General features: G+C 35.1%; 43 protein-coding genes and 4 tRNA genes (1 of these 47 running past the window's edge). 24 read left to right on the top strand and 23 right to left on the bottom strand.

What is annotated here, in order from left to right:
- Nucleotides 1-1,107, bottom strand: partial view of an aspartate aminotransferase family protein gene (locus tag A9G09_RS05310; protein WP_065633853.1) — the 5' portion only. It extends 105 nt beyond the left edge of the window; the window shows 1,107 of its 1,212 coding nt (coding positions 1-1,107); the start codon lies at nucleotides 1,105-1,107; its stop codon lies off the left edge, out of view.
- Nucleotides 1,108-1,322: 215 nt separating this feature from the next.
- Here A9G09_RS05310 and A9G09_RS05305 point away from each other — a divergent pair, with 215 nt between their 5' ends.
- The 6 genes from A9G09_RS05305 to pflA all read left to right on the top strand — a co-directional run bounded on the left by A9G09_RS05305 (nucleotide 1,323) and on the right by pflA (nucleotide 10,253).
- Nucleotides 1,323-1,592 carry an oxidative damage protection protein gene (locus A9G09_RS05305; protein ID WP_065633852.1) on the top strand — a complete coding sequence of 90 codons (270 nt, stop codon included), beginning with the start codon at nucleotides 1,323-1,325 and terminating at the stop codon, nucleotides 1,590-1,592.
- 8 nt (nucleotides 1,593-1,600) lie between these two features.
- On the top strand, nucleotides 1,601-2,671 hold the full coding sequence (gene mltC / locus A9G09_RS05300; protein WP_065633851.1) for a membrane-bound lytic murein transglycosylase MltC: 1,071 nt from the start codon (nucleotides 1,601-1,603) through the stop codon (nucleotides 2,669-2,671).
- A gap of 366 nt (nucleotides 2,672-3,037) precedes the next feature.
- A complete protein-coding gene (gene focA / locus A9G09_RS05295) occupies nucleotides 3,038-3,886 on the top strand; it encodes a formate transporter FocA (protein WP_081297488.1) in 849 nt (282 codons plus the stop codon).
- A gap of 69 nt (nucleotides 3,887-3,955) precedes the next feature.
- Nucleotides 3,956-6,238: a formate C-acetyltransferase gene (pflB, locus tag A9G09_RS05290; RefSeq protein ID WP_065633850.1), complete on the top strand. Its 2,283-nt coding sequence runs from the start codon at nucleotides 3,956-3,958 to the stop codon at nucleotides 6,236-6,238.
- A 1,222-nt stretch (nucleotides 6,239-7,460) separates the two neighbouring features.
- Complete coding sequence (gene ltrA, locus A9G09_RS05285) at nucleotides 7,461-9,125, top strand: group II intron reverse transcriptase/maturase (RefSeq protein WP_065562467.1); 1,665 nt, start codon at nucleotides 7,461-7,463, stop codon at nucleotides 9,123-9,125.
- A 351-nt stretch (nucleotides 9,126-9,476) separates the two neighbouring features.
- Nucleotides 9,477-10,253 carry a pyruvate formate lyase 1-activating protein gene (gene pflA / locus A9G09_RS05280; protein WP_218056844.1) on the top strand — a complete coding sequence of 259 codons (777 nt, stop codon included), beginning with the start codon at nucleotides 9,477-9,479 and terminating at the stop codon, nucleotides 10,251-10,253.
- A 44-nt stretch (nucleotides 10,254-10,297) separates the two neighbouring features.
- Here the strand turns inward: pflA and rarD are convergent, their stop codons facing one another.
- From rarD to recA, 10 genes are all read right to left on the bottom strand, one after another.
- Nucleotides 10,298-11,194 carry an EamA family transporter RarD gene (gene rarD, locus A9G09_RS05275; protein ID WP_065633849.1) on the bottom strand — a complete coding sequence of 299 codons (897 nt, stop codon included), beginning with the start codon at nucleotides 11,192-11,194 and terminating at the stop codon, nucleotides 10,298-10,300.
- Nucleotides 11,195-11,262: 68 nt separating this feature from the next.
- Nucleotides 11,263-12,555 carry a serine--tRNA ligase gene (serS, locus tag A9G09_RS05270; protein WP_065633848.1) on the bottom strand — a complete coding sequence of 431 codons (1,293 nt, stop codon included), beginning with the start codon at nucleotides 12,553-12,555 and terminating at the stop codon, nucleotides 11,263-11,265.
- 154 nt (nucleotides 12,556-12,709) lie between these two features.
- A tRNA-Arg gene (locus A9G09_RS05265) sits at nucleotides 12,710-12,786 on the bottom strand.
- Nucleotides 12,787-12,805: 19 nt separating this feature from the next.
- Nucleotides 12,806-12,882: transfer RNA gene (locus tag A9G09_RS05260), tRNA-Arg, on the bottom strand.
- Nucleotides 12,883-12,901: 19 nt separating this feature from the next.
- Nucleotides 12,902-12,978, bottom strand: a tRNA-Arg gene (locus A9G09_RS05255).
- A gap of 20 nt (nucleotides 12,979-12,998) precedes the next feature.
- A tRNA-Ser gene (locus tag A9G09_RS05250) sits at nucleotides 12,999-13,091 on the bottom strand.
- Between the two features lie 124 nt (nucleotides 13,092-13,215).
- Nucleotides 13,216-13,416: a carbon storage regulator CsrA gene (gene csrA / locus A9G09_RS05245; protein WP_065633847.1), complete on the bottom strand. Its 201-nt coding sequence runs from the start codon at nucleotides 13,414-13,416 to the stop codon at nucleotides 13,216-13,218.
- 141 nt (nucleotides 13,417-13,557) lie between these two features.
- Nucleotides 13,558-16,191 carry an alanine--tRNA ligase gene (gene alaS / locus A9G09_RS05240; protein ID WP_065633846.1) on the bottom strand — a complete coding sequence of 878 codons (2,634 nt, stop codon included), beginning with the start codon at nucleotides 16,189-16,191 and terminating at the stop codon, nucleotides 13,558-13,560.
- 206 nt (nucleotides 16,192-16,397) lie between these two features.
- Nucleotides 16,398-16,901 (bottom strand): regulatory protein RecX, encoded by a 504-nt coding sequence (locus A9G09_RS05235; RefSeq protein WP_065633845.1) that lies wholly within the window; start codon nucleotides 16,899-16,901, stop codon nucleotides 16,398-16,400.
- A gap of 2 nt (nucleotides 16,902-16,903) precedes the next feature.
- On the bottom strand, nucleotides 16,904-17,950 hold the full coding sequence (gene recA, locus A9G09_RS05230; protein ID WP_065633844.1) for a recombinase RecA: 1,047 nt from the start codon (nucleotides 17,948-17,950) through the stop codon (nucleotides 16,904-16,906).
- Nucleotides 17,951-18,423: 473 nt separating this feature from the next.
- On the opposite strand from recA, the gene A9G09_RS05225 reads away from it, so the two are divergent.
- From A9G09_RS05225 to A9G09_RS05215, 3 genes are read left to right on the top strand one after another with little or no spacing between them, the layout of a single operon-like run.
- Nucleotides 18,424-19,674 carry a PqiA/YebS family transporter subunit gene (locus tag A9G09_RS05225; RefSeq protein WP_065633843.1) on the top strand — a complete coding sequence of 417 codons (1,251 nt, stop codon included), beginning with the start codon at nucleotides 18,424-18,426 and terminating at the stop codon, nucleotides 19,672-19,674.
- A 10-nt stretch (nucleotides 19,675-19,684) separates the two neighbouring features.
- Nucleotides 19,685-21,322, top strand: coding sequence for an intermembrane transport protein PqiB (pqiB, locus tag A9G09_RS05220; RefSeq protein WP_065633842.1), 1,638 nt, complete (start codon nucleotides 19,685-19,687; stop codon nucleotides 21,320-21,322).
- On the top strand, nucleotides 21,322-21,906 hold the full coding sequence (locus A9G09_RS05215; RefSeq protein ID WP_065633841.1) for an ABC-type transport auxiliary lipoprotein family protein: 585 nt from the start codon (nucleotides 21,322-21,324) through the stop codon (nucleotides 21,904-21,906). The genes pqiB and A9G09_RS05215 overlap by 1 nt, the downstream gene beginning before the upstream one ends.
- Before the next feature lie 49 nt (nucleotides 21,907-21,955).
- Here A9G09_RS05215 and pabB read toward each other — a convergent pair whose 3' ends face one another.
- Nucleotides 21,956-23,701, bottom strand: coding sequence for an aminodeoxychorismate synthase component I (pabB, locus tag A9G09_RS05210; RefSeq protein ID WP_065633840.1), 1,746 nt, complete (start codon nucleotides 23,699-23,701; stop codon nucleotides 21,956-21,958).
- An 8-nt stretch (nucleotides 23,702-23,709) separates the two neighbouring features.
- A complete protein-coding gene (locus A9G09_RS05205; protein WP_065633839.1) occupies nucleotides 23,710-24,279 on the bottom strand; it encodes an aminodeoxychorismate/anthranilate synthase component II in 570 nt (189 codons plus the stop codon).
- A gap of 288 nt (nucleotides 24,280-24,567) precedes the next feature.
- Between A9G09_RS05205 and manD the strand changes: the two genes are divergently transcribed.
- The 9 genes from manD to A9G09_RS05160 all read left to right on the top strand — a co-directional run bounded on the left by manD (nucleotide 24,568) and on the right by A9G09_RS05160 (nucleotide 33,639).
- On the top strand, nucleotides 24,568-25,782 hold the full coding sequence (manD, locus tag A9G09_RS05200) for a D-mannonate dehydratase ManD (RefSeq protein ID WP_065633838.1): 1,215 nt from the start codon (nucleotides 24,568-24,570) through the stop codon (nucleotides 25,780-25,782).
- A gap of 31 nt (nucleotides 25,783-25,813) precedes the next feature.
- Nucleotides 25,814-27,148 (top strand): MFS transporter, encoded by a 1,335-nt coding sequence (locus A9G09_RS05195; protein ID WP_065633837.1) that lies wholly within the window; start codon nucleotides 25,814-25,816, stop codon nucleotides 27,146-27,148.
- Between the two features lie 26 nt (nucleotides 27,149-27,174).
- Entirely contained in the window at nucleotides 27,175-28,656 is a 1,482-nt protein-coding gene (locus A9G09_RS05190; RefSeq protein WP_065633836.1) for a mannitol dehydrogenase family protein, read from the top strand.
- Between the two features lie 138 nt (nucleotides 28,657-28,794).
- Nucleotides 28,795-29,478 carry a GntR family transcriptional regulator gene (locus tag A9G09_RS05185; protein ID WP_065633835.1) on the top strand — a complete coding sequence of 228 codons (684 nt, stop codon included), beginning with the start codon at nucleotides 28,795-28,797 and terminating at the stop codon, nucleotides 29,476-29,478.
- Nucleotides 29,479-30,000: 522 nt separating this feature from the next.
- Nucleotides 30,001-30,279 carry an acylphosphatase gene (gene yccX / locus A9G09_RS05180; RefSeq protein WP_065633959.1) on the top strand — a complete coding sequence of 93 codons (279 nt, stop codon included), beginning with the start codon at nucleotides 30,001-30,003 and terminating at the stop codon, nucleotides 30,277-30,279.
- A gap of 99 nt (nucleotides 30,280-30,378) precedes the next feature.
- A complete protein-coding gene (gene lptC / locus A9G09_RS05175) occupies nucleotides 30,379-30,942 on the top strand; it encodes an LPS export ABC transporter periplasmic protein LptC (protein ID WP_176700950.1) in 564 nt (187 codons plus the stop codon).
- A gap of 3 nt (nucleotides 30,943-30,945) precedes the next feature.
- On the top strand, nucleotides 30,946-31,497 hold the full coding sequence (gene lptA, locus A9G09_RS05170) for a lipopolysaccharide transport periplasmic protein LptA (protein WP_081297485.1): 552 nt from the start codon (nucleotides 30,946-30,948) through the stop codon (nucleotides 31,495-31,497).
- A 1-nt stretch (nucleotide 31,498) separates the two neighbouring features.
- Nucleotides 31,499-32,224 carry an LPS export ABC transporter ATP-binding protein gene (lptB, locus tag A9G09_RS05165; protein ID WP_065633833.1) on the top strand — a complete coding sequence of 242 codons (726 nt, stop codon included), beginning with the start codon at nucleotides 31,499-31,501 and terminating at the stop codon, nucleotides 32,222-32,224.
- Complete coding sequence (locus A9G09_RS05160; protein ID WP_065633957.1) at nucleotides 32,224-33,639, top strand: RNA polymerase factor sigma-54; 1,416 nt, start codon at nucleotides 32,224-32,226, stop codon at nucleotides 33,637-33,639. The genes lptB and A9G09_RS05160 overlap by 1 nt, the downstream gene beginning before the upstream one ends.
- A gap of 32 nt (nucleotides 33,640-33,671) precedes the next feature.
- Here the strand turns inward: A9G09_RS05160 and A9G09_RS05155 are convergent, their stop codons facing one another.
- The 6 genes from A9G09_RS05155 to A9G09_RS05130 form a co-directional block, all read right to left on the bottom strand.
- Complete coding sequence (locus A9G09_RS05155; protein ID WP_065633832.1) at nucleotides 33,672-34,436, bottom strand: class I SAM-dependent methyltransferase; 765 nt, start codon at nucleotides 34,434-34,436, stop codon at nucleotides 33,672-33,674.
- Nucleotides 34,437-34,478: 42 nt separating this feature from the next.
- Entirely contained in the window at nucleotides 34,479-35,081 is a 603-nt protein-coding gene (gene leuD, locus A9G09_RS05150) for a 3-isopropylmalate dehydratase small subunit (protein ID WP_065633831.1), read from the bottom strand.
- Between the two features lie 11 nt (nucleotides 35,082-35,092).
- Entirely contained in the window at nucleotides 35,093-36,502 is a 1,410-nt protein-coding gene (gene leuC / locus A9G09_RS05145; RefSeq protein WP_065633830.1) for a 3-isopropylmalate dehydratase large subunit, read from the bottom strand.
- Between the two features lie 64 nt (nucleotides 36,503-36,566).
- Entirely contained in the window at nucleotides 36,567-37,646 is a 1,080-nt protein-coding gene (gene leuB, locus A9G09_RS05140; protein WP_065633829.1) for a 3-isopropylmalate dehydrogenase, read from the bottom strand.
- Between the two features lie 62 nt (nucleotides 37,647-37,708).
- Complete coding sequence (leuA, locus tag A9G09_RS05135; RefSeq protein WP_065633828.1) at nucleotides 37,709-39,256, bottom strand: 2-isopropylmalate synthase; 1,548 nt, start codon at nucleotides 39,254-39,256, stop codon at nucleotides 37,709-37,711.
- Nucleotides 39,257-39,575: 319 nt separating this feature from the next.
- Entirely contained in the window at nucleotides 39,576-41,228 is a 1,653-nt protein-coding gene (locus tag A9G09_RS05130; RefSeq protein ID WP_065633827.1) for a hypothetical protein, read from the bottom strand.
- Nucleotides 41,229-41,568: 340 nt separating this feature from the next.
- On the opposite strand from A9G09_RS05130, the gene nfsB reads away from it, so the two are divergent.
- The 5 genes from nfsB (at nucleotide 41,569) to A9G09_RS05105 (ending at nucleotide 50,485) form a co-directional block, all read left to right on the top strand.
- Entirely contained in the window at nucleotides 41,569-42,213 is a 645-nt protein-coding gene (gene nfsB, locus A9G09_RS05125) for an oxygen-insensitive NAD(P)H nitroreductase (protein ID WP_065633826.1), read from the top strand.
- Nucleotides 42,214-42,508: 295 nt separating this feature from the next.
- The gene (locus tag A9G09_RS05120; RefSeq protein WP_065633825.1) at nucleotides 42,509-44,206 is read left to right on the top strand and encodes a hypothetical protein; all 1,698 of its coding nucleotides are present in this window, start codon (nucleotides 42,509-42,511) and stop codon (nucleotides 44,204-44,206) included.
- Between the two features lie 537 nt (nucleotides 44,207-44,743).
- Nucleotides 44,744-46,372, top strand: coding sequence for a hypothetical protein (locus A9G09_RS05115; protein WP_065633824.1), 1,629 nt, complete (start codon nucleotides 44,744-44,746; stop codon nucleotides 46,370-46,372).
- Between the two features lie 445 nt (nucleotides 46,373-46,817).
- The gene (gene ettA, locus A9G09_RS05110) at nucleotides 46,818-48,485 is read left to right on the top strand and encodes an energy-dependent translational throttle protein EttA (protein WP_065633823.1); all 1,668 of its coding nucleotides are present in this window, start codon (nucleotides 46,818-46,820) and stop codon (nucleotides 48,483-48,485) included.
- A 410-nt stretch (nucleotides 48,486-48,895) separates the two neighbouring features.
- The gene (locus tag A9G09_RS05105; RefSeq protein ID WP_065633822.1) at nucleotides 48,896-50,485 is read left to right on the top strand and encodes a hypothetical protein; all 1,590 of its coding nucleotides are present in this window, start codon (nucleotides 48,896-48,898) and stop codon (nucleotides 50,483-50,485) included.
- Nucleotides 50,486-50,598: 113 nt separating this feature from the next.
- On the opposite strand, the gene A9G09_RS05100 is transcribed toward A9G09_RS05105, so the two are convergent.
- Genes A9G09_RS05100 through A9G09_RS05090 form a run of 3 tightly spaced genes read right to left on the bottom strand, consistent with a single transcriptional unit; the run spans nucleotide 50,599 to nucleotide 54,169 of the window.
- Nucleotides 50,599-52,233, bottom strand: a complete 1,635-nt coding sequence (locus A9G09_RS05100) for a DUF2813 domain-containing protein (RefSeq protein ID WP_065633821.1) — start codon at nucleotides 52,231-52,233, stop codon at nucleotides 50,599-50,601.
- Nucleotides 52,234-52,248: 15 nt separating this feature from the next.
- Nucleotides 52,249-53,052 (bottom strand): lipopolysaccharide core heptose(I) kinase RfaP, encoded by an 804-nt coding sequence (gene rfaP, locus A9G09_RS05095; RefSeq protein ID WP_065633820.1) that lies wholly within the window; start codon nucleotides 53,050-53,052, stop codon nucleotides 52,249-52,251.
- Entirely contained in the window at nucleotides 53,039-54,169 is a 1,131-nt protein-coding gene (locus A9G09_RS05090) for a glycosyltransferase family 4 protein (RefSeq protein WP_065633819.1), read from the bottom strand. Before A9G09_RS05090 ends, rfaP begins: the two co-directional genes overlap by 14 nt.
- A 738-nt stretch (nucleotides 54,170-54,907) precedes the next feature.
- Here A9G09_RS05090 and A9G09_RS05085 point away from each other — a divergent pair.
- The gene (locus A9G09_RS05085) at nucleotides 54,908-55,843 is read left to right on the top strand and encodes a DMT family transporter (protein ID WP_065633818.1); all 936 of its coding nucleotides are present in this window, start codon (nucleotides 54,908-54,910) and stop codon (nucleotides 55,841-55,843) included.
- 596 nt (nucleotides 55,844-56,439) lie between these two features.
- Here A9G09_RS05085 and A9G09_RS05080 read toward each other — a convergent pair.
- Nucleotides 56,440-57,366 carry a TIGR01212 family radical SAM protein gene (locus A9G09_RS05080; protein ID WP_065633817.1) on the bottom strand — a complete coding sequence of 309 codons (927 nt, stop codon included), beginning with the start codon at nucleotides 57,364-57,366 and terminating at the stop codon, nucleotides 56,440-56,442.
- Nucleotides 57,367-57,671 lie beyond the last annotated feature (305 nt).

Below are 57,671 nucleotides of genomic sequence, written 5' to 3'. Positions count from 1 at the left end.
GCCCGCATTTAAAATCATAACTTTAAATTCTGTTGCAACATTAAGAAAGTCTCTTGCTTTATCATGAAATTGCGGTTGAAGTTCGGCGCCTAATAATAAACCTTTGCCGCGATATTCTCGAAATACTTTAAATTGATCATTAATCTCTTCTAGTTTTTCAATAAATATTGCTCTTCGCTGTTGAACGCCTTCTAGCACTTCTGGCGAGTTAATAATATCAAAAGCCTCACAACCAACGGCACAAGCTAAAGGATTACCGCCATAGGTAGTACCATGCACTCCAGGGTGCATTACCGAGGCTATTTCATTGGTGGTCAGCATTGCGCTAATAGGGAATCCCCCCCCTAATGCTTTAGCTGAAGTCAATATGTCGGGTGTTATTCCATATTGTTGATAGGTAAATAAACTACCAGTACGTCCCATGCCGCATTGTACTTCGTCAAAGATTAACAGTGCTTTATATTGATCACAAAGCTCACGCACACCGTGTAAAAATTCTGGGGTTGCGGAAGTTAGGCCTCCTTCGCCTTGTACCGGTTCTAATACTACTGCACAAGTATGGTCATCGATTATTGCTTTAACCGCATCTAGATTGTTAAAAGGAACATGAATAATATCTGCCGGTTTTGGTCCAAAACCATCGGAATATTTTGCTTGCCCACCCACAGATACAGTAAAAAAAGTACGACCATGAAAAGATTGATAAAAGGAGATGATTTTTGTTTTATAAGGGCTATATTTTTCAGTTGCATAGTATCGAGCCAGTTTAAATGCTGCCTCATTGGCTTCAGCCCCTGAATTAGCGAAAAACACACGATCTGCAAACGTGTTATCAATTAGTTTTTGTGCAAGAGTCAAGGCCGGTTCATTAGTGAATACATTACTAACATGCCATAATTTTTCGCTTTGTTCTTGTAGTGCTTTAACTAATCTTGGATGGCAATGACCAAGGGCATTAACCGCTATGCCACCAGCAAAATCGATATAATCTTCACCATGCTGGTCCCAAACACGGCTGCCTTCACCTTTAACAGGAATAAATTGAGCTGGCGCATAAACAGGTAAAATAACTTTATCAAATAATTCTCGAGTGATTTTGGTGGTCATCATTTTATCCTTATATTTTATCTAAATTGTTACATCTATTTTATGTAATTTAAATGTTTAGTAAAGTAAATAATTATTCATTATATTTGAATTAAAATTCATTTTCCAAACCGTGAGAACGAAATTGATTAAGGCAACAATTTTATTGTTTTTATCGTACCATTTTCGGGTATAATCGTGGGTCAAATGATAATTGTCTCTCAATAGGAATTAAGATGAGCCGTGTTATTTATTGTCATTATTTAAAAAAAGACGCAGAAGGTTTAGATTTTCAACTTTATCCAGGTGAACTTGGTAAACGAATTTATAATGAAATCTCTAAAAGTGCTTGGCAAGAGTGGCTAAAAAAACAAACTATGTTAATTAATGAAAACAAATATAATATGATGAATTCTGAACACCGTAAAAAAATCGAAAGTGAGATGGTAAAATTTTTATTTGAAGGTGAAGATATTGTCATTGACGGATACAAACCTAAAAACTGAGAACTCAAATGAAAAACAAAATAAAAATTATTTCATTATTCGTGACAGTGAGCCTTTTAAGTGGTTGTCCTAGTAAAAATTCCAATAAAATCGACGAAGATTATTATGTAAAAGATACCAATGCGTTTAATATTTTAATTGGTCAATATGCAAATAATATCGAACAAATATGGGGTCCTAAAGAGGTGCTTATAGCGGGGCCTAAAGATTATGTGCAATATGAGGATAATTTACAAACTCGAGTCCATATTAATTTTGTTTCTGGTGTCATTACTGTTGAGACATTATCCAGTTCTCCACTTGATAATTTAAAAGAAGCCATCGTTTCAACACTATTAATGCCTGAACCTGTTGATATTATACGTAAAGATAAAATCAGTCAGGACTTGTCAAAAGAACCTTTTTTATATAACCAAGTTCTTGACCAAGAACGGCAGCCCATTCGTTGGAGTGCGCGAGCTAATAGCTTTGCTGATTATGTGTTAGCGAATAATTTAAAACAGCGTAAATCAGGTTCTCATTTAATTACTTATGTTGAAATCAAACTTGTGCCTAACCACATTAATCAACGTGCTAAAAAGTTTTTACCACTTGTAACTGAAGCTTCGAATCGTTATTTTATTGATGAACGATTAATTTTAGCAATTATGGAAGTTGAGTCAGCATTTAACCCGTACGCAGTAAGTCGAACCGACGCATTAGGTCTTATGCAAGTTCAGCAACATACAGCAGGTCGTGACATTTTTAAATTAAAAGGTAAGTCAGGCGAACCAAGCCGTAAGTTTTTACTCGATCCTCGTAATAATGTCGATATGGGCACAGCCTATCTATCTCTATTAAAGACTAAATATTTAGCAGGCATTAATAATCCAATTTCTTTAAGATATGCCATGATTACTTCTTATAATGGTGGAGCAGGAAGTGTATTGCGTACGTTTTCTAATGACCGTAACGAAGCCATTAACATTATTAATTCTATGACACCACAGCAAGTTTATCGAAAATTAGTGACTTCGCACGTTTCTCAAGAATCCCGAAATTACTTAATAAAAGTGAGTCGAATTTTAGATAATAAATAAGCGGGTTATAGGGTGATAACGCTTCATTTGCAAAATTAGTAATGAAGCGTAAAGGATATATTTCAAACAATCACAACAAATTTGTAAGAATAGTTCTGAAGTGAATCTATCGATTATTTTAAACGGTATTATAACCGTTATATTTTATAAAAATGTTTATATGGATGCTAAAAAAATAAATTTAATTAATTAGATATTTTAAATTTTGGTGGATAATCTTAGATTAATTATTTATAGTAAAAGTGATTTCTTTAACAAATAATGATTTTTTGTTATAAAATTTTTTAATAAAAAAAACGTGATCTGCTTCAAATTTTGAGTATACTATGGCTCTCATAAAACCCTAGTTTTTTTGAGGATGTTAGTTTGAGTACAGATAAACTCGTGGATTCGTTTTCCCCCGCGCAAATGACCCAGATCGCTGAAGACATCGGCAATTACAAAGTAAATAAACACCCTTGTAGCACGCTTCTTTCTGCCATCATTGCAGGTGTTTTTATTTCCATTGCATTTGTATTTTATATCACTGTGACAACTGGAACGGCTGGTGTTGCTTTTGGTTTAGCAAAATTAGTCGGTGGTATCTGCTTTTCATTAGGATTAATGTTAGTTGTTTGCTGTGGTGCAGATCTTTTTACTTCAACAGTATTAACTATTTTACCTAAAATGACTCACAAAGTGAGTTGGCTAAAAATGCTACGCAATTGGATTTTTGTCTATATTGGTAACTTTATTGGTGCTATACTGTTTGTAGCAGTTATTTGGCTTTCAGGTCAATATATGGTAGCTAATGGATTGTGGGGATTAAACGTTTTACAAACCGCAGATCATAAATTGCACCATACTTTTATTGAAGCAGTATTTTTAGGTTTACTGGCTAATTTAATGGTATGTTTGGCTGCTTGGATGAGTTATGCTGGTCGCAGTTTACTCGACAAGATGTTAGTTATGGTATTACCTGTTGCTATGTTTGTGGCAAGTGGATTTGAACATAGTATCGCAAATATGTTTATGATTCCTATGGGAATTGTAATTAAAAATTTTGCTTCACCGGAATTTTGGTCTGCTGTTGGATTGTCGGCAGATGCATTTAAAGAATTAACCGTTGAGCATTTTATTATAAATAATTTAATCCCGGTAACAATCGGGAATATTTTAGGTGGATTAGCTGTTGCGCTACCTTATTGGGCTTTATATTTACGTAAGCCACATTGATTTTAAAATATTTACCCTCATTTATATGAGCGGTAAATAACTATTTTTGTAAACCTGAGGTGAAAAACTATGAGTAATTTAAACGAAGTACAAGCAGTTGCTTGGAAAGGATTTAAAGATGGTGATTGGCAAAATAATGTTAATGTCCGCGATTTTATTCAAAAGAACTACACGCCATATGAAGGCGATGAGTCTTTCTTAGCTGGTGCAACTGATGCGACAACTAAGTTATGGGATAAAGTAATGGAAGGCATTAAAATTGAAAATGCTACCCATGCCCCTGTGGATTTTGATACAAGTGTTATTTCGACAATTACTGCTCATGACGCAGGTTATATTGAAAAAGATTTAGAAAAAATTGTTGGTTTACAAACTGAAAAACCATTAAAACGTGCGATTATTCCGTTTGGTGGTATTAAAATGATCGAGAACTCATGTAAGGCTTATAACCGTACACTTGATCCTTTAGTTAAAAAAATCTTCACTGAATATCGTAAAACCCATAACCAAGGTGTTTTTGATATCTATACTCCAGATATTTTACGTTGTCGTAAATCAGGCGTTATCACTGGTCTTCCAGATGCTTATGGCCGTGGTCGTATCATTGGGGATTACCGTCGTGTTGCACTTTACGGTATTGACTACTTAATGCAAGATAAATATGCGCAATTCAATTCATTACAAGCTGATTTTGAAAATGGTGTTGACTTAGCTATGACTATGCAACGTCGTGAAGAAATTGCGGAACAACATCGTGCACTTGGTCAAATTAAAGAAATGGCCGCTAAATATGGTTACGATATTTCTGGACCTGCTAAAACTGCTCAAGAAGCGGTACAATGGACTTACTTTGGTTATTTAGCAGCAGTTAAATCACAAAACGGTGCGGCAATGTCTCTTGGTCGTACTTCTACATTCTTTGATATTTACTTCCAACGTGACCTTGAAGCCGGCTTAATCACTGAAAAAGACGCTCAAGAAATTGTTGACCATTTCGTTATGAAATTACGTATGGTTCGTTTCTTACGTACGCCTGAATATGATGAATTATTCTCTGGTGACCCAATTTGGGCAACTGAATCTATCGCTGGTATGGGTGTAGATGGTCGTACTTTAGTGACTAAAACTTCGTTCCGTTTCTTAAATACACTTTACACTATGGGTCCTTCACCAGAACCAAATATGACAATTCTTTGGTCTGAACAATTACCAAGTGGATTTAAAGAGTTTGCATCAAAAGTATCTATTGATACTTCATCATTACAATATGAAAATGATGACTTAATGCGCCCTGACTTTAACAACGATGACTACGCTATCGCATGTTGTGTAAGCCCAATGATTGTGGGTAAACAAATGCAATTCTTTGGTGCGCGTGCAAACCTTGCTAAAACTCTTCTATACGCAATCAATGGTGGTGTGGATGAGAAACTAAAAATGCAAGTAGGTCCAAAAGAAGCGCCAATTACTGACGAATATCTTGATTTTGATAAAGTTTTTGCTCGTTTAGATCACTTTATGGATTGGTTAGCAAAACAATATGTAACTGCGTTAAATGCTATTCACTATATGCACGACAAATATAGCTATGAAGCATCATTAATGGCATTACACGATCGTGATATTATTCGTACTATGGCATGTGGTATTGCAGGTCTATCTGTTGCTGCTGACTCATTATCTGCGATTAAATATGCGAAAGTTAAAACGATTCGTGATGAAGATGGTCTTGCTGTGGACTTTGAAATTGAAGGTGAATACCCACAATTTGGTAACAATGATCCACGTGTAGATGATATCGCAGTTGATTTAGTTGAACGTTTCATGAAGAAAATTCAAAAACTTAAAACTTATCGTAATGCAATTCCTACACAATCAGTGTTAACTATTACTTCAAATGTTGTATATGGTAAGAAAACTGGTAATACGCCTGATGGTCGTCGTGCTGGTGCTCCATTTGGTCCAGGTGCTAACCCAATGCACGGCCGTGACCAAAAAGGTGCGGTTGCTTCATTAACATCTGTTGCTAAACTTCCATTTGCTTATGCGAAAGATGGTATTTCGTATACTTTCTCTATCGTTCCAAATGCGTTAGGTAAAGATGATAGTGCACGTAAACGTAACTTAGCAGGCTTAATGGATGGTTACTTCCACCATGAAGCAACTATTGAAGGTGGTCAACATCTTAATGTGAACGTACTTAACCGTGAAACATTATTAGATGCGATGGATCATCCTGAAAAATATCCACAATTAACTATTCGTGTTTCTGGATATGCAGTGCGTTTCAATTCTTTAACTAAAGAGCAACAAAAAGACGTAATTTCACGTACTTTTACACAATCAATGTAAGTGCGACAAGAGCGCACTTATGCGCCTAACTATTTGATTTTAATCAAAAGTTAGGTGGGTTAATTAAAGTGAACAACTTTAATTAGCCATCCTCACAATATCCGAGTAGGGCGTTACACATGTCCGAAAGGATATTGTATAACCTGTATTCGGTAAAGAATATATCTTAGTCTGTGAGAGGCACCTCTCATATCTAAAGAACAAAATTCTTTGGACAATTCAATTAATCCTATCTGATATTCTGGAAGATACCAAGGAATTCAATAAAATTATTGAATCGCCCAAGGAAACGAAAGAATTCATCAGTATATAGTTTAAGTTAGAATTGACCTATTGTGAAGTTTATAAGTGCATAAGCTGTTATTATCATTGTTGAAGTACAATTACCTATAGATTAGGTAAAAGTGCGAGTCAACCTGTTATATGACTAACAGTAGCCTAGGGATAATGCGAAACTGGCAACGGTTTGGTGTGGAGCTTCCTGACAATGTACCCCCTTGAGGAACAGCAAGGTTAATGCGTATCGTGAGGTAACATTAAGTAATGGCAAGTAGCATGTCATGAGGGGCTAGGCTAAATAGAAAGATGAACGTAAGTGAATTGTTGATAAACGTCGTGAATTGTAAAGAGCTTAAGCTACTGATAAGCTCTAACCAAAAAGGTATATAGTGGGTTATTTCTTTTTTACATTGGGGATACGTCATCATAAACACTATCGGCGAAAAGACAACATCTTAACTATTTGTGTGATAATAATGGAACTTGGTAAGCCCGTATTTCCGCCTTAGGGCAGGCAAAGCGTAAGTGATGCTGTTGGGAGTGCAGGTAAAGGAGGTTAGAGAAAGCGAATGATTGGCTGTAATGGCTAATATAGGGTATGAAACATGACCTAATCCGAAAGGGTGCAGACTTTTAACTGGTCTTTCATCGTAAGATGTTGGCTAATCCTTTATGGTCATTTCTTCGGGAATGATTGGATGGGGAAAGGAAACAGGCAAGTGAAAACAAGCTCATTTCCCAACTCTAACAATTCACCATGTGACAGAGAAGTAGAATTTATTTGGTACACTGAATAATTCTTCCTCCCTTCACAGATGAAGAAATTATTCATACAACACCAAGTAGATTTCTGCTTATTTCTGTTATTACAGGAGTAAGTATGAAAGAGTACACTAAGTTTAACGAAAAAGTTGAAAGTGGTCCAGCTCCAGCGACTCCTGACATGAATGAGCAATGGCACAATATTGATTGGGTCAAAGTAACAAAACATGTTAAGGGATTGCAGGTACGGATTGCGAAGGCAACAATTGAAGGTGACTACCGTAAGGTTAAACGCTTACAACGGTTACTAACACGCTCAACGTACGCTAAGCAATTAGCAGTACGAAGAGTGACAGAAAACAGAGGTAAAAGAACGGCAGGGGTTGACAAAGTAACATGGTCAACACCTGAAAGTAAATGGGAAGCAATTGCAACGTTGACAAGTAAAGGATACAAACCGATGCCATTAAGGCGGGTTTATATTCCTAAGTCTGACGGAAAGAAGCGCCCTTTAGGCATTCCGACCATGAAAGATAGAGCAATGCAAGCGTTACATTTATTTGCTTTACAGCCTGTTGCAGAAACAACGGCGGATAAAAACTCGTATGGTTTTCGAATCAATCGCTCAACGGCGGATGCGATAAGCCACGTGCATAAAATATTCTCACGCAAAGGGCGTCAAATGAGACAAACGGCGCAATGGGTATTAGATGCGGATATACAGGGTTGTTTTGACCATATTAGTCATGATTGGTTAATAGCAAATATTCCAATGAATAAAAGAATATTAGCAAAATGGTTAAAATCTGGCGTAGTGGATATGGGACAGGTTAGACGGACGGAAGAGGGTACACCACAAGGGGGTATCATTTCACCAACTTTAGCAAACATGGCACTAGACGGCATTGACGAGCTATTAACTAAACACTTTGGTGTAATTGGAAATAGACAACGGCGTGCCAACAAAGTATACATGGTTCGATATGCGGATGACTTTATCATATCGGGGAATTCGAAAGTATTGCTTGAAGATGAAGTTGTTCCGGTAATGCGAGAATTTTTGAAAGAGAGGGGACTAACCCTATCGGAAAAGAAAACACGCATTGTGAACATTAAGCAAGGGTTTGATTTCTTAGGTTGGACTGTGAGGTCATTTAAAGGCAAGTTGTTGATTAAACCGAGTAAAAAGAATGTGAAATCATTCTATCGCAAGGTAAAAGAAACGATAAGCAAAATGAAGATGGTTAAGCAGGACATACTCATAGCAAAATTAAATCCGATGTTAAGGGGGTGGGCAAACTATCACCGTAACATTGTGGCTAAAGAAACGTACAGTAAAGTAGACCATTTAATCTGGCAAGCGATTTGGCGATGGTGTTGCCGAAGACACAGTAACAGGCGGAAACGATTTGTTAAGGAGAAATACTTCACAAGGATACAAAGCAGGGACTGGATATTTGGTACACATACAACGAATCGGCATGGAGAAAAGATATGGACTGAATTACTGTGTTGCAGTAAGACAGAAATTAGACGTCATATAAAGGTAAAATCGGAATATAATCCCTTTTTACCAGAATGGGAATTATACGGCGAAACACTATACCAAAAACGGATGTACGAAGATTATTCGCACAGAAGTCAATGGCAAAGGTTGTATAAGGAACAAAAAGGACGGTGTGGACTATGTCATCTCCCTATCACAAAAGAGACGGGATGGCATGACCACCATATCATATACCGCATACAGGGCGGAGATAATAAACTGAAAAACAGAATATTATTACATCCAGTATGTCACATTAAAGTTCATGCACTGAAGTTAGAAGTATTGAAACCGACTTAGCAATAAGTTAATAGAAAGGCTTGAGCTGTATGCGGAGAAATTCGCTCGTACAGTTCTTAGGGGGCGGCGGCATAGAAATATGCCGCTGCTACCCGACTTTAGTTAATTGATGATTTGCATTAAATAGCGTCCAATTTGGGCGCTATTTTTTTGTCAATTGAATTATTTGCTATCCACTTATAGAAATGTTGCTATAGGTAAGATAAATTTAATACTTGTTAGTATTTATTTTGTATAATTGCAACTAATAAGAGTATATTCAATTAATGTAATTGGTAAAAAATAACATTATATGAGTTAAAATACTTAAATAAATATAAAAGCAATGTGAGTAATTATTAGAGAACATTTATGGAACAAAATATTATTATGACAACAAAACAACCGATTAAAGGTCGTATCCATTCTTTTGAATCTTTCGGTACAGTTGATGGGCCGGGAATTCGCTTCATTGTTTTTTTTCAAGGTTGTTTAATGCGTTGCTTATACTGTCATAATCGCGATACTTGGGATTTAAAAGCGGGCAAGGAAGTGACAGTTGATGAGTTAATGAAAGAGATAGTTTCTTATAAAAGCTTTATTATGCCCAATGGTGGTGGCGTTACCGCATCGGGCGGAGAAGCGACATTACAGTCTGAATTTATTACTGAGTGGTTTAAAGCTTGCCATAAAGAGGGCATTAATACTTGTTTAGATACCAATGGTTATGCTAGACAGATCGATCATACTCTAGAAGAGCTAATGGACGTGACTGATCTGGTTATGCTTGATTTAAAACAGTTGAATGATGAGATACATCAAAAGTTGGTCGGTGTATCAAATAAACGTGTATTAGAGTTCGCTAAATATTTACAAAAAATTAATAAGAAAACTTGGATTCGATATGTTGTTGTTCCAGGTTGGACGGATGATGATGACTCAGCACATTTATTAGGTAAATTTATCCAAGGCATGAGTAATATCGAACGAGTAGAGTTATTACCTTATCATAAACTTGGTGCTTACAAATGGGAAACGTTTGGTGATAAGTATCAATTGGAAGGCGTTGAAGCCCCACCAAGGGAGACACTTGATAGGATTCAATCTATTATAGAAAGCTACGGCCAACCTGTGACATTTAGTAAGTAATATCATCCTTAAATTAAACAGGCACAAGATTTGTGTCTGCTTAATTAGCGAATTCTTTTTCGCTTTATCGCTCTTAGTACAAATATACTTCCTTCCAACGCTAATACACAAACAGATAACCAAATAAATCCATATGAAATAATATGCTGTGATGGGATTGATTCGTGTAAGAATAATAGAGAAACACAAGTTAGTAAAACTGGCTCTACATAGCCGAGCAATCCAAATAAGCCCATAGGTAGTAATCTTCTGGCAACAAAATACATGGCAAAAGCAATAGCGGTAATTATCCCAAGCATAGGGATAAAGATATGAAAATGGGTTAAATCATTAATAATTTGTTGTACGTTATAATTGAAAATAAAATAACTAAGACAACCTAAAAAAATGAAGAAAAAATCTGAAAAGGTCCCTGATATGCTTTCTATTTGTAGTTTTCTTCTTGTCATAAAGTAAATTGGATAACCAAGCGCTATCACTGCTGTTTCCCATGAAAAGGCTCTGGTTGTGTAAATTTCTAAACAGACACCAATAGCGGCAAGAGTGACAGCAATTTTTTGAAAAAATGTTAATGTTTCTCCATAGAAAACTTTGCCAAAAATGACCATTGCTAGGGGTAATAAAAAATATCCCAAAGATGCAGATAAACCATGACCATTAAGCGGTGCCCAAATAAAAATAAGCATTTGGATGGTCAAAAGTAATGAGGATACTATCAATCCCAAAAGTAATACTGGTCGTTGTTTTATTCGCAAAAATAGATCAGCAATAGCTGACCATTGTTTTTCAAAACAGATAAGAATAATGATTGCAGGAAAAGACGTTAATAATCGCCAGCAAAAAATATCGACAACCGAAAGCGGCTGTAGTAATACTGGATAATAATAAAGTAATCCAAAAAGACATGATGCAAGTATTGAAAGGACAACACCTTTTATCATTTTTTCACCTAAATTAATAAAAAAATAGCGCTATTAGTAGCGCTATCTTAAGCTAAATTGATTTATCTTTAACCAATCACTTCTACGCCATTCATGTAGGGTACTAATACTGATGGTACTTTGATAGAGCCATCAGCCTGTTGATAGTTTTCCATAATCGCAACAAGAGTTCGTCCTACCGCTAATCCAGAACCATTTAAGGTATGAACTAGGTAAGTTTTATTATCTGCTTTATTGCGATAACGTGCTTGCATTCGACGAGCTTGGAAATCCCACATATTTGAACAAGACGAAATTTCGCGATAAGTATTTTGAGCTGGCACCCATACTTCAAGATCGTAGGTTTTACATGAGCCAAAGCCCATATCACCGGTACATAATACGATTTTTCGATAAGGTAGCTCAAGTAGCTGTAATACCTTTTCAGCATGCCCAGTTAGCTCTTCTAATGCTTTCATGGACTCTTCAGGTTTGACAATCTGAACAAGCTCCACTTTATCAAATTGATGCATTCGAATTAAACCACGGGTATCTTTACCATAAGAACCCGCTTCAGAGCGGAAACAAGGCGTATGAGCCGTCATTTTTAATGGTAATACACTTTCATCTAGAATTTCATCTCGCACTAAATTAGTAACGGGTACTTCTGCTGTAGGGATTAGTGCATAATTACTGCTTTCGGCCTCTTCATCAAGTGGTTTAGTGTGAAATAGGTCACCTGCGAATTTTGGTAATTGCCCGGTACCAAATAGGGTAGCTTTATTGACGAGGTATGGCACATAGATTTCTTCATAACCATGTTGCTCGGTATGGAGATCTAGCATAAATTGCGTTATCGCTCGATGTAAACGTGCAATTTGTGATTTCATAACAACAAAACGTGCACCGGTAAGTTTTACACCAGCAGCAAAATCAAGCCCACCAAAACGTTCACCTAAAGCAACATGATCAAGTACCGGAAAATCGAATGTTCTTGGTGTACCAAAACGGGATACTTCGACATTGTCATTTTCATCTTTGCCATCAGGAACGGAATCATCAGGAATATTTGGAATATTTGATGCAATATCTTTGATTTGGTTAAGTAGGATTTCAAGCTCTGCTTTTGCGGTATTGAGCTTTTCACCAAGTTTATTGACTTCTTCACGTACAGCCGTGATATCTTCGCCACGAGCTTTTGCTTCACCAATCGCTTTAGAGCGGGCGTTACGTTCAGCCTGTAAGTTTTCAGTTTCAACTTGTAAAACTTTTCGTTTTTCTTCTAGTTGACTTAATGTTTCAACATCTAATTTAAATCCGCGTCGAGATAATTTTTTGGCAACAAGATCTAATTCATTTCGAAGTAAGTTTGGATCCAACATAAAAAAAGTCCATTATTATTTATTAAAGCTATCTATCTACTTGAACCGTTATTTTAATCTAGCTAACAACATATATAAATAAAAAAGTAGATTGATAAAAGATATAAAGTTTGTGAGCTTAGTATACTAGAATTATGCCGGGATTCAACCGAAATGGCGCACCCGAAGGGATTCGAACCCCTGACCGCTCGGTTCGAAGCCGAGTGCTCTATCCAGCTGAGCTACGGATGCTTGTAAGTTCGTAAAAAAATGGTGCATCCGAAGGGATTCGAACCCCTGACCGCCCGGTTCGTAGCCGGGTACTCTATCCAGCTGAGCTACGGATGCGTTTTAGAATTTTTTAAAATGGTGCATCCGAAGGGATTCGAACCCCTGACCGCCCGGTTCGTAGCCGGGTACTCTATCCAGCTGAGCTACGGATGCATATTTTAAATTTTTAAAAATGGCGGTGAGAGAGGGATTCGAACCCTCGATGCAGCTTTTGACCGCATACTCCCTTAGCAGGGGAGCGCCTTCAGCCTCTCGGCCATCTCACCAAAACAACTGTGATTTGGTTTCAACAACAAAATCACAATGTGTGGCGCACATATTACGTTCTAGAAAAAATAAGTCAAACATTTTTTCGTTTGCGCGCACTAGTTGTTTATTTCCTGCCCAATATTACTCTTTGGGCTCAGATATCTCATCAATTTTGTCTTGCGAATGATGGATTCTGTTATATATTTCTTCTCTATGGATAGAAACTTCTTTAGGTGCATTGATACCAATTCTGACTTGGTTACCTTTGACGCCTAAAATAGTAATGACTACATCGTCACCAATAATTAATGTTTCACCTACTCTCCTAGTTAAAATTAACATTAGATCTCCTAATATCAGTTAAGTATATATCCAAACAATTTTAAGATATAGCTTCGTCAGCCTTCCATCGGTGAGACAGAAAGACGGAATTTTACAGAATACACTCTAATGTTTAATTAATATTCATTTGAGCATATCTGGCTAACTTGCTTGTAATTTATTACTGATTTCCTTTTTTACAGAAGATAAAGCTTCTGGTAACGCCGAAAGATCCATTCCACCTGCTTGAGCGAAATCAGGCCGCCCACCGCCCTTACCACCTACTTTTAATGCTAATTGAGAAACTAATTCGCCAGCTTTCACAATGCCTAATAAGTCATTAGTTACGCCAGCTGCTAAATTGATTTTGCCATCATTGACAGCAGCTAAAACTATGACGCCTGTTTTTAATTGATTTTTAAGATCATCAATCATTGTGCGCAACAGCTTAGCTTCGACGTTATCAAGTTTAGCAATTAGTAAGTTTTTATTATTGATTTTTTCACATTGATTTAACAATTGTTGACTTTCTTGGCTAGCTTTTTCAGCCTTCAATTGCTCAATGGTTTTTTCTAACACTTTAGTTTGATCAATTAATTGTTCAACTCGTGTTAAAATTGTCGATTTGTCACTTTTTATAAGTAATCCAATTTGATTTAACAAATTAGCTTCATAATGGATGTATTCCATCGCATTTTGCCCAGATGTTGCCTCAATTCTGCGAACACCAGAAGCGATGCTTGACTCAGAAGTGATTTTAAATAAACCTATATCACCGGTTCTACTAACGTGAGTACCACCACAAAGTTCAATTGAAAAATCACCCATAGTTAATACGCGTACAATTTCTTCGTATTTTTCGCCGAATAATGCCATTGCACCTTTGCTTTTTGCTTGATCAATAGGCATTAATTCTATCTCAACTGGCAAGTTGCGTCGTATCTGTTGGTTAACCAGATTTTCGATTTCAATCAGTTGCTCTGATGTAATTGCTTGATTGTGCGAAAAGTCAAAGCGTAAGTAACTATCATTAACCAAGGAACCTTTTTGATGAACATGCTTACCTAATATTTGTTGTAATGCCGCTTGCAATAAATGGGTCGCTGAGTGGTTACGACGAATACGTTCTCTTAGTTCAACATCAATAGCTGCTGTTACTGTATCACCAACTTTTAGTGATCCTTTAGTAATATTGCCTATATGTCCAATACTTTTACCGTATTTTTGGCAATCGATAACTTTAAATTCAACGTTTGCAGCAGTTAACACGCCTTTATCGCCGATTTGTCCGCCTGACTCGCCATAAAAAGGTGTTTTATCTAGTACAATGATGGCTTCATCACCAGCATTAATACTTTCGACTTTATGGCCACCTTGGAAAATGGCAATCACTTTGCCTGAAGCTTCAGTTTCCTGATAACCTAAAAATTCGGTTTTATCATCGAGTTTAATAACATTACTGTAATCGACACTAAATGCACTAGATTCACGAGCTCGCTTGCGTTGCTCTTCCATACATTTATTAAAACCATCTTCATCAATTGTGATGTTTTTTTCTCGGCATACATCGGCTGTTAAATCCAATGGAAAGCCATATGTATCATAAAGTTTAAAGGCAATATCGCCGGGCAACACAGAACCAGTTATTTTACCTAATTCTTGATCGAGTAAAAATAATCCACGTTCAAGGGTTTTTAGAAATTGTTCTTCTTCGGTTTTAAGGGTATTTTCAACCATTTTTTGATTATGCGCTAATTCTGTTGCAGCGCTGCCCATCACCTCAATTAATGGTTTAACTAGTTTGTAAAAGAAAATATCTTTTGCACCAAGCATATGACCATGTCGTACTGCTCGTCGAATAATGCGACGCAATACATAGCCTCGACCTTCATTAGAAGGCATTACGCCATCTGAAATCAGAAAAGCACAAGAACGAATATGGTCCGCTATAACACGTAATGATTTACTTTCTAAGTCTTTAGTTTGAATGATTTGAGCCGTATCTTTAATGAGTTTTTTGAACAAATCAATTTCATAGTTAGAGTTAACATGTTGCAAAACTGCTGCAATTCTTTCTAATCCCATACCGGTATCGACAGACGGTTTAGGTAAAGGTTCCATAGTACCATCAGGATGGCGATTAAATTGCATAAATACAATGTTCCAGATTTCAATGAATCGGTCACCGTCTTCTTCAGCACTACCTGGAGGTCCTCCCCAAATATGATCGCCATGATCGTAAAATATTTCAGTACAAGGTCCACAAGGTCCTGTATCACCCATTTGCCAAAAATTATCTGAAGCATAAGGCGCGCCCTTGTTATCACCTATGCGTATAATCCGTTCTTTAGGTATACCAATTTCGTTTTGCCAAATAGAGTAGGCTTCATCATCAGTTTCATAAACAGTGACAGTTAATTTTTCTTTAGGAAGATTAAACCATTCTTTACTGGTTAATAACTCCCAAGCAAAATGAATCGCATCATGTTTGAAATAATCACCAAAACTAAAGTTACCTAACATTTCGAAAAATGTATGATGACGAGCAGTATAACCTACATTATCAAGGTCATTATGTTTTCCACCAGCTCGTACACACCGCTGTGCGGTAGTTGCTCGAGTGTAGGAACGCTTATCTATTCCAAGAAATACATCTTTAAATTGATTCATTCCTGCATTAGTAAACAAAAGAGTTGGATCATTATGTGGAACAAGGGAACTACTTGCGACAATTTCGTGTCCTTTGCTATGGAAAAAGTCAAGAAAATTTTGACGAATTTCTGCAGTGCTTTTCATTTAGGCTTCCATATTAAACGATAGATTTTTAAACATAGTAATATACCCGTTACAACTAAAGTTGAAAAGTAAATATTCTTTATACTGCGGTGAATCTAACTAATATAACAAGTAAATATAAGGAAAAATAAAAATGATATAGTGAGCTTTCTTTGTAATGGGCTGTGTTTAATTTAACTGTATTATATTCTAGGTATTATACAAACTTAAGTCAATAAATTACATGCGGTTTTAATATTATCTTGGCTATAGCCTCTAGCGGTTAAAAATTGAATTACTTTCTGTTTTTGGCGATAATCTTTTTTAATATCAATGAGTTTAAACTTTTTCAATAATTGTTGATGAGCAATTTTACTCCAATTAATGTCTGTTATTTGTAATAGTTCACGGCTTAAATCGACGTCCAGACCACGCTGTTTTAACTCTAATGCAATTTTATATTGACCATAACCTTTATTGGCGCGTATAGCAATATATTTTTCGATATATTGTCTGTCATTCATCCAATTGTGATCGATACAATATTGAATAACATCAGCGGTTTCAATTTTTAATTGATTTAACTGTTCATGATATTCATCTTCTGAGCATTGTATTTTTTTAGCAAAAAATTGCACTATTTTATTTTGTAATTCATAAGATGAATGATCGCGCTGTGCAAGTAATTGCACAGCTTTATTTAAAATTAATTTATTAAGTTTTTTACTCATGACTAAAAGTTGTTGTCTTCTTCTGATACAACTTCGTCATCATCAACAGAGAAAACAGCAGGGCTGTTTAGCAGTAAATCTCGTAATTTGGTTTCAAGTTCTTGGGCGATTTCAGGATGCTCTTGTAAAAACTTGATAGAGTTAGCTTTACCTTGACCAACTTTTTCACCATTGTAACTGTACCATGCACCAGCTTTATCAACGAGCTTATGTTTTACACCTAAATCAATTAATTCACCTTCTTTAGAGATACCACATCCATAAAGAATTTGGAATTCTGCTTGTCTAAATGGTGCTGCAACTTTGTTTTTGACCACTTTAACACGTGTGTCACTACCAATAACATCTTCACCTTCTTTAACAGCTCCAGTACGCCTTATATCTAAACGAACAGATGCATAGAATTTAAGTGCATTACCACCGGTTGTTGTTTCTGGATTACCAAACATAACACCAATTTTCATACGAATTTGGTTAATAAATACTACTAAGCAATTAGCATTTTTAATGTTAGCAGTTAATTTACGTAATGCTTGTGACATTAAGCGGGCTTGTAATCCCATATGAGAGTCGCCCATTTCACCTTCGATCTCTGCTTTTGGTGTCAGAGCAGCAACAGAGTCGACGATAATGACATCTACAGCACCAGAACGCACTAATGCATCACAAATTTCAAGTGCTTGTTCACCTGTATCGGGTTGTGAAACTAATAAATCATCAACTTGTACACCTAATTTTGCTGCATAAATTGGATCTAAAGCATGCTCAGCATCGATGAAAGCACAAGTTTTACCTTCTTTTTGTGCTTGCGCAATAACAGATAAAGTTAATGTAGTTTTTCCTGATGATTCTGGTCCAAAGATTTCGACAATTCTACCCATTGGTAGTCCGCCAATACCTAATGCGATATCAAGCCCTAATGAACCAGTTGAAACCGCGTCAACATCTAACGTTTGGGTATCCCCTAAACGCATAATTGAACCTTTACCAAATTGTTTTTCTATTTGACTTAATGCTGCTGAAAGTGCACGTTGTTTGTTTTCGTTCATATTATAAAATTCCGATTAGTAAGGATATTGATGTACATTATACTGTATTGTTATACAGTATCAAGTTTTTTTTATGTTTAATAAGTATTTAATTAACAGTAGCAACTAGTTGATAATATTTTACTTATTTGTAATGAAATAATAGCGTTAAGTTTGAGTTTAAAGATACTTGTATTTTAACTTTTATCCAATATAGCTTTCTCATTTTTATATGGTTAAATTGCGTTTGTGCGTTGCAGGTAGATTAAATTTTATCATCAAATTGTAGCAATTTGCTTAGGTAATACTTTCATAAAAAAAAACCATTTGTTATTATTAGCAGCGAAATATCTTAACCATTATATGTAGTGTGTTGAAGTAATTATTCCCAATAGTCGTTTTCGAATTAATGAATCAATTTTTTAATGAAATATAATGTTAACTAGAAAAAACTCTATAAATTAGGGCTATTATTTATTGTAATAAGGAAAATAATGACCATTGCTCAACCTCATTACGTATTATGTTCAAATTGTGATTTACTCACTGAACTTTCACAGGTCACATCCGGGCACAAAGCTGTATGTCCTCGCTGCAATACAACGTTGGCAAAAAAAAATATTAATATGAAGTTTAGAGCAACGATGTATGCTATTTGTTCTTTAATTATGATTGCCGTTGCTTGCAGATTTATTTTTATTGATATACGCTTAGTAGGCAATTTTAATGGTGTGAGTATTTTAGATATTCCTAGTATTATGTTCTTTGACAAGTACAGTTATCTATCTGCATTATTTATTGTATTTGTTTTAGCTTTTCCTATTTTTAATCTTGCTATTATCACTGTCCTTTGTTCTAAATTGTCATTGTCAAAATATCGAAAAAGAGATCTATTAATTGTTTATGAAAAATTACAACATTGGTGTATGCCTGAAATATTTTTAACCGGTATTTTGGTGAGCTTTGTTAAGTTAATGAGTTACGGTAGCATTGGTGTAACTGAAACTTTTTGGGCCTTTTGTTTGTTTGTCTTTTTTTATATAAAAGCTGATGTGATTTTTTCTCCAGAAACGATTTGGAACGAAATCCATAATAATAATTTTGCTAATGATGAATTAAAAGTAGGTAAGACAGGAATTTGTCAGCATTTAAAACTGTGTCATTATTGTGAGGCGATTTTACCTGAACATTATGTCAAATGTCCTCGTTGTAAACAAAAAAGCCAAACAAGAAATAGAAATAAAATACAATGGACTATTGCTTTATTAGTGACATCGTTAATTATCTATATTCCAGCTAATTTGTTTGGAATTATGATAACAGTTGTTTTTGGTTCGCCATCAAGTTCAACTATTCTCGATGGCGTTATTTATATGTGGCAAGCAGGTGATATACCGGTTGCATTAGTCATTTTTATCGCCAGTGTAGTTATTCCGATTTTGAAAATTATTTCGCTTAGCTGGCTTTGTTATTTTGCTTTAGCAGCCAAGAAAAAACATCGACATAATTGTCTAAAAATGAAGAAACTATATACCGCTGTTGAATTTATTGGTAAATGGTCAATGATTGATATTTTTGTGGTATCGGTTGTCTGTTCTTTGGTTAGAAATCAGCAAATGATGGGCGTTTACCCCGACATCGGCGTAATATTTTTTGCAACAGTGGTGATTATTACCATGATTGCATCACAAAATTTTGATCCTCGATTAATTTGGGATCGTACAACGAATAAAAAAATAGAATAATAGGAACAATATGGTAACAACAAGTAAATTAGCAAAAATAATTAAAATCAGAGCTATTTCAGCAATATGGATAATACCAATTGTCACTGCTGTTGTTGGGCTTTGGATTATTTATTCTCATTATGCTGACCGTGGCACTCCATTTACCCTACTTGCTAAAGATGCAAGTGGTATTGTTGCAGGTAAAACGGTAATCAAAAATCGTAGTGTCGATGTGGGTATTGTTGATGAAGTAACCCTATCGGATGATTATAACCAAGTGGTGGTTAAAGGTCGAATCTATAACGATATGAAACCATTACTTAAAAATGATTCAATATTTTGGGTTGTGAAACCCGAGATAGGTCGAGATGGTGTTACCGGCTTGAACACTATCTTGTCAGGTGTATATATTGAGTTAGCATCAGGTAATGATACACATAGCTTTAAAAATAATCCTTTTATTTTATCAGACACGCCGCCGTTATCTGACCCAAGTATCAAAGGTATACGGTTGAATTTAGAAAGTGATCAAAATGGTGTCGTTCCTCGTGGTGCTTCGGTTATGTTTCATGGTTATCGTGTTGGGAATGTTGAAACATCACAGTTTGATGTTGGTTCACGTAAAATGAAATATCAAATTTTTATCACTCAACCTTATGATGCATTAGTGACCCAAAATGTGCGTTTCTGGAAAGAAGGTGGTATTAATTTAACGTTATCATCAATGGGTGCGAGTTTAAATGTGCCTTCATTAGATGTTTTATTGTCAGGTGGCATTAGTTTTGATTTACCGGATGGATCAAAGTTAGGTGCACCCGCTGAGCAATATTCTGTATATAAGTTATATGAAAATAAAAAATCCATTCAAGATTCACAATATACTGAATATAAAGAATTTCTTATTATGCTATCTGATTCAATATCAGGGCTTTCTGAAGGTGCACCGGTTGAATATCATGGTATTCGATTAGGTACCGTTTCGAAGGTTCCATTTTATACCCCAGAAATGTTAGAACAATCTTCAATTCTTAATCAAAAAGTTCCTGTTCTGATAAGGATTGAACCAGACCGCTTGTCGGAACTTGTAGATCAGAAGATAGATATTGCTACACTTATTATGGATGAGCAAAAAAATGGCTTAAGAGCATCTTTGAAAACATCAAATATGTTTACTGGTGCACTTTATATCGATCTGGATTTCTATTCTGATCTGAAAAATAAGTATGATGTTAAAAAGTCAAAACAATTTGGTTACGACACGATTGACACCACATCAACAGGAATTGCTCAAATACAAGCTAAAATTATACAATTACTTGATAATTTTAATAATTTACCACTTAATAACACGATGTCTCAATTTAATAAATCACTTGCTTCAAGCGAGCGGTTAATGAATTCGATAAATCAAATTATGGCAAGTAAAGAAATGCAAAATATGCCAAAAGATCTTCAAAAGGCTATGCATTCATTAAATGAGACCATGAAAGGATTACAACCAGGTTCTGATTTGAATAATCAAATGAAAGAAAGTCTACAAAAAGTGCAACAAATGATGGATGAATTAACGCCATTACTTAATACCCTCAATGATAAAAGTAATGCATTGATATTTTCTGCACCGAATAAGAAAGATCAAGAACCTAAAGCTAAAGGTACAAAATGATGGTTAAAATAATACGACACCTAATCTCAATTGTTGTTGCAATATCGCTGAGTTTATTAGTGGGATGTTCTTCTAATGCGCCAAGCAAAAGCTATTTTCAATTAGCGAGTGATTTACCTAACCAAACGTCACACTCAATGAAAAAAACTCAGCATTTTATTTGGATTGAAACGGTAGATGTGGCAAATTTTTTAAATAAGCCAGGAATTGTTTTGCAAACAGATGATATTAAATATGTAACTGCAACAAACCATCTTTGGGCATCCACTTTATCGCAACAACTTCAAGATCGCGTAGTTCAAGACTTAAGTGTTTTTCTTCCTGATTATTTAGTTTCCAGTAAATCACTATCAACACCAACTTTAACGGTAAAATTGTTTATTGAGGGTTTCCATGGTAGTTATTCAGGCGATGCGCTTATCAAGGGAAGATGGGTTATAACAGATAGTCATAATAACATCGAGACTAAACCCTTTGAACGCCATATTCCTCTTATGACCAACGGTTATGATGCATTGGTTAAAGCGTTATCTAAAGGTTGGCAAGAAGAAGAGCAAGATTTTGCAAATTCAATAACGCGTTAATTTAAAAATAAATATTCCGTCATTAATATGACGGAATATGAATGGTTATTTAAGTTAAATTGTGTTTGAATTGATTGAATACTTCATTATCTATTTCCACCCATTTACGCACACTATTTATAAAAGCAATTTTTTGTGCTTGTAACAGGTCAGCTTTATTGATGACTTGTTCTACCAAATGGTGATTGTTTATGTAATATTGTCGCATCGTTCCGGGCAATAACCCCGAACTGACAGTAGGGGTAACCCATTGTTGATTGATAAATAAGGCAATATTGCCATTAACGAATTCGGTAATTTCGTCTTTTTCATTAAAATTAATATACTCATGTCCTTTAGTAATATGCGCAAAATGTTGCCTGTTCGTTGTTTTATGGTACAGATAAACATTATTGCTATTGACAGGCTTTGGCGCCAACGTTATTTTATTTAACGGCATACCAAAATCAATTTTATCAATATCTAAATGATAACTACTGTCCTCAATTTTCAGTAACAATCTGACTTTATAGTTACCTTTGCGATACCGATTTGCTAACTCAACGAGCTGAAATTCTATTGATTTTGTATCACATTGAACATCAAAATAATTAGCAGAATCAGCAAGTCTAGCTAAATGCTCTTCTAATAAAAAAAATTGGCCTTCTTCAAGTAACAAAGATTCAATAATCGCATCAGGAATTGATGATTTACGGGTTAATATAGCTGTTTTAGCGAGGATTTCGTCGTATTCATCTTCTGCGGTTGAATCCCATGTAATTCCCCCTCCAACGCCATAACTCATTTGTTGATTATGAATAGTTAATGTTCGTATTGGTATATTAAATGTTGCTTGCTGCATATATGGATTAATATAGCCGATTGTGCCACAGTAAACCCCACGTGGTGAATTTTCAATATTGGCAATAATTTGCATAGTACTTGTTTTTGGTGCACCAGTTATTGAACCACAGGGAAAGATAGCTTGAAAAATCTGATATAACCGAATATTTTCTTTTAATGTTCCCTGAATTGTTGAGGTTAATTGCCAAACGGTAGGATATTTTTCTGCAGTAAATAATTGAGGAACAGTGACGGATCCTGGCTCTGATATTTGACTTAAATCATTGCGCAGCAGATCGACAATCATCATATTTTCAGCGAGATTTTTTTCTGACATTAATTGTGATAATTGTTGGGCATCTTGTTGATGATTTATCCCTCGTTTCGTTGTCCCTTTCATCGGTTTTGTGGTTATTAATCTGTTTTCTATTTTAAAAAATAGCTCGGGTGATATCGATAAAATGTGATAATCATCAAATTCTAAATATGCACAATAATTGGCAAAATTATTTTTTTGTAAAAAATGATAGTAATCAAGGGGTGATTGTGTAAAAGGTGCTTTAAATGCAATCGTATAGTTAGTTTGATAAGTATTGCCCAATTCAATTTGTTCACGGATATAATTGATCTTTTGTTGATATTCATTAATTGTAGTGTCACTCATCAATTCAAGTGATTGTGGGGTGTAATCATGATATGGCAAAGACTCAACAATGGAATACTGATCAAAAATACCAAATAACAGTAAAGGTAAATCTTGGTTATTATGGCTATTAATTTTGGTTTGATTTGATTGATTTAATCCCACTGCTGCTTCATAAGCTAAATAGCCAACAGCATAATAGCCTTGTTGGATAAACCCTTCGATCTCCTGTAAATATTGATTAACTAATGAGTAATCATTAGTCTTTATTATCGAGATAGGATTGCAAAAATACTTATGCTGACTTTCGAAGTCGATATATATTTTCATGTTATTATTTACCTATGTACAAAATTATGAATGATTTGTAAACCAAACTCAGTTTTAATCGCTTCTGGATGGAATTGTACGGATTCGATAGGTAATATTTTATGACGTAATCCCATAATTATTCCTTGTTTATTGCGCGCAGTAATAATAAGAGGCGATTTGTCTAAAGGTAAATTGTCATAGGCAATTAAAGAGTGGTAACGAACAACTGATAAGGGATTTTTAATGTCTTTAAACAACCCTTGACCATCATGAACTATCTGATCAATTTTGCCGTGCATTGGTTGTGGTGCTTTTCCAATTTGATACCCATAGTATTGAGCAATAGCTTGGTGACCAAGACAAATTCCAAGTATTGGACAGGTATTAGAAAATTCGGCAATAACCTCAAGTGATATGCCTGCTTGGTTCGGCGTCCCGGGTCCTGGTGATATAACGATTTTAGTAAAATCGAGTTGTTTCAATTCAGTAATCGACATTTCATCGTTTTTAATTACTTTTACATTAGTACCGACTCGGCACAAGTAGTCGTAAATATTAAAAGTGAAAGAATCATAGTTATCAATGAGTAAAATCAAAATAGTATCCACTTTTTATCAGTCATTAACATTATTACAAATTTGCGTTAATAAAAAATCACATGGGTGCCTTCATTATACAAACAACTTTTAAAAAAAGAGATGTTCTTTTCAATTGATGTTTTATTTTCATTCTTATTTTTTGATATCAACCAGTTAGCTTTTCTTGAATTTTTACCAAATTGAGTCTCTTTTTGTGACAGTAATCACAAATACATACAACTCTACTTGTATGGTAGTGTTTGATCGATTAATTTGTTACTACACAAATTAATTATGAGGTATTCAATGAAAATCGTAAAAGCAGACGTTTTTGTTTGTAGTCCAGGAAGGAATTTTGTCACATTAAAAATAACGACAGATGACGGCGTATATGGCGTAGGTGATGCAACACTCAATGGACGTGAGCTTTCCGTCGCATCATATCTTAAAGATCACCTTTGCCCACAATTAATAGGACGAGATGCCAGTCAAATAGAAGATATCTTTCAATATTTCTATAAAGGTGCCTATTGGCGTCGAGGGCCTGTGACGATGTCAGCGATATCTGCAATAGATATGGCATTATGGGATATCAAAGGTAAAGTTGCCAATATGCCACTTTATCAATTATTAGGTGGCGCTTCTCGCACCGGGGTAATGGTGTATTGCCATACCACGGGTAAAGATATTGAAGAAGCATTAGATGATTATGCTAAACATAAAGAAATGGGCTTTAAGGCTATTCGAGTGCAGTGTGGCATACCGGGAATGAAAACCACCTACGGTCAAAGTAAAGGTAAAAACTTAGCTTATGAACCGGCAACACGAGGTAACTATCCAGAAGAGCAGTTTTGGGCAACCGACAAATATCTTGATTTCACACCAAAATTATTTGAGGCAGTAAGAAATAAATTTGGTTTTAACGAACATTTATTGCATGACATGCACCATCGTCTAACACCAATTGAAGCGGCTCGATTTGGTAAAAGTGTTGAAGATTACCGCCTGTTTTGGATGGAAGACCCAACACCAGCTGAAAATCAAGAATGTTTCCGTTTAATTCGTCAACACACTGTAACCCCCATTGCTGTAGGTGAAGTATTTAACAGTATTTGGGACTGTAAACAGTTAATTGAAGAACAGCTTATTGATTACATCCGAACCACAATAACCCATGCAGGCGGTATAACTCATATGCGTCGAATAGCTGATTTTGCGTCGCTTTATCAAGTTAGAACTGGCTCACATGGTCCATCAGATTTATCACCAATCTGTCATGCAGCTGCACTTCATTTTGATATGTGGGTACCTAACTTTGGCGTTCAAGAATTTATGGGTTACTCAGAGCAGATGTTAGAAGTCTTCTCGCCAAACTGGACCTTTACTGATGGTTATATGCACCCAAGTGACAAACCAGGTTTAGGTATCGATTTTGATGAAAAATTAGCACAAAAATATCCATACAACCCAGCCTATTTGCCGATTGCTCGTTTAGAAGATGGCACATTGTGGAATTGGTAATTTTGTTATAAAGCAAACTAAAGGAATTAATATGTCAACTTTAGAAAATATTAAAGAAAAAGAAAATCGTAATATTATTAAACGAGTAGCTATTGCTTCATCTATAGGTACTGCTGCTGAATACTATGATTTTTTTGCTTATGGTACAGCTGCAGTTCTATTTTTTGGTCAGTTGTTTTTTCCAAGTGATGACCCATTTATTAGCACACTTGCAGCTTTTGCTACTTATGCGGTTGGCTTTTTTGCTAGACCAATTGGTGGTATCGTATTTGGTCACATGGGCGATAAAGTAGGGCGTAAAAAAGCATTAGTTATTACTATTTTAATTGTAGGTCTGGGTACTTTTCTGATCGGGTTGCTACCAACTTATGCTTCAATTGGCTGGTGGGCACCAGTGATTCTAATTTTGATTCGTGTATTACAGGGCTTTGGTGTCGGCGGTGAGCAGGCAGGAGCAGTACTTATGACTGCAGAATATTCGCCTCCTCAAAAACGTGGATTTTTTTCCAGTTGGGTTCAAATTGGTGCGCCATTAGGATTCTTATTACCATCAGCATTATTTGCGTTATTGACATCAATTCTTTCTGAAGAACAAATGATGAGTTATGGTTGGAGAATTCCTTTCTTATTAAGTTTACTCTTAGTTGTATTGGGTTTATTTATTCGATTACGAATTGATGAGTCTCCAGTTTTTGAAAAAATCAGAGAAACTAAGGCAGTTGAATCTTCAATGCCGTTAAAAGATGTTATGAAAAATTATCCAGGAATTGTTATCAAGGGTGTGGGAGCTAAACTCATTGAAGCATGCTCATTTGCAATGTTTACTGTCATTGTTTTAGCATATGTAAACGTAAATAATTTAACTAAAAGCTATGTGCTAGACGCAATTATTGTGGCTGTTGTGATCGAAATTTTTACTATTCCTTTAATGGGGGCTTTATCTGACAAATGGGGTAGAAAGAAAGTTTACATACTAGGTGCAATTATTCAGGTAATTTTTATTATTCCATTTTTCTTAATGATAAATACGCAAAATTATATATTGATTCAAATTGCAATGATCATAGTTTTACCAATTGGTCATGCTATGTGTTATGCCCCACAAGCTTCATTTTTCCCAGAATTATTTCCAACAGCGATACGTTGTAGTGGTATAGCCCTAATTTGGCAAGTAGGTTCATTAATAGGAAGTGGTATTTTAGGACTTTGCGCAGTTAAAATATTACAAATTTATAATGGTCATTATACAGGGCTTGCACTTTATGTTGGTTTATTAGGGATTGCATCTGTAATCGGTATTGCATTGTTACCAGAAACGGCTCCAAACAAAATTAAAAAAGAATATCAGCAATGGACTGCTAAATAATGATACTTTTTAACGAGAGATTTATTATGAAATTATCAAATCAAACTTTATCACAACTACCAAAGGAGGTAGTTGTCCCTACTTATGATAGAAGCAAGATTAAAACCAAAATTGTTCATCTTGGCTTCGGGGCATTTCATCGTGCTCATCAGGCGGTCTTTGCGGATATTTTAGCTAATGAACACAATAGTGATTGGGGTTATTGTGAAGTGAATTTAATTGGTGGTGAAAAACAGATTGAAGATTTAAAACAGCAAGATTTTTTATTTAGTGTTTGTGAAATGTCTTATGATAACTGGAATACTCGTGTTGTAGGTGTTGCAAAAGAAGCACTACATGCAGATATTGATGGTATTGAGAAAGTGTTAGGTGTGATGACTCGTCCAGACATTGCAATTGTGTCAATTACTGTAACCGAAAAAGGTTATTGCTATCTACCATCAACGGCATCAATTGATACCAATAATCCATTAATTAATCATGATATTGCTAATCCCCATACACCTAAATCGGTTCCTGGTGTGATTGTAGAAGCCTTACGTTTACGTAAAGAGCGAGGATTAAGACCTTTCACCGTTATGTCTTGTGACAATATGCCTGAAAATGGGCATGTCACTCGTAATGTTGTGCTAGCCTTAGCTAAGCAGCGAGATGAAAATTTAGCGCAATGGATTGAGGATAATGTGGCTTTCCCATCCACAATGGTTGATCGAATTGTACCAGCTGCAACGCCAGAAACGATGGCCAAAATAAAAAAACAGCTTGGTGGTATTGATGATCCGGTCGGTATCGCTGGTGAACCCTTTAGACAATGGGTGATTGAAGATAATTTTGTGTCTGGCCGTCCAGAGTGGCAAAAAGCAGGCGCAGAATTAGTTAAGGATGTATTGCCTTATGAAGAGATGAAATTACGCATGTTAAATGGTAGTCATTCCTTTTTGGCTTACCTAGGTTATTTAGCCGGTTACTTGCATATTGATGAATGTATGCAAGATCCTAATTATGTAAAAGCAGCCAGACATTTAATGCTAAATGAACAAGCAACTACCCTGCGCGTTAAAGGTGTTGATTTGTCAGCTTATGCTGATTCGTTACTTGATCGTTATCGCAACACCGGTTTAAAACATCGAACTTGGCAAATTGCAATGGATGGAACGTTAAAGCTTCCACAGCGTATGCTTGATTCGGTTCGCTATCATTTGGCTAATGGTACGCCATTTGATTGTTTGGCTTTAGGTATTGCAGCTTGGATGCGTTATGTGAGTGGCGTGGATGATAATGGTAACGTTATTGACGTTTGCGATCCAGCAGCCGAGCAATTAAACGAGTTGGTTTCAAACACTCCTGATAATCAAGATCGCGTTAATGCGCTGTTATCTTTAACACATGTTTTTGGGGAGGATCTACCAACAAATCCATTGTTTATTGAGCAGATAACTAACGCTTATCTTTCTTTACGCGACCTAGGCGCAAAAGAGACAGTTAAACAATTAGCTCAAAATTTTTAATTCCACTAACAATAATTAATAACAAAGTGCAATGATCGTTAGATGATTGCACTTTTATTATTAAATAAAAAACTTTTCTTATATTCAAAAATCCCCTACTATTCTTTTTTATTCTAGTCTGTTATTTAAAAATCATATATGTTCAAATCTGAAGCGTTAACTGTCTCAGAACCAGTTAATCAACAAATTTATCGCCAATTAAGAAAGGCAATCATCACTTGCCAAGTATTACCTGGTGTTTTATTGTCTGAAAAAGACATTGCGGGTCAGTTTAATGTTTCACGCCAACCTGTTCGTGAAGCTTTTATTAAACTAGCAGAAGCTGGATTGGTCCAAATTCTTCCACAACGTGGCACTTATGTAACGAAAATATCAGTTAAAAAAGTCATTGATGGTCAATTTATTCGTGATGCTGTTGAGTGTGCAATTATTAAACGTGCTGCACAAGAAATTACTGATTCAGATCTTTCATTACTCGAAAAGAATCTAAAAGAACAAATTGATGCTAATAAGCGTAAAGATATTGGTTATTTTCTTGAAAAAGATGATGAGTTTCATCAAATTATAATGAATGTTATTGATTGCCCCATGGCATGGGAAACTGTTGAAAATATCAAAGCAATGATGGATAGGGTAAGATACCTTACTTTAGAAGATATATCCCCACCAGAAGACCTAGTTAAACAGCATGAAAAAATCGTTATTGCATTAAAAAAGCATGATCCAGAAATGGCTACACTTGCACTTCATGAGCATTTAGCAACTATATTAAACACGATAAAAATAGTATCACAACATCATAATGCGTGGTTTGTTGATTAACTTAATTTAACTTAATTTAACTTAGTTCAGTAAAATTTATTTTGACTAATATAATCTTCAAAAATTTTAGCGCTATTGATAATTATACCAATAAATATTAGTAGCTTAATGCATAACCTATAACTTTTACTGCTAATATTGTGTGCTAAGCGTTGAAGCTTTTCTTAATCGTAATAACTAATGGTTATTTTCTGATTAGCTAATCATAAACATATCAATAAACTAAGGTTTAGTTATCCTTGATGAAGTTGTCTTAAATGTCATTGAGTGTGTCTATCAGGGATAGATAAATTGGGATGCATTTTGTTATCAAAAATTTTAAAGTTAGATTAAATAATGAATCAATTTATCATTTAATTATATTTGTGATTTGAACATAATAATGTATTTAATAAATTACCGATTTCTATTTTGTCATTGTTGATTTATTATCAGGAATAAAATAATGGTTTACCTATTTTAATGACCATTACCTTGCGATTAATTATTGCCAACTTTAAAATAAAAATACTCGGTTTTTATATGATAAAACGAATTAAAATATGTGTTAGCGGCCTTGTTCAGGGTGTAGGGTTTCGGTTTTTTACTTATCAACAAGCACAAAAGCTTGGTCTGTTAGGATATGTTAAAAATTTGGATAATGGTAATGTCGAAATTGTCATACAAGGTGATAATTTACAACTGACTCAGTTTACACAGTGGCTTTTGCAAGGAGGGCCGGCTTCTGCTCATATTACGGATATAAAAAGTTGCGAATTATTACCTGAAAATGGATTAACTTCTTTTAATGTCAGATATTAATTTAATAAAAAATAAAGTAAAATGGAAAAATTATTAAACTTCAAGATAATGATTTTTCCTTATAATTGATCAATCTTATTTGCGTGATTAATGTATGTTATGAATAAAAAAAATATAATCTGTATCTTGCTTATTATTGTGGTAATTGGCGTCTATTATAATTATCAAAAAGACAATGACGCAACTCCGCAATCCTCTGTTACTTTAACTGATACGCCAATTTATCAGAGTGATGACATGACAACAGATGTGTATGATTTATCAGGCGAAATTGTATACAAGATTGAATCTAGCAAAGTACGACATTTTGATGATTCAAATAATACGGAATTTGATCTTCCCAATTTAACGCTTTATGATCAAGACCACACTGTCACATGGCATATTAAAGCCAAAAGTGCGACGTTGACTGATGATAAACACATTTACCTTTATAATGATGTTCAATTGGATAATTTGACCCCCAATGCTCAATTACAGCGAGTTAACACCGATAATGCTGTTATTGATTTAAATACACAACTTGTAACGTCTAAAGATCCAGTTACTATCAAAGGTGTTGGTTTTTACTCAACAGGTCTAGGATTAGCTGGCGATTTGCAAGCAAAAACTGCAAACATACTTGAGAATGTTAAAACATATTATAATACCGAGGCACAATAGAACATGAAATTGCAACAACAGCTACTTTTTCCATTATTTTTTATGCTATCAACATCGTTTGCTTGTTTTGCAGATGAGCCAGTAAAAACAACAACACAAACCAAAACTGATCAAAAGATGTTTGTTGACAATAAACCAATCACTATTGATGCCGATAATCAACAGATTGATATTGATAAAAATATTATTACCTTTACTGGTAATGTGCAAATTGTTCAAGAGGGATTAACTATCTGGGCAGATAAAGTTGTGATAACTGATATGCAAGACTCGACAAAACAGAAAATTACCGCTTATGGTAACCCAGTAAAGTTTAAACAAATATTGCCAGAAAATAACAAAATTGTTACAGGTCATTCGGATCAAATTATTTACAATGTGAAACAAAGCAATGTTGTTTTACAAGGAAAGGCAGAGTTATTTCAAGAAGATAATCATATAGTTAGCCAAGTTATTACCTATGATGTTAAAAAACAGCTAATTATGGCTCAGCCTAAAAGTGGTCGCGTAAAAAGTACAATTATCCCAAGTCAAATTAAAGAGATAAAAAAATAATATGTCAACTTTAAAGGCTGTAAATTTAGCCAAAGTATATAAAAAACGAAGAGTTGTTGAAGATGTTAGTTTGACGGTCAACTCAGGTGAGATTGTTGGATTGCTAGGGCCAAACGGCGCCGGTAAGACAACAACGTTTTATATGGTGGTAGGAATAGTCACATTGAATGCAGGTAAAATTTATCTTGATGATCATGATATCAGTATTTTACCTCTACATGAAAGAGCGCAAAAAGGGATTGGCTATTTACCTCAAGAGGCGTCTATTTTTAGAAAACTATCTGTAATTGATAATATTATGGCGATTTTAGAGACGCGCCGAGATATCGATAAAAATGAAAAATTAAATCGGGCTGAAGAATTGCTTGAAGAGTTTCATATCACCCATATTCGAGATAGTATTGGGCAGTCTTTATCGGGTGGTGAAAGGCGTAGGGTTGAAATTGCAAGGGCGCTGGCAGCCAATCCTAAATTTATTTTACTTGATGAACCTTTTGCTGGTGTCGACCCTATTTCTGTTATTGATATTAAAAATATTATTAAGCATCTACGTGATCGAGGGCTAGGTGTATTGATTACCGACCACAATGTTCGCGAAACCCTTGATGTATGTGAGCGTGCTTATATTGTTAATAAAGGTCATTTAATTGCTGAAGGAACACCAAATAGTATCTTAAGTAACGAATATGTTAAAAAAGTCTACTTAGGAAATGAATTCCGATTATGATTAAACCAAGTTTACAACTGAAAGTTTCCCAACAACTATCGATGACACCACAATTACAATTGGCGATTCGACTTTTGCAGTTGTCAACTTTAGAGCTACAACAAGAAATTCAAACTGCACTTGAAAATAATCCCTTGTTAGAAGTGGCTGATCAGTATGATGAAATCAGTGTTGAACAAAATACTTCAGATGAAAATATCGATACTCGACAAGCGTTAGATAGTCAAGAGATCCCTGAAGATATACCATTAGATGCTTCGTTAGATGATATTTACACAGCAGGAACACCTTCAGGCACGCATTCTGACTATCGTAATGATGAGTTGCCTATTTATCAAGGCGAAACGCATGAAACATTACATGATTACTTAAAATGGCAGCTTGAATTAACGCCTTTTAGCGATGTTGATCGCGCCATTGCGGTATCGATTATTGAAGCGATTGATGAAAGAGGCTATTTAACAGTTTCGTTAGATGAAATATTAGAAGAGCAGGGTAATAGTGAAATTGAATTGACTGAAGTTGAAACGGTTTTAAAGCGAATCTGGCATTTTGATCCAATTGGCGTGGGTGCTAGATCGTTGCAAGAGTGTTTATCAATTCAAATTCAACATGTTACAGTTCCTTCATTAGTTAAACAAATTATTAATAATTATCTTGATTTATTGGCAACCCATGATTACAGAACTTTAAAAAAAGTATTCAATGCCAGTGATGAACAATTAAAAGAAGCGATTAATTTTATTCAGCATTTACATCCCTATCCAGGTGATGCTGTCAACACAACACCTCCAGATTATGTTATCCCAGATGTGCTAGTCAAAAAAGTAGATGGCAAATGGATTGTTGATTTAAATAATGATACGGTACCGACTCTACGCATTAACCAGCAGTATGCGGCGATGGAAAAGTTAGCCAGTGAAAGTGATAGCCAATACATAAAATCACATCTACAAGATGCCAATTGGTTTATCAGAAGTGTTGAAAATCGCAATGAAACTTTACTTAAAGTAAGTCAATTTATTGTTGAACATCAACAGCAGTTTTTTGAACATGGCGCAGAGTCTATGAAACCTATGATTCTATCGGATGTAGCGGCTGCAATTGACATGCATGAATCAACCATATCTCGTGTAACGACCCAAAAATATTTACAATGCCCAAGTGGCATATTTGAGTTAAAATTCTTTTTTTCTAGTCATGTAAATACCGATTCTGGTGGTGAAGCATCTTCTACCGCCATTCGTGCATTAATTAAAAAGTATATTTCAGGTGAAGATAGTAAAAAGCCATTGAGTGATAGCAAGTTAGTGTCTATTCTTGAGGAACAAGGAATTATTATTGCTCGTCGAACTGTGGCAAAATACCGTGAAGCGTTATCAATCCCTTCATCCAATCAAAGAAAACAACTTTAATAATAAAGCTATTTGGTCACTACTAATTAATGCTAAATTAATTTTGTTGTTTCGATAATCATCATATCTGTTGTAAAAGATCCATCTGTTTGAAGTTCAAAATAGGCCTTAGTATCGTTGGCAGCAGTTTCTTGATACAGTCTTATTGCATCAATTAAGGGTTCAGGTGTTCGCATTCGTTTAACCCATGTGTCAAAGGACAAGGTTAAGCGATGGCGTTTTATATTATCTATACTAAAACCTGCCTCTGTTAAGAATGTTAACCACTCACCCGGAGTATAATCGCGAACATGCGAAGTATCACGCATAGCTTCAATGGTTTGTAGCCAAATATCTAAAACAGGGTGGCCGGGTGACACAACATCCATTATGATTAATTTTCCGTTAGGTTTGATGATGCGGTGTAGTTCTCGTATACTTTTACCTACATCATGCCAGTGATGTGCTGAATAACGACTTACCACAATATCGAATTGGTTATCGGCAAAGGGTGGACACTCTGCATAACCTTGTTTGACTGAAATATTGCTAAAACCACGACTTTCAGCTGTTAAAGCAACCACCGATAACATCTCATCAGATAGATCGTAAGCCGTAACCTGTTTAACATATTTTGCTGCAATAAAACTCACATGACCAGCACCACATCCCATATCGAGTAATTGTGCATCAGAATAGGAACTAAGAAACGTTTCCAAATATTCAAGATCAGGCCCTTGAGCATGTACTTTACTTGTTAAATAGGCATCTGCTTGCTCACCAAATTGCTTTTTTACGTTATCGTGATGTGTAGCCATAGGTCGTCTCGATATTGGGCACTTTTGTGCCCAAAGTTAAAATTATGCTAAAAATGTCGGTATTTTATGTTCAAATGCACTAATAGCATCTTCATGTTGTAGGGTTAAGCCAATATTATCTAAACCATTTAATAAACAGTGGCGTTTGAATGCATCGATTTTAAACGAATATTGCTTATCTCCAGCGATAACAACTTCATTTTCAAGATCAATCGTAAATTCAATTCCTTCATTGGCTTCAACTATTTTAAATAGTTCGTCAACGTCTTCTTCTGATAAGTTCACTAATAATAACTGATTATTAAACGAATTATTGTAAAAAATATCAGCAAAACTTGAACCAATGATGGTTTTAAAACCATAATCCGCAAGTGCCCATGGTGCATGTTCTCGTGATGAACCACAACCAAAATTCTCGCGCGCTAATAAAATACTTGCCCCCTTATAACGAGGTTTGTTCAGTACAAAATCGGGATTAGGTTTTTCACCTGCATCATCTAAAAATCGCCACTCATGAAAGGCATGTTTACCAAAACCAGTACGCGTGACTTTTTGTAAAAATTGTTTAGGAATAATGGCATCGGTATCAACATTAGCCGCATCTAAAGGAACGACTAGTCCTGTATGTTTTGTAAATTTTGCCATGACAAGTCTCCTTAAAATGGTTTACGAATATCTGTAAAATGACCAGTAATGGCAGCAGCAGCAGCCATTGCAGGACTGACTAAATGGGTTCTGGCATCACGGCCTTGACGCCCTTCAAAATTACGGTTACTGGTTGATGCGCAGCGATCGCCTGGTGCTAATTTGTCATCATTCATTGCTAAGCACATTGAACAACCCGGTAAGCGCCACTCAAATCCTGCATCGATAAAAATCTTATCTAATCCTTCAGCTTCAGCTTGTTCTTTGACTGGTCCAGAACCAGGTACGACTAAAGCTTGTACGCCTTGCGCAACTTTTCGTCCTTTTGCAATAGCAGCGGCAGCGCGTAAATCTTCAATGCGTGAATTCGTACAAGATCCGATAAATACTTTATTGATCTTAATATCAGACATCTTAGTACCGGCAGTTAATCCCATATAGGCTAATGCACGTTCAGCAGACTGTTTTTCAATCGGATCAGAGAAATCTTGTGGATTGGGTACTTGCTTATCAATAGCAGTTACTTGCCCTGGATTTGTTCCCCAAGTGACTTGTGGCGCAATATCTTTAGCTTCAAGGGTAACTACACTGTCAAAATGCGCTCCTTCATCGGTTTTTAAGGTTTTCCAGTAAGCTACGGCTTTGTCAAAATCTTCTCCTTTAGGTGAAAATTGGCGACCTTTTAAGTATTCAAAAGTGACTTCATCTGGCGCAACGAGTCCAGCTTTAGCGCCCATTTCAATAGCCATATTACATAATGTCATACGGCCTTCCATTGATAAGGATTTAATCGCATCACCACAAAACTCAACTACGTGTCCTGTACCACCAGAACTGGTCGTTTTACCAATAATCGCTAAAATAATATCTTTAGCGGTAATACCGTCGGCAACCTGACCTTTGACTTCAATTTTCATGGTTTTCGCTCGCCCTTGTTTTAGGGTTTGGGTCGCTAATACATGTTCAACTTCCGATGTTCCAATACCAAAAGCTAGCGCTCCAAATGCGCCATGGGTAGCCGTGTGTGAGTCACCACAAACAATGGTCATACCTGGCAATGTCATGCCTTGTTCAGGCCCAACAACATGAACAATACCTCGTAATGGACTTTGTAAACCATATAAAGATACGCCAAACTCTTTTGCATTCTTAGCTAACTCAGTTAACTGGATTCGAGCCATTTCACTACACGCACTTAAATCATTGCTTTTTGTTGAAGTATTGTGATCCATAGTTGCAAATGTTTTGTGTGGTTGGCGGACTTTACGATTCATCGCGCGTAAGCCATCGAAAGCTTGTGGTGAGGTAACTTCATGAACCAAATGGCGATCGATATATAAAATAGGGGTTTCATTTGGTGCTTCATAAACAACATGTGCATCATATAATTTTTGATACAATGTTTTTGGTTTTGTAGACATTGCTTATATTCCTTTAATATTCTTTAAAAGGGTTAACATGATTTATTAACCCTTAGTCTAAAAATTAAATTAAACGACAAATGGTATCACCCATTTCATCGGTTGAAACATAACTACCACCACGAGCAAGATCGATAGTACGGGTACCTTGTTCTAAAGCTTTATTAACTGCATTTTCAATAGCTTTGGCGATATCATCACGTTTTAAACTATAACGCACTAGTAATGCTAACGATAAAATTTGTGCGGCTGGATTAGCAATATTTTTACCAGCAATATCCGGTGCACTCCCTCCAGCAGGCTCATATAACCCAAACCCCTGCTCGTTAAGGCTTGCTGATGGTAGCATTCCCATTGAACCGGTAATCATTGCACATTCGTCAGACAATATATCACCAAACAAATTTGAACATAAAATGACATCAAATTGTGAGGGATCTTTTACAAGTTGCATGGTTGCATTATCGATATACATATGTTCAAGTGTGACATCTGGATATTGTTTAGCGACTTCGTTTACAACTTCACGCCATAAAATTGATGTTTGTAATACATTAGCTTTATCAACAGAAGTGACTTTTTTGCGACGAATTTTGGCAGCTTCAAATGCCATTTTAGCTATACGTTCAATTTCAAAGCGGTGATAAACTTCCGTATCAAAGGCGCGCTCTTGAGGGCCAGAACCTTCACGACCTTTAGGCAAGCCAAAATAGATACCACCAGTTAGCTCACGCATACATAAAATATCAAAACCACGTTTAGCAATATCTTCACGTAAAGGACATAATTCTTCTAAACCTTGATACAAACTAGCAGGGCGCATGTTAGCAAATAATTTAAAATGCTTTCGTAATGGTAATAATGCTCCGCGTTCAGGTTGTTGATCGGGAGGTAAGTTTGTCCATTTTGGACCCCCAACTGAGCCAAACAAAATCGCATCAGCTTTTTCACAACCTTCAAGCGTCTCTTTTGGTAATGGACAGCCATGGATGTCAATAGCGGCGCCACCGACATCATATTCACTGGTTGTTATTGAAAGATTATATTTTTGACGAATAACGTCGAGCACTTTATAAGCTTGCTTCATTACTTCAGGGCCAATACCGTCACCAGGTAACACTGCAATATGATAATTTTGTGACATTTTTATTCCTTAACAATTTAATTGATTTATTTTTTATTTATAAAACAACATAACTTAATATGTTATTCATGATGCAATTTTTGTTTTTGCTGTGCAACTTGATTTGCCCGATAAACATTATTTAATACATTAATTAACGCTAATGCAGAGGAATGGACAATATCTGTTGCTAATCCCACACCATGGAATTTGCGACCTTTATAATCAGCAACGATATCTACTTGTCCTAAAGCATTTTCACCTTGCCCTTTTGACGCTAATTGGTATTTAACTATCGTAATTGGCTCGCCAGTAATACGATTTATTGCTTGATAAACTGCATCAACTGGACCATTACCCGTTGCCGCATCTGAATATTTTTGATCGCCAATGATTAAACTCACTGATGCAGTAGAGACAACTGTTGAACCTGATTGAACATTAAAATAGTCCAACACATAATGTTCTTGTTCATCTTTTAATTGATTGATAAAAATTAGGGCTTCTAAATCATAATCAAACACTTGTCCTTTTTTATCTGCTAGCTCTAAAAATGCTTCGTACACTTGGTCTAAATTATAATCGTTATCATGATAACCTAACTCTTCAAGTCGATGTTTTACCGCGGCCCTACCTGATCGAGAAGTTAAATTTAATTGGATTTGATTTAAACCAATAGATTCCGGTGTCATGATTTCGTAGGTTTCGCGATTTTTAAGCACGCCGTCTTGGTGAATGCCGGAGGAGTGGGCAAAAGCATTACTACCAATAACTGCTTTATTGGCCGGTATTGGTGTATTAGTAATTTGACTGACGATTTGACTGGTACGATAGATTTCTTGGTGATTAATATTGGTGTGAACATTTAGAATATTTTGGCGAACTTTAATTGCCATAATGACTTCTTCTAAGGCTGTATTGCCTGCGCGTTCGCCCAAACCATTCATCGCGCCTTCAACTTGACGAGCACCTTCCTGAATCGCGCTAATCGAGTTAGCCACCGACATACCCAAGTCATCATGACAATGAACAGAGATAATCGCTTTATCAATGTTCGGGACACGTTCAAATAAGGTACGAATAATGCCACCAAATTGATAAGGGACAGTATAACCGACAGTATCCGGAATATTGATCGTTGTTGCCCCTGCTTTAATTGCTGCTTCAACAATCCGACATAAGTTATCAATTGGGGTACGACCTGCATCTTCACAAGAAAACTCCACATCATTAGTATAATTACGTGCATGTTTAATACAGTGCACAGCCCTTTCAACGACATCTTCAAATGTCATTTTTAATTTGTCTTGCACGTGTAAGGTTGAAGTTGCCATAAAAGTATGGATACGAAATTGATCGGCAACTTTTAACGCTTCTGCTGCAACATCAATATCTCTATCTATACAGCGAGATAATGCACATACACGACTATCTTTAATTGTTTTAGCAATCGTTTGTACTGATTCAAAATCACCAGGGGATGAGATAGGAAAACCAACTTCCATCACATCCACCCGCATTCTTTCTAAAGCTAGCGCTATTTGTAGTTTTTCTTTGACACTTAAACTTGCTTGTAAAGCTTGTTCGCCATCACGTAGTGTGGTATCAAAAATAATGACTTGATCGCTCATTGTTTATTCCTTATCTATATTTTAGCGCTATTACGGTATTTCAAGTTATGAAAACAAAAAACCCGCACTTTAGCGCGGGTTCTTGTTAATTTGTCGAGTTGTTTAATAAATTATCTCATTACTCAACACACAAGCAATCCGCGCAAAATAATGCGAGGAGTAAGCTAGTGAGGAGAGTAGTTGTTCTAATCATTAAAACGAATCTCTAAATTTATATTGGTCAAAATAATGCCAATATTTTTATCAAAGAACATAGTTAATGTCAATATCTAATCTTAAAAGGTCATTAAATATTATGATTTTAATCAGCAAAATTCAGTTAATCGATAAAGCAGATAGCTTTTAAGCCTTGAGTATCTTTATCGAATGAAGCAATACTTCCGTTGGTTAAATCAACACCATAGAATTTTGTTCCTTCGAAAGACCAATCTATGGGGTCTTGATCACATTCGTTTTCTGGAAATAGTTCATCGTCACCATCATCAGGTATTGGTGGGGGATATAAGGTGCCTTGTTCATCATCATCACCATTATCTTCATCAAAAGGATTAAAATTTCGTAATTTAGATTTTAGCGGCTCAGCTATACCCATATCGTAGTCTTGTTCATCTGTCCAAGCGTAATTAGATAGCGCATTTGAAAGTGTTGAATCGCTTGGATAAACCTCATTTACCGTATTCCCCCATTCAGATAAAAGCGTTCCAACCGTGCGTTTGTAATTATTTCTTTCATTTTCTCCAAAAAAATAATCCCAACTTTTTGCATTAGTTAATGATCGCCTATAAGTCAGCGCGACTCTTGGGTTTTGACAACTACAATAATGTTTGGCAGATTTTTGATCTTTAAAAACTACATTTTCAGAAATCAGGTACCATTGAGTGATAGTAAAACTATAAATAGTTTTATTGCCGACAGTTAAAGAAAATACTGTATTATTTGCAGCTGCAATATTATTTTTTAATTTTTCTGAAAAATTGGGCCCTGTAAACTCAACTCGAAGCACGTTATCTTTTCCACTAAGCTTTAAACTAATGGGTGATGTTGTTGGGTTTTTAGTATAAGAAACTTGACTCCAGTTTGCACCGGCAAGTACGACATTAAAATATAATTTATTGGCAGCAGTTGTAGGAAACTTATTATAACTTTCTTCAGACGAACCTCGAGGCAAAAAACCTTTATTGGCATCCCACCAAGGCATATCTTGTTCCCAAGTATTCTGAATATAATTCGCTTCGTATTCTTCTTTTGTATAAGCAAATTCTGGTGGATTACCTTTTTCTAAAGATGGTTGTAGCCAGCAAATCGTAGGCACATCCTTGGAGGAAGATGTGACATAATAGGTTTTATTTACACTTGGATAAGTCCTAATATTAGGTACCCCAAATGTGGTTGAAAGCTGTGATTCTGTTGTGGCTAATGTCAATGCGTAGTAACCAATACAGTTATTTAATTTTTCGCTCGGATCAATAGTATTATTGTTGTTATCTTTTATTGTAAGAGACATCGTCCCACTAGCATTAAACCCATTATCACCATCATCATCTTTCACATATTGATGATCGTTTAAAATAGTTAAAATATCCACTTCTTTTGCATTATAATCAGTTAATAATGTTATTATATTTTCAAAAGTCTCAACAGACTTTGGAAGTACAATTAATTTATCGGGAGATGAATCAAAATCAGGAATATAATAAGTTAAATTAGGATTTTTTATTCGCGTGTCGATCTGAGTTGAATTTTCATTGTTAACCTCTTCTGTCCCATTAGTTTGATCGTTTTCTACTGCAATCCAAAGTAAATCAGTTATGTTTGCTTGTGTATGATCATTATCTATTGATATATAGGGTTCTGTGCCATTTATGACTTGAACAGATGTGGCACTTAATGCATTGGCTGAAAAACAATAAAAAATATTGGAAAAAAAGACTGCTGTGTATAATTTTGTTAATATATGTTTACTTTTAAACATCACATTTTCCGTAACGGTACTTTAATATCACTATAAACTGTAAAGCCTTTAAAATTGTGCTAGATAATATTCTCTATTTTTTTTATTGTAAAGATATTGGTGTCGTTTTGTTGATAAATAACTCTATGATATAAATGAAAATTATAATTATTATTTGTTTTTTTATAAAAAAATGAAGTGCAATAAAATGCATTTTTATATAGGAGCATAGAGACAAGTAAAGATCGGTTGAATTTGTTATTCAAGTGGTAATTAATAGTATTCTAAAATAAATATAAATCATTAAGTTAATTAAAAATAAGTTATCGTTCATTATTAAACAAAAGGTGGAGTCAAAAATATGAATATCGTCGAAATTTCGCAAAAACGTTATACCACTAAACATTATGATCCTACTAAAAAGATACCTGTAGCTATTATTGAGCAACTTTTAACTGTTTTAAGAAACAGTCCATCATCGGTAAATTCTCAACCATGGCATTTTTATGTGATTGAGTCAGACACAGCAAAAAATAAGATTTTGCCTGCTTTTCCTGATTTTAATCAGCCACGCGTGACAGGATCGTCACATACTATTGTTTTTTGTATAAAAGTGCCATTGGATGAAAGTCATTTAGTGAATCTACTGAATCAAGAAGAAAAAGACGGTCGTCTGCCTTCTGAAGATTTAAAAGTATCGCAAGATCAAGGTCGACGTTATTTTGTTAATTTAAATAGTGCAACCCCTGAATCGCAACAGTGTTGGGAAGAAAAGCAAACTTATATTGCATTGGGGCAACTTTTGTTTGCTGCTGCGGCAATTGGTGTTGATTCTACGGCTATCGAAGGATATGATTCAGCTAAAATTGACGAAATTTTAGATCTTAAAAGTAAGGGATTGAAAAGTGTTGTAGTTGCGACATTAGGCTATCGCGCGGCTGATGATGGCAACGCACATCGACCAAAATCACGTTTACCAAAAGAACAACTTTTCACTTATCTATAATTTCCCGCTTTGACATTAAGAATTGTTGCGTCGATTCTTTCGACGCAATAATTATTCATAAAAAAATATTATTATCGTTTTTGATATTGTCACTAATCCCTTTATATTTTTTCTACGCTATATCGATATTGTGTTGTTGTGTTGAGTTGTTCGTATAAATTAATTTATTGTCTGTTCAATTTAAAAAAGTTATTTATAGATTATTTTTTTTATATATGTAAAAATAAAAAATAACGAATAATCAAAATGATTGTTTATTTAAACTTCAAAAGGACTTGGATTTTAGGTTTTGTGTATGTTCAGAATTAAGGATTTTCACATATATAGTAAATATTCTATTTGTAAACTTTTTATAACAAAGAAAAAACTAGTTTTCTTATTTTTTACTCATTTTGCAGTTAATATTTTTAATCAATTATTATTGCAACTATCCTTTAAACGGATAGTTATTTTTAATAAAAAAATATGCTTAACGTTTAAATCAAATTTATACATTATTGGTATTCATTTTTTATTTATTCTTTTTTCACCTTATACCGAAGCGTTATCAAATATTACTGTTAAAACCATTGTAGGTAGTGCACCTTATTTACAATTAAAATCAGATCAAGACGGAAATGTAGGGACTAAAATCAAAGGATTGAATGAATTACTTGGTTTTAGAATGCCTACAACAGAAAATAATAACGCATTAAAATTCGTTGATGTAAGTGAATCGCTCTCTTTTGGTGGTAAACCCTTGCAAGTTCCTGAAGGAACTAAATTTTCTGATATCATTACGATGGTTCCAGCTAATGGTCAGGCAAATGCATTATCACAATTCAACAACGTTGGTGATGATGATGGTGATGCCTCCCTTACTGAAAACACAACCATAGAGGGCACACTAACAGCAACCTGGTATGATAATAATAACGTGATAAATGATTTAAGTCGTGAATTCAATGTGTGTGGGGGGCCTTACTTTTTAAAAATTGGTGCTCAAAACGTTGCGGTATCGACTAAATACGGTCAACCTAATAAAAACATTTATGGTAGTCAACCCGTTATTACTTACCAATTTATGCTTGAGGGAGCACCTAAGTTATGCTTTGTTCAACCAGGTATGAATGTTTATAAGAATAGTTCTTACATGACTAAGTACCCTAATGGTTATAACCCAGAGGTATGGGATTCTGGTACAAGCCGATCGTCGACTTATCAACGAGGTGGTGGATTTAAAGCTGAACAATTTAAACCGATAACCGGTTTTAAATATATTACCTTCAAGTTAATCGGCTCGGGAGCCGATCAGAGTCAGTATCGTTGCCAACTAGATAGCAGCAATAGTATCAACTGGGTTACATTGCACTCTTCGGTCGCAAGTGAAGGCTTGGGTGCAAATTGCTATGTACGTTATGACAGTGTCACTAAGCCCACAACACCCTTAACGATTAATATGGAATATACTGCTGATAAAGGCAAAACTTGGCAAAACATCGGTAAAATTACGCTCCCTATACCACAAAAATGGGCAATAATACCTACGAAAGTAAAAGGATTTTTAGATGATGATAGTTATACAGCCTACGATGAATGTAGAAGACTAATAGATGGTCAAACAATACCCAAAACAACATCCGCTCAGGTTAATGATATGTCAGAAGCAGGTAAAGCTTGGCGACAAAAATATCTGTATCGAAGAGATGAATTGACCAACTCTTTACAAGCTAACACACTAGAATGGACAGCTAAACTAATAGATAATGCCAAAAAATATACCTATTCTCGAGATTTAGGTACTTTTCTTAGCGAATGGGGCACTCAAGGATTAGGAGGCCATCTTTGGACAGCTGAAATGTATCGTACAAACAAGCCATTTTCTGTACGAGGACACCCATCAAGTGATTCGTTGGGAAGCGTTTTGGATGACGGTTTTTCTCTTGCTCAAAATCAATCAGCACACATTTTCTGCCGGGGCGAAAATGGAATTAGCGCACTCCCTACAAGATAAAAGCATTACCTAATAAATTATATGTTGTTAGTCGTTTGTCAGGTTAGATATTGATAATCTGACAAATTGTCCATAACGTGGTATTTAACTACATTATAATTATAGTCAAAATACCACTTAGGTCGTAAAACTGTTATTTCGAAAATCTAGCCCTATTGTTTCAGATTTTACTTTTTCTGAGTCGTCAAACGTCAAACGGGTAAAATTGTTGTGTCGATTCATTCGACGCAATAATTCTTCATAAAAATAATATTATTATCGTTTTTGATATGGCTTTAATCCTTTATAGTCATTCCACTTCATATCACTATAATCTATATCAATTGTGTGTTGAATTATTCTTATAAATTAATTTATTGATTTACAAATTTAAACAATTATTTATAGATTATTATATTCAAATATGTGAAAATTAAAAAACAATCAACACTGTGCTGTTATACCGTTAAGTGATAACTAATGTTATAGGTTTGATATATGTTTAAAATTAGGAAATTTTTCATATATGATAAATATTCTATTTATAGGTTATTTATAATGAAGCGAAAATTAATTTCCTTATTTTTTATTGATTTTAAATTTAATATTTTTAATCAATTAATATGGCTTCTAACTTTCAAACGGATTAATCCTTCCAATAAGGTTATACACCTAAAACTTAACTTAACGTTATCTATTATTGTTATTCAGTTTTTATTTATTTTTTTTTCGCCTTATACCGAAGCATTATCAAATGTGACAGCTAAAACCATTGTAGGTAGTGCACCTTATTTACAATTAAAATCAGATCAAGACGGAAATGTAGGGACTAAAATCAAAGGATTGAATGAATTACTTGGTTTTAGAATGCCTACAACTGAAAATAATAACGCATTAAAACCCGTTGATGTAAGTAAATCGATCTCTTTTGGTGGTAAACCCTTGCAAATCCCTGAAGGAACTAAATTTTCTGATATCATTACGATGGTTCCAGCTAATGGTCAGGCAAGTGCATTATCTCAATTTAAAGTTGGTGATGATGATGGTGATGCTTCCCTTACTGAAAATACAACCATAGAGGGCACACTAACAGCAACCTGGTATGATAATAATAACGTGATAAATGATTTAAGTCGTGAACTTAATTTGTGTGGCGGACCTTACTTTTTAAAAATTGGTGCTCAAAACGTTGCGGTATCGACTAAATATGGTCAACCTAATAAAAACATTTATGGTAGTCAACCCGTTATTACTTACCAATTTATGCTTGAGGGGGGACCTAAGTTATGCTTTGTTCAACCTGATGATATGGTTGTTTATAATAGTGGTCCTTACATGACTAAGTATCCTAATGGTTATAACCCAGAGGTGTGGGATCCTGGCACAAGCCCATCGTCGAATTATCAACTAGATGGTGGATTTAAAGCTGAACAATTTAAACCAATAACCGGTTCTAAAGATATTACCTTCAAGTTAATCGGCTCGGGAGCCGATCAAAGTCAGTATCGTTGCCAACTAGATAGCAGCAATAGTACTAACTGGGTTACATTGCAATCTCCGGTCGCAAGTAAAGACTTAGGTGCAAATTGCCAAGTACGTTATGATAGTCTCACTAAGCCCACAACACCCTTAACGATTAATATGGAATATAGTGCTGATGAAGGTAAAACTTGGCAAAACATCGGTAAAATTACGCTCCCTATACCACAAAAATGGGCAATAAAAACACGTGCTCCATTTTTATCGAAGTTTGGTTATTATTCTGCATATGATGAATGTAGAAGAATAATAGATGGTCAAGCAATACCGAAAACAACATCCGCTCAGGTTAATGATATGTCAGAAGCAGGTAAAGCTTGGCGACAAAAATATCTGTATCGAAGAGATGAATTGACCAACTCTTTACAAGCTAACACACCAGAATGGACAGCTAACGCAATAGATGATGTCAACAAATATGTCACTGCTCGAGATTTAGGTACTTTTGCGAGTGAATGGGCAAGGTCTTATGGAACAGTTGTGCCTTGGACAGCTGAAATGTATCGTACAAACAAGCCATTTGCTGTAGCAATCACTTCAGGCTATCTTCGGGTGGGAAGCGTTGAGGATGAGCTTTTTACTGATGATGAGACTGATGACATTTTCTGCCGGGGCGAAAATGGAATTAGCGCACTCCCTACAAGATAAAAGCATTACCTGATAAATTATATGTTGTTAGTCGTTTGTCAGGTTAGATATTGATAATCTGACAAATTGCCCATAACGTGGTATTTAACTAAATTATAATTATAGTCAAAATACCACTTAGGTCGTAAAACTGTTATTTCGAAAATCCAGCCCTATTGTCTCAGATTTTACTTTTGCTGAGTCGTCAAACGGGTAAAATTGTTATGTGAAAGAGTTGTTTTTTTGTTAACCTCTTGATGAACTTGTTATTATTTAAGTCAGATAAATATTGTCAATAATAAGTAGCCTATCAATTGCGGTGAATAACTCGCTCCATCACTAGTTAATTAGTTAATTGTTATAAATAACCCTAGACCCTATTGTCAGAATCGTTACAATATACGCCATACTTTTATAGTAAAAGGTCTCTTTTACTAGGTTTAACCCAATAAGCGGATGATGTTTTATGGCGCAATATGTTTATACAATGAATCGAGTGGGGAAGATTGTTCCTCCTAAACGTTATATTTTAAAAGATATTTCTTTAAGTTTTTTCCCTGGCGCAAAAATTGGTGTGCTGGGTTTGAATGGGGCAGGTAAATCAACGTTATTACGTATTATGGCGGGCGTTGATACCGAAATTGAGGGTGAAGCGCGTCCACAGCCCGGTATTAAAATCGGTTATTTACCACAAGAACCGAAATTAGATCCAAAACAAACTGTGCGTGATGCAATTGAACAAGCCGTTGGCGATGCCAAAAAGGCATTAGCAAGGTTAGATGAAGTTTATGCAGCTTACGCTGATCCTGATGCCGATTTTGATAAACTTGCTAAAGAACAAGCTGAACTTGAAGCAATTATACAATCGCAAGATGCACATAATCTGGACAACCAATTAGAACGCGCTGCCGATGCGCTACGCCTGCCAGATTGGGATGCCAAAATTGAGAATTTATCCGGTGGTGAACGTCGCCGTGTTGCTATTTGCCAGTTATTGCTAGAAAAACCGGATATGTTATTAATCGACGAACCGACTAACCATTTAGATGCTGAATCGGTGGCATGGCTAGAACGTTTTTTACATGACTATGAAGGTACGGTGGTGGCTGTAACCCATGACCGTTATTTCTTAGATAATGTCGCCGGCTGGATTTTAGAGCTTGATCGTGGCGAAGGCATTCCATGGGAAGGTAACTACTCTTCATGGCTTGAACAAAAAGATCAGCGATTAGCTCAAGAAGCCGCAACCGAATCAGCGCGCCGCAAATCGATTGAAAAAGAGCTGGAATGGGTGCGCCAAAACCCGAAAGGCCGCCAAGCAAAAAGTAAAGCCCGTTTAGCGCGTTTTGAAGAATTAAACAGTAATGATTACCAAAAACGTAATGAAACTAACGAACTGTTTATTCCACCTGGGCCACGTTTAGGCGATAAAGTGATCGAAGTGAATAACTTAACCAAGTCATATGGTGATCGGGTATTGATTGATAATCTTTCATTCAGTATTCCTAAAGGCGCAATTGTTGGGATTATTGGTCCAAATGGTGCGGGTAAATCAACACTATTTAGAATGCTATCGGGCAAAGAACAACCCGACTCAGGTACCATTACTTTAGGTGATACGGTGCAATTGGCGTCAGTCGATCAGTTCCGTGACAGCATGGATGATAAAAAAACAGTGTGGGACGAAATATCCAATGGGCAAGATATTATGCGTATTGGTAATTTTGAAATCCCAAGTCGAGCTTATGTTGGACGCTTTAATTTTAAAGGCGTTGATCAGCAAAAACGCGTCGGTGAACTCTCTGGTGGTGAGCGTGGACGAGTGCATTTAGCCAAGTTATTACAAGTTGGTGGCAATGTATTGTTACTTGACGAGCCAACCAATGACTTAGATGTCGAAACACTGCGAGCACTCGAAAATGCGTTATTGGAGTTTCCGGGCTGTGCATTAGTGATTTCACATGACCGTTGGTTCTTAGATCGCATTGCAACCCATATTCTCGATTACCAAGACGAAGGACATGTTGAGTTCTTTGAAGGTAACTTTACCGAATATGAAGAGTGGAAAAAACGGACCTTAGGTGCAGAAGCCTTAGAGCCGAGACGTGCCAAATACAAAAAAATCACAAAATAATCATGTTTGCAGGATTTCTGCTGTTTACTGCAGTGGAAATCCTTTAGCATTTATATCAACTATATCCCATATTCGTTAAGCAAATACTTTCCAAGCATTTTTCACCAAACGTGTCTTTTCATTAATTTAAAAGATAGTTTCTAACTTTTTTTGCCCTCATCTATCTATTGAAATTTTATTCATTTTTTCATCATATTGGATGATTAACACATAATGATTTTCAATATTAACGCTCAAATAATCATAGCTAAAACGTAATGTAAATTTTGATTCTTAAAATAATTTGAAAAAAATTAAAGATATTTAAATTGTGGTCGATATTGAACAGGTTATGATAAGGATATCTAAAATTAATATAGAGGAAAACAGCATATTTTTCTGAATAAAAACTTTTTAATAATAGGTTGTCAATGAATAGTATCAAACTAGTTTGTTTATTTTTCATCAGTATTATCTTAACTTTTTCTCACCAATTAGTATTATTTATCTTTTTTAGATGGATTGTTCATTTTAAAAAAATACTATCAGTAAAACGCAATTTTAGTTCTTATATTGCTGTTAGCTTAATATCTATGTTATTTACGGTTAACGCCAATGCATTAACCGCTGTGACCATTAACAAGATCAATGGTAGTAAACCTTATTTAACTTTTGATAAAGGTAAAACAAAAGTAACAAGTACAGAAGGTTTGTTAAGTGTAACGTTACCAGATGGTCGTCAGTATGTGCCATCCGGTGATATGGCGCATTTATATCCAAATGCGATCGTTAACGATTCAACTATGACAAATCCAATTATTTTAAATAACGGAGAGTTAGATTTTGTTAGTATAAAAACATTTGTTCCACTTAAAAAAGAGGGGAATAGTAATTATCCGAGTGTTGCTTTAAACAGTTTAATCAAATTATATAACTATTGGGGGGATGATGATGGTGATGGCAACGTAACAGCAACGGGAACGTTAACGCTTTCATGGATAAATAAGCAAGGGGTAAATGTTACGAGTATGATTAGTAATAATACAATTACAGCATTAGATCCCTGTGATGCACCTTATCAACTCAATATTCAAACCACTGATGGTATATTATCAACCCAGTATGGCATACCGAATACTACGCGTTTTAATGCTGCAACAAGTGTTTACTATATTACCCCAAAGATAGATATGCCTTATGTGTGTTATGCTCAGCCCAACTTTTCTATGGATCAATCATATGGACCAAATTGGGTGAGTAAGAAAGGATTTAGAGTCGATAATATTGATAATGTTGCCAATAACTTTCCTACAACCGGTTCAAATGGTCTTCATTTTTATTTATTATTAGCAGGTATTACGCCAAATCAAGTCATTACGGCCAATGGTGCTACCGTTTTCCCTGAAAATGGTAATAAAACCGTTAATTTGTCATTAACTGTAGAAAAGACACAGAATTGGAATGGGCAGCCACAGTTGGCATTAAAAATTCTATTAAATGGACCAACCCTAGATTCAACTAATAGATCTTTCACTCCCTCAGAGTTTAAACTTTATTCTGATAGTAATCATAGTCAGTTGCTTTATAAGTTTAAAATCGAGCGTTGGTACATAACTAAGATTGAACAGGCAGATGGTTACGAAAATGCTAAAGCATTTTGTAATAATCTGGGCGTTACCTATCGAATACCAGGAGTTGAAGATTTTACTAATGGAAATGGATATGGCTGGGAGAATGGAATTCCAGGTCAGGGTAATTCTTATCGTCGTCAAATCAGTTATAAAAATGGTGATAAGTGGGTTGGTGGTTTAATGAATGAATGGGGGTATCTGAGTAACACTTCTACTGATTATCCTGCTGCAAAAAATTGGGATGGTTCAGGTATATACTGGACATCACTTGCTGTACCAAATATGTATAGTTTGATTTATGATATTAATAATGGAATGTATTCACAAGGTTATATCGGCTATAATATGCCATCAGCATTAACACATCGTGTTGTTTGTGTGTCTCCTTGAAAGCATTAGTAAAATAATTTATTAACGCTATAATATATTGTCTTTTAATAACTTAACTGCGCGCCGCCAATCAAGTTTGGTGGCGTTTTATTTAATTTATGAGCTTATTGTTTTCAACGTTGAATAAAATCTTTTGATGACTGAATTATTTTGGCGAAAGTATGGGTTAATAAGCTTGGTATCGCATCTATGCCTCTAGATTTTGCATCATCACAAACAGCAATAGCTAAATCCGGTTTTGAGCTTTTATGAATGGCTTTTTGAATAATTTTAGATACAGGCATATCGATATGTTCAATTGTATTATAAGCTGCCTGTTTGTACACATGACTAAAGCCATGTTTAAACAAAAAATTCTCGATATCTTTTGCCGGTAATATCGTAAGATAGTCATTCGAATCTTCATTTTGTGGGGTGAGCGATTTAACCGTATCGGCATATTTTTTTCCAGCCATATCGCCATCAGTAATCACATACCAATGGATCCCCATCTTATTAGCATATTTTATTAAGGGTTTTAAACCACATTGCGCAAATTCTAGTAATTGCACACCTTCAGAACCTAGATGATAACCACTTTGTTCGGCTAATTCACGCAACAACCATACTTCTGTTTCACCTTCAACTAATAACCAGCAACGAGCAAAAAGCGCTAATGGTCGACGATAAAGCACATGAAATAAAATACGGCGACTATCATCAGCACTTAGTGAATGAGGGGCAACATATTTTGTCACAATTTGACCGGGCAGACGGATTAACCGATAAATACTTTCTAAGGGAAATAATGATACTAAGTCACTGGAGTTTGAGGTAATAATTTTTTGTGTTGGCAGGTGTTTAAGCAGGCGAAAACCAACCGATAGAATAATGGGATGTAATTGGCTTTCAGGTTCTTCTAAAATGAGAATTGGCATTGAGCTAGGTGAAAGGGGATTGTCACCTTTAGCATAAACAATTGAATCAAAAATACCTAATAAAGCGGTTCGTAAATAATCATCATTAATATTATCTAAAGCATTATTAATACGTTCAAGTGAATTCCAATCTTCACGATGTGGGCTTGTTTTTTGTGGTAAATGTTTATAACGATAACGTTGAGCTGGATCGATAAAATAGTATTCTAACAAAGCGCGTGCAGCTTTTAATCCACGTTGTAACTCCTCTTCACTAATCGATGCTGAATGCTGCTTTAATTGATTAGACAGTTCATTAATGAAGTATTCTGATAAAGGTTGGTTAGTGATAGGTAAATCATCTGTACTTAAGGTGTTTTTCAATGCCATTACAGGATTAAGATTAAGAACAATAGCAATCAGCAATTTATGATTTTCAATAGTAAAAGGATTATTGTTTTGGTCGACTAGCAGATGTTGAGTCACAATTGTACTATTTTGTTGTTTGGCAGTGATTTGATAAGTTATCCGTCGTAATTGATCTTCTTTAGATTGATAAGTAACAGGCAATAATGCTTGATAAGCTTGATTATTGAACTCGTTGGCATAGGATTGACAATACGTTACTTTAATACTGATATTATTGTCATTAGGTTTATCTTTATCATGATAAAAGTCAGAATCAACAAATTCATAAAATTTATTGTCTAGCGACAATAACATTAAAGCGCTAATTAAACTCGATCGCCCCCATCGGTTTTCACCAATCAGCACACTTGCTTCTGTATTAAATTTTAACGATAATTGACTTACACCCCTAAATCCTACTATATCAATTTGTTCAATAAACATCGTATTTCCTTATTGTTAAAGATTATACTTCTCGGTGCGTTTACGTATTTTTTCAGCTTTTTGTTCAGTATTGCTAATTAATTTGTGCTCATCAAGCAAAATGGTTTTTAGGGGTTTATTGAAATAGACTTTCAAAAATAACCAAATATCGCGCTTAGTTAAGCCAATATTCGTTGATGAAAAATAAAGCCCGATTAAATCTTTATCACGCCAGCGTCTAGGTACCTTATTACGTGTTTGAGCTCGGTGTAAATCAATCACTGATAACTTAATCTGTTTTTGCTTTTCAAATAATGGTATATCAAGTAAAAAATGACACAAATAACAATCACGATGATTAACCCCAGCTGCATGCATTTTTGCTGTCATGTTAGCTAAATAGATAATTAATGAACGCTTTAAATGATAATTAGGTGGCGAAGTTAGCCATGTTTTTGTAAAGTCTTCTAAACTAATGGTTGGGTTTAAATCCTTAGTAACAATAAATGAATGGCGAGTCAATGGATTTAAGCTCTTTCGACCAAATGCTCGTCCATCCATAGTATTAACGTTGGCTTGTTCTAAACGAGCAATCGCATCCCATTCTTGTTTAGCATCCAAAACAGGCAAACGTAGTGATAAAAGATTTTTAACAATCTCTTTGACTGTTGTACCTCGATGAATCTTAATAAAATAAGATTCGTCATTAAATTGGAAATTTAATGTTTTACGTTGTTTTACTTCCCGATAAACTTTTCCCGATATTAATTCAACTTCTTGAAAGGGATCTTTATCTTTCCATAATTGTGCAAAGGGTGATTTAAGTTTAATTTCGTTCATGATTATCACAATCTAAAATAATATCGGCAGCACGCTCAGCTAAGTGGTATAAATCAGTAGTTTGACCGTAATATATAGCATTATTATGCCAGATCAATCGTTGCGCTTGATTGGTTATCGCATTGTCAAGCGCGCAATTTAAATCTGCTTGCACAAAAGGTTCAATAAGTACAAAACCGGCATCGGCATCGTAGACATGATAAGCATAACCAGAAATACCAGAGACAATCACTGGTACACCTGCGGCTAAACCTTCAATTAATACCATACCAGCGGCTTCCTGCCTTGCTGGGTGTAATAATAAATCGGCTGCAAAAAGAAAATCCGGGATATCATTACGACCAGAATAAAACCTAACTTGATTGCCAATATTTAAAGCTTTAGCCATTTTTTGATAAGGTTGCGCATTATCTTGCCCAACGACTAAATAAATTACTTTTTGCCTTAACTCAATGGGTAACGAGGCAATAGCATTTAACGAACGATCAACCCCTTTACGTTTAAAATCAGATCCAATTTGCACTATGACAAAAGCATCAAGCGCAATTTGATTGGCTTGCCTAAATTGTTGACCTTTAAGTGGCGATGTTGTTTGATATTTTCTATCCAATGCAATGCCCGGTGGTAACAGATAAAATCGTGAAGATTGGGTTTGATAATATCTTTCAAAATCAATAATTTGCTGTTTAGTCAGCACCATTATTTTTGTATGATGATCGGCATTAAATACCGCATCTTCGAAAGCTAAATAGTGTTTACATCGTTTAGATAATTTATAAAGCAAACCTTTATGTGCTACTTTTTCGGCAAAACATGTGTCGCCAGCAAAATAGACATCTAAGCCAGGCATTTTGTTAAAACCGACAACACAATCAACAGGGTTGGACTCAAGATGAGCTTTAACCCAATTATAATAAGATTGATTACGACGATGGTTTGAAAAGCCCTTTTTGGCGACCATTATAACTTCAAATTCATCGGGTATATCGCCTTGCCAATCCATGACATAAACACGAATCTTATGGCCACGCGCTCCACAAGCTTTGGCAATTTGCAAAAAATCACGTTGCAAACCGCCATAAGGAAAATATTTATAGATACAAAAAGCTAATTGCATGCAAATTGCCTCGAGTAATAAAGGGGTATTATATACTCAGTATTGATTGTTGCGCAAAGTTTGATTTTTAGTAGTCAGCCTTATCAAAATGCTTAGTACAGGTGAGTTTATAAGTATAAAGTAATCTTATTCATAGCAAAATAATCGATAAGTGTAAATCATTTGAATGATGAATCCTTTATCACAAAGATTCATCACGTTTATTGAATATTCTGTCATCGACAGAAAAATTTCAATTTTATTATTAATATCACTTCACCCATTAAGCAAAAATAGTGGTACGAGATAACGTTAAAATCAATAATGACAGTTGTTATAGGCTCAGTGTTACTCTTTTTTGCAGTTTATGATCAAACTTAACCATAATCTTTCTTGGTATTGAAAAATCAGTTATTTTTAATGGGTAAAAATAAGCTTATGATGATTAATATCTAAATAAAATGAACGTATATTTTGCTTGAATCTGGTTAAAGCAAGACTTACTTTTAGACGCTTTATAGTGTTTATTCTCAGTTGATCTCTATATCGATTAATTTAATAAAAAATTCTAACTGCCAAATGTTTAAAAATAAAATAACTCAATCACCAATTGCTCATCGATACAAATTTAACGAAAGTAAAACGTTTGGCTGTAAAAAATGTGTGTTAATTGTTCAGATATTTTGATGTTTACAATCTTATGCATTTTATATTATATTGCCAAACCTATTATGTATTATCTAGTTAGTAAAATTTAAAATGAATAAGGAAGTTTTTTTTAACAATAAATATATTATTTTATTGTTATTTATCGTTGTCTGTTTTACATGGGGAACAACATGGATTGGCATTAAAATTGCTGTTGAAACCGTTAACCCACTGTTAGCGGCTGGTTTACGTTTTGTCATTGCATTCCCTTTTTTAGTATTAATTACAATAGTGGCTAAATCGCCAATATTGTTTCCTCGAAAATCATTACATTTTTTCCTGTTATTAACCCTATTTTACTTTACTATTCCTTATTTCTTAATTAGTTTTGGTGAACAGTATGTATCGTCAGGTTTAACATCACTTCTATTTAGTACTATGCCTATTTTTTCTATTATTTTTGCTAAAATAATTTTAAAAGATAAGATTTATTTGAATCAATTAATCGGTATTACAGTAGGCTTTTTGTGCTTAATATATATTTTAGTTTCTGAAGGATTCATTCTTTCGTATACCGATTTTTTGGGTGTGATATCAATACTTTTAGCAGCATTGATGCATGGTTTTTTGTATGTATACTCCAAAAAAGCAGGCGCAGGCATCAATGTATTTACTTTTAATACCTTACCTATCGGTGTCGCTGGAATTGTACTGTGCTTGTTAAGTTTCTTGTTTGAAGAAAATAATTTCCAACTTATTTCCTTAAATAGCTGGCTCGCATTAATTTATTTAGGTATTTTTGCTTCAGTGTTTGGTTTTATTGCTTATTTCTTTTTGTTGAAAAGAATGAGCCCTGTTGTTTTATCATTCATTTTTATTATTTTTCCAGTCGTTGCAATTTTTATTTCCTCTATTTATGAGCATAAAATCATTTCAACCAGTTTTATTATTTGTACAATCATTATGCTATGTGGTTTTGCTATAACTAAATTACCGCTCAGCATTTTTAAAAAATTAATAAAGCAAGGAACAACAGATAATCAATAAGGATTAACGAATTGTTTCAATGAAATTTGAGATTGCTAAACTGCTGATATTGGATCATTATACTCATTCGGCCTGTGTGCCGAATGTTTTATACCAATTGTTACACTCAAATGCCTAAAGCTGATCTTATTGATTCACAGAAAAAAGATAAATCACCGCCTACTTATTTTTATGATGATCGAGCTCAATATTTTCAACCAACCTAAAATTAATGTCAGGCACCTAGATCTTTATCATCACTATTACCACATAATTACCAAGTTTATTCATTAAGAGTGATAATTTTATGATTGATGATCTCACATAAAACAAAAATCTCAAACTCGCTAATACGTTTGTCTATTTTGTCACTTTAAAAAATGATGAGTGTAAACATGATCCGCTGATTGACTTATTGCGTCTATAACGATAATTATTTGACCACACTATGCAGTAATTGCCTATGGGCAATAAATTCCCTAAACCTGATCGTTTTCCCTCTACGGTTTACTGATAATTGCTGGCAAAATACTTTACAATTAATTAATAGCAATATTTTAGGTTAGTAAATCACTGAATGCATGTTTAACTATCTGGATATTATCCATTGAACTCTTTTATGCTTTGAAGCAATAACTGTCACCAATGGCACTTCCTTGCACGCCAAATTGACGTAAATTTTGATCGACAGCATTCATCGATTGCCAATGGTTTTCACACCAATCAGGGGCAAGTAAGGTCGGTTTTCTGGCGTTAGCCGAGATGCGGTGATATAAAATATCCGCTGGTGTTTGCCTGATAACATCACCTGCAATATCGACATACTGCTCTAAAGATAATACATCAAGCCGGCCTGCACGCCACGCTTTAGCCATAATACTGCCTTCGACAATATGTAATGGATGCAGTTTTAAACCATCCACACCAGTATTGAGCACTTGATCTAAAGTCACTAAATTATCTTGTTTACTCTCTTTTGGTAAACCAATAATTAAATGGGTACACACTTTAATACCAAGCTTACGTGCTTTTTGTACTGTTTGCTGATAATCATTAAAGGTATGTCCACGATTAATTGCATGCAACGTTTTATCATGTGCGGTTTGTAAACCTAGCTCTAGCCAAACTTCATAGCCTTTAGCTTGATAATCAGCTAATAAATCAAGTGCTTCATTGGGTACACAATCAGGCCGGGTTCCCACGCAAAGCCCAACAATATCAGCGCTATTTAGCGCCTCTTCATACATATTTTTTAAGATTTCAACTTCAGCATAAGTACTGGTATAAGCTTGAAAGTAGGCAAGGTAACGTTTCGATTTTTTCATTTGCTGAGCTTGTGAAGTTAGCTGATCTGCAATCGACTTAACTTGAATTGACTCATCAATAATTGAGGCGACATTACAAAATGTACATCCGCCTTGACCAATAGTACCGTCACGGTTAGGGCAGGTAAATCCACCATGTAACGTGAGTTTGTAAATTTTTTCACCATAACGTCGCTGCAAATCAGCGCCAAAGGTATTAACCACTAAATGTAATTGCATAACAAACCCAAAATAAAAATTTTGCCCATTCTACGAAGATAGCTATTGAACATCAAGATATAACAAAAATCCTAATTTAATAATCTGTATTGCTCTAATCCATTTTACTCAACCCATGAGCGTTACTTAAAGCTTGTGTCAAAGGCAGATTTGAGTTTATTTAGATAATATAATGATTATTTAAAAAAGAACTTTTATGAATCAATTAAAAAAGTAATAAATGAGATTTATAAGTACAGACAAGTAAAGAGTTGGTTATGGCTCTATAGTACAACGAGTTAACCAATATATTGCTTGCTGTTTCT

Source organism: Gilliamella sp. wkB292 (genome assembly GCF_001690235.1).
GTDB lineage: Bacteria > Pseudomonadota > Gammaproteobacteria > Enterobacterales > Orbaceae > Gilliamella > Gilliamella apicola_F.
The sequence above is the reverse complement of the archived record's forward strand: the minus strand, read 5'-3'. Positions and strand labels throughout refer to the sequence as shown.

Coding starts and splice junctions, on each gene's coding strand:
- A9G09_RS05080 (WP_065633817.1), bottom strand. CDS start 57,366: ATGCAATTACATTTAGTGGTTAATACCTTTGGCGCTGATTTGCAGCGA.
- pflB (WP_065633850.1), top strand. CDS start 3,956: ATGAGTAATTTAAACGAAGTACAAGCAGTTGCTTGGAAAGGATTTAAA.
- mltC (WP_065633851.1), top strand. CDS start 1,601: ATGAAAAACAAAATAAAAATTATTTCATTATTCGTGACAGTGAGCCTT.
- yccX (WP_065633959.1), top strand. CDS start 30,001: ATGATAAAACGAATTAAAATATGTGTTAGCGGCCTTGTTCAGGGTGTA.
- rarD (WP_065633849.1), bottom strand. CDS start 11,194: ATGATAAAAGGTGTTGTCCTTTCAATACTTGCATCATGTCTTTTTGGA.
- A9G09_RS05195 (WP_065633837.1), top strand. CDS start 25,814: ATGTCAACTTTAGAAAATATTAAAGAAAAAGAAAATCGTAATATTATT.
- A9G09_RS05100 (WP_065633821.1), bottom strand. CDS start 52,233: ATGTTTATTGAACAAATTGATATAGTAGGATTTAGGGGTGTAAGTCAA.
- pqiB (WP_065633842.1), top strand. CDS start 19,685: ATGGTAACAACAAGTAAATTAGCAAAAATAATTAAAATCAGAGCTATT.
- A9G09_RS05115 (WP_065633824.1), top strand. CDS start 44,744: ATGAAGCGAAAATTAATTTCCTTATTTTTTATTGATTTTAAATTTAAT.
- A9G09_RS05190 (WP_065633836.1), top strand. CDS start 27,175: ATGAAATTATCAAATCAAACTTTATCACAACTACCAAAGGAGGTAGTT.
- manD (WP_065633838.1), top strand. CDS start 24,568: ATGAAAATCGTAAAAGCAGACGTTTTTGTTTGTAGTCCAGGAAGGAAT.
- csrA (WP_065633847.1), bottom strand. CDS start 13,416: ATGTTAATTTTAACTAGGAGAGTAGGTGAAACATTAATTATTGGTGAC.
- A9G09_RS05225 (WP_065633843.1), top strand. CDS start 18,424: ATGACCATTGCTCAACCTCATTACGTATTATGTTCAAATTGTGATTTA.
- A9G09_RS05305 (WP_065633852.1), top strand. CDS start 1,323: ATGAGCCGTGTTATTTATTGTCATTATTTAAAAAAAGACGCAGAAGGT.
- lptB (WP_065633833.1), top strand. CDS start 31,499: ATGTCAACTTTAAAGGCTGTAAATTTAGCCAAAGTATATAAAAAACGA.
- nfsB (WP_065633826.1), top strand. CDS start 41,569: ATGAATATCGTCGAAATTTCGCAAAAACGTTATACCACTAAACATTAT.
- pabB (WP_065633840.1), bottom strand. CDS start 23,701: ATGAAAATATATATCGACTTCGAAAGTCAGCATAAGTATTTTTGCAAT.
- leuA (WP_065633828.1), bottom strand. CDS start 39,256: ATGAGCGATCAAGTCATTATTTTTGATACCACACTACGTGATGGCGAA.
- A9G09_RS05090 (WP_065633819.1), bottom strand. CDS start 54,169: ATGCAATTAGCTTTTTGTATCTATAAATATTTTCCTTATGGCGGTTTG.
- A9G09_RS05235 (WP_065633845.1), bottom strand. CDS start 16,901: ATGAGTAAAAAACTTAATAAATTAATTTTAAATAAAGCTGTGCAATTA.
- alaS (WP_065633846.1), bottom strand. CDS start 16,191: ATGAAAAGCACTGCAGAAATTCGTCAAAATTTTCTTGACTTTTTCCAT.
- A9G09_RS05120 (WP_065633825.1), top strand. CDS start 42,509: ATGTTCAGAATTAAGGATTTTCACATATATAGTAAATATTCTATTTGT.
- leuD (WP_065633831.1), bottom strand. CDS start 35,081: ATGGCAAAATTTACAAAACATACAGGACTAGTCGTTCCTTTAGATGCG.
- recA (WP_065633844.1), bottom strand. CDS start 17,950: ATGAACGAAAACAAACAACGTGCACTTTCAGCAGCATTAAGTCAAATA.
- ettA (WP_065633823.1), top strand. CDS start 46,818: ATGGCGCAATATGTTTATACAATGAATCGAGTGGGGAAGATTGTTCCT.
- A9G09_RS05215 (WP_065633841.1), top strand. CDS start 21,322: ATGGTTAAAATAATACGACACCTAATCTCAATTGTTGTTGCAATATCG.
- A9G09_RS05105 (WP_065633822.1), top strand. CDS start 48,896: ATGAATAGTATCAAACTAGTTTGTTTATTTTTCATCAGTATTATCTTA.
- A9G09_RS05185 (WP_065633835.1), top strand. CDS start 28,795: ATGTTCAAATCTGAAGCGTTAACTGTCTCAGAACCAGTTAATCAACAA.
- lptA (WP_081297485.1), top strand. CDS start 30,946: ATGAAATTGCAACAACAGCTACTTTTTCCATTATTTTTTATGCTATCA.
- A9G09_RS05130 (WP_065633827.1), bottom strand. CDS start 41,228: ATGTTTAAAAGTAAACATATATTAACAAAATTATACACAGCAGTCTTT.
- A9G09_RS05085 (WP_065633818.1), top strand. CDS start 54,908: ATGAATAAGGAAGTTTTTTTTAACAATAAATATATTATTTTATTGTTA.
- rfaP (WP_065633820.1), bottom strand. CDS start 53,052: ATGAACGAAATTAAACTTAAATCACCCTTTGCACAATTATGGAAAGAT.
- pflA (WP_218056844.1), top strand. CDS start 9,477: ATGGAACAAAATATTATTATGACAACAAAACAACCGATTAAAGGTCGT.
- A9G09_RS05155 (WP_065633832.1), bottom strand. CDS start 34,436: ATGGCTACACATCACGATAACGTAAAAAAGCAATTTGGTGAGCAAGCA.
- leuB (WP_065633829.1), bottom strand. CDS start 37,646: ATGTCACAAAATTATCATATTGCAGTGTTACCTGGTGACGGTATTGGC.
- lptC (WP_176700950.1), top strand. CDS start 30,379: ATGAATAAAAAAAATATAATCTGTATCTTGCTTATTATTGTGGTAATT.
- leuC (WP_065633830.1), bottom strand. CDS start 36,502: ATGTCTACAAAACCAAAAACATTGTATCAAAAATTATATGATGCACAT.
- ltrA (WP_065562467.1), top strand. CDS start 7,461: ATGAATGAGCAATGGCACAATATTGATTGGGTCAAAGTAACAAAACAT.
- serS (WP_065633848.1), bottom strand. CDS start 12,555: ATGTTGGATCCAAACTTACTTCGAAATGAATTAGATCTTGTTGCCAAA.